The sequence below is a fragment of the Oscillatoria salina IIICB1 genome, assembly GCF_020144665.1.
In the GTDB taxonomy this organism is placed as follows: domain Bacteria; phylum Cyanobacteriota; class Cyanobacteriia; order Cyanobacteriales; family SIO1D9; genus IIICB1.
Window position 1 is genome coordinate 57,672 of sequence record NZ_JAAHBQ010000014.1, and the last position, 50,457, is coordinate 108,128.

42 protein-coding genes and 1 tRNA gene are annotated in these 50,457 nt (G+C 41.9%); 23 read left to right on the forward strand and 20 right to left on the reverse strand.

Annotation, left to right across the window (positions count from 1 at the left end):
* The first annotated feature begins 93 nt into the window (after window positions 1-93).
* Both G3T18_RS05450 and G3T18_RS05455 read left to right on the forward strand, forming a co-directional pair.
* Complete coding sequence (locus G3T18_RS05450; protein WP_224409522.1) at window positions 94-240, forward strand: hypothetical protein; 147 nt, start codon at window positions 94-96, stop codon at window positions 238-240.
* A 147-nt stretch (window positions 241-387) separates the two neighbouring features.
* Window positions 388-8,223: a calcium-binding protein gene (locus G3T18_RS05455; protein ID WP_224409523.1), complete on the forward strand. Its 7,836-nt coding sequence runs from the start codon at window positions 388-390 to the stop codon at window positions 8,221-8,223.
* Window positions 8,224-8,370: 147 nt separating this feature from the next.
* Here the strand turns inward: G3T18_RS05455 and rsgA are convergent, their stop codons facing one another.
* The 5 genes from rsgA to grpE form a co-directional block, all read right to left on the reverse strand.
* On the reverse strand, window positions 8,371-9,429 hold the full coding sequence (gene rsgA, locus G3T18_RS05460) for a small ribosomal subunit biogenesis GTPase RsgA (RefSeq protein WP_224409524.1): 1,059 nt from the start codon (window positions 9,427-9,429) through the stop codon (window positions 8,371-8,373).
* Window positions 9,429-9,698, reverse strand: a complete 270-nt coding sequence (locus G3T18_RS05465; RefSeq protein WP_224409525.1) for a sulfurtransferase TusA family protein — start codon at window positions 9,696-9,698, stop codon at window positions 9,429-9,431. The genes rsgA and G3T18_RS05465 overlap by 1 nt, the downstream gene beginning before the upstream one ends.
* Window positions 9,695-10,828, reverse strand: a complete 1,134-nt coding sequence (dnaJ, locus tag G3T18_RS05470; protein ID WP_224409526.1) for a molecular chaperone DnaJ — start codon at window positions 10,826-10,828, stop codon at window positions 9,695-9,697. The genes G3T18_RS05465 and dnaJ overlap by 4 nt, the downstream gene beginning before the upstream one ends.
* 172 nt (window positions 10,829-11,000) lie before the next feature.
* Entirely contained in the window at window positions 11,001-12,968 is a 1,968-nt protein-coding gene (gene dnaK, locus G3T18_RS05475; RefSeq protein ID WP_224409527.1) for a molecular chaperone DnaK, read from the reverse strand.
* Between the two features lie 137 nt (window positions 12,969-13,105).
* On the reverse strand, window positions 13,106-13,915 hold the full coding sequence (grpE, locus tag G3T18_RS05480) for a nucleotide exchange factor GrpE (protein WP_224409528.1): 810 nt from the start codon (window positions 13,913-13,915) through the stop codon (window positions 13,106-13,108).
* Window positions 13,916-14,622: 707 nt separating this feature from the next.
* On the opposite strand from grpE, the gene G3T18_RS05485 reads away from it, so the two are divergent.
* From G3T18_RS05485 to G3T18_RS05500, 4 genes are all read left to right on the forward strand, one after another.
* Window positions 14,623-16,626 (forward strand): GspE/PulE family protein, encoded by a 2,004-nt coding sequence (locus G3T18_RS05485; RefSeq protein WP_224409529.1) that lies wholly within the window; start codon window positions 14,623-14,625, stop codon window positions 16,624-16,626.
* A gap of 62 nt (window positions 16,627-16,688) precedes the next feature.
* Window positions 16,689-17,795 carry a type IV pilus twitching motility protein PilT gene (locus G3T18_RS05490; RefSeq protein ID WP_224409530.1) on the forward strand — a complete coding sequence of 369 codons (1,107 nt, stop codon included), beginning with the start codon at window positions 16,689-16,691 and terminating at the stop codon, window positions 17,793-17,795.
* A 135-nt stretch (window positions 17,796-17,930) separates the two neighbouring features.
* Window positions 17,931-19,151, forward strand: coding sequence for a type II secretion system F family protein (locus G3T18_RS05495; RefSeq protein WP_224409531.1), 1,221 nt, complete (start codon window positions 17,931-17,933; stop codon window positions 19,149-19,151).
* A gap of 76 nt (window positions 19,152-19,227) precedes the next feature.
* Entirely contained in the window at window positions 19,228-19,806 is a 579-nt protein-coding gene (locus G3T18_RS05500; RefSeq protein WP_224409532.1) for a hypothetical protein, read from the forward strand.
* 185 nt (window positions 19,807-19,991) lie between these two features.
* Here the strand turns inward: G3T18_RS05500 and bioU are convergent, their stop codons facing one another.
* Entirely contained in the window at window positions 19,992-20,993 is a 1,002-nt protein-coding gene (gene bioU, locus G3T18_RS05505; protein ID WP_224409533.1) for a (S)-8-amino-7-oxononanoate synthase BioU, read from the reverse strand.
* Window positions 20,994-21,349: 356 nt separating this feature from the next.
* Here bioU and G3T18_RS05510 point away from each other — a divergent pair, with 356 nt between their 5' ends.
* Genes G3T18_RS05510 through G3T18_RS05520 form a run of 3 tightly spaced genes read left to right on the forward strand, consistent with a single transcriptional unit; the run spans window position 21,350 to window position 22,458 of the window.
* Window positions 21,350-21,559, forward strand: a complete 210-nt coding sequence (locus G3T18_RS05510) for a DUF2997 domain-containing protein (protein WP_224409564.1) — start codon at window positions 21,350-21,352, stop codon at window positions 21,557-21,559.
* A 60-nt stretch (window positions 21,560-21,619) separates the two neighbouring features.
* Window positions 21,620-22,006, forward strand: a complete 387-nt coding sequence (locus tag G3T18_RS05515; protein WP_224409534.1) for a DUF1257 domain-containing protein — start codon at window positions 21,620-21,622, stop codon at window positions 22,004-22,006.
* On the forward strand, window positions 22,006-22,458 hold the full coding sequence (locus tag G3T18_RS05520) for a ferredoxin (protein ID WP_224409535.1): 453 nt from the start codon (window positions 22,006-22,008) through the stop codon (window positions 22,456-22,458). Before G3T18_RS05515 ends, G3T18_RS05520 begins: the two co-directional genes overlap by 1 nt.
* Before the next feature lie 71 nt (window positions 22,459-22,529).
* Here G3T18_RS05520 and G3T18_RS05525 read toward each other — a convergent pair whose 3' ends face one another.
* Window positions 22,530-22,805 (reverse strand): YiaA/YiaB family inner membrane protein, encoded by a 276-nt coding sequence (locus tag G3T18_RS05525; RefSeq protein ID WP_224409536.1) that lies wholly within the window; start codon window positions 22,803-22,805, stop codon window positions 22,530-22,532.
* Between the two features lie 297 nt (window positions 22,806-23,102).
* Here G3T18_RS05525 and G3T18_RS05530 point away from each other — a divergent pair, with 297 nt between their 5' ends.
* A complete protein-coding gene (locus G3T18_RS05530) occupies window positions 23,103-23,918 on the forward strand; it encodes a M15 family metallopeptidase (RefSeq protein WP_224409537.1) in 816 nt (271 codons plus the stop codon).
* A gap of 3 nt (window positions 23,919-23,921) precedes the next feature.
* Window positions 23,922-24,764: an SWIM zinc finger family protein gene (locus G3T18_RS05535; RefSeq protein ID WP_224409538.1), complete on the forward strand. Its 843-nt coding sequence runs from the start codon at window positions 23,922-23,924 to the stop codon at window positions 24,762-24,764.
* 91 nt (window positions 24,765-24,855) lie between these two features.
* Here the strand turns inward: G3T18_RS05535 and G3T18_RS05540 are convergent, their stop codons facing one another.
* Window positions 24,856-25,623 carry a YebC/PmpR family DNA-binding transcriptional regulator gene (locus tag G3T18_RS05540; RefSeq protein WP_224409539.1) on the reverse strand — a complete coding sequence of 256 codons (768 nt, stop codon included), beginning with the start codon at window positions 25,621-25,623 and terminating at the stop codon, window positions 24,856-24,858.
* A gap of 115 nt (window positions 25,624-25,738) precedes the next feature.
* Entirely contained in the window at window positions 25,739-26,377 is a 639-nt protein-coding gene (locus tag G3T18_RS05545; RefSeq protein WP_224409540.1) for a histidine phosphatase family protein, read from the reverse strand.
* Between the two features lie 904 nt (window positions 26,378-27,281).
* On the opposite strand from G3T18_RS05545, the gene G3T18_RS05550 reads away from it, so the two are divergent.
* From G3T18_RS05550 to G3T18_RS05570, 5 genes are all read left to right on the forward strand, one after another.
* Window positions 27,282-28,238: an RNA polymerase sigma factor, RpoD/SigA family gene (locus G3T18_RS05550; RefSeq protein WP_224409541.1), complete on the forward strand. Its 957-nt coding sequence runs from the start codon at window positions 27,282-27,284 to the stop codon at window positions 28,236-28,238.
* Between the two features lie 170 nt (window positions 28,239-28,408).
* Complete coding sequence (locus G3T18_RS05555; RefSeq protein WP_224409542.1) at window positions 28,409-28,753, forward strand: DUF760 domain-containing protein; 345 nt, start codon at window positions 28,409-28,411, stop codon at window positions 28,751-28,753.
* 142 nt (window positions 28,754-28,895) lie between these two features.
* Window positions 28,896-29,348, forward strand: coding sequence for an 8-oxo-dGTP diphosphatase MutT (gene mutT / locus G3T18_RS05560; protein WP_224409543.1), 453 nt, complete (start codon window positions 28,896-28,898; stop codon window positions 29,346-29,348).
* A 431-nt stretch (window positions 29,349-29,779) separates the two neighbouring features.
* Window positions 29,780-31,240, forward strand: a complete 1,461-nt coding sequence (locus G3T18_RS05565) for an efflux RND transporter periplasmic adaptor subunit (RefSeq protein WP_224409544.1) — start codon at window positions 29,780-29,782, stop codon at window positions 31,238-31,240.
* A gap of 176 nt (window positions 31,241-31,416) precedes the next feature.
* A complete protein-coding gene (locus G3T18_RS05570) occupies window positions 31,417-34,605 on the forward strand; it encodes an efflux RND transporter permease subunit (RefSeq protein ID WP_224409545.1) in 3,189 nt (1,062 codons plus the stop codon).
* A 42-nt stretch (window positions 34,606-34,647) separates the two neighbouring features.
* Here G3T18_RS05570 and G3T18_RS05575 read toward each other — a convergent pair whose 3' ends face one another.
* Window positions 34,648-34,857: a ChaB family protein gene (locus G3T18_RS05575; protein WP_224409565.1), complete on the reverse strand. Its 210-nt coding sequence runs from the start codon at window positions 34,855-34,857 to the stop codon at window positions 34,648-34,650.
* 168 nt (window positions 34,858-35,025) lie between these two features.
* On the opposite strand from G3T18_RS05575, the gene G3T18_RS05580 reads away from it, so the two are divergent.
* Window positions 35,026-35,454 carry a hypothetical protein gene (locus tag G3T18_RS05580; RefSeq protein WP_224409546.1) on the forward strand — a complete coding sequence of 143 codons (429 nt, stop codon included), beginning with the start codon at window positions 35,026-35,028 and terminating at the stop codon, window positions 35,452-35,454.
* A 56-nt stretch (window positions 35,455-35,510) separates the two neighbouring features.
* Here G3T18_RS05580 and G3T18_RS05585 read toward each other — a convergent pair whose 3' ends face one another.
* From G3T18_RS05585 to G3T18_RS05600, 4 genes are all read right to left on the reverse strand, one after another.
* A complete protein-coding gene (locus G3T18_RS05585) occupies window positions 35,511-36,458 on the reverse strand; it encodes an aldo/keto reductase (RefSeq protein ID WP_224409547.1) in 948 nt (315 codons plus the stop codon).
* Window positions 36,459-36,473: 15 nt separating this feature from the next.
* Window positions 36,474-36,890 carry a secondary thiamine-phosphate synthase enzyme YjbQ gene (locus G3T18_RS05590; RefSeq protein WP_224409548.1) on the reverse strand — a complete coding sequence of 139 codons (417 nt, stop codon included), beginning with the start codon at window positions 36,888-36,890 and terminating at the stop codon, window positions 36,474-36,476.
* Between the two features lie 18 nt (window positions 36,891-36,908).
* Window positions 36,909-37,334, reverse strand: a complete 426-nt coding sequence (locus G3T18_RS05595) for a DUF1824 family protein (RefSeq protein WP_224409549.1) — start codon at window positions 37,332-37,334, stop codon at window positions 36,909-36,911.
* A gap of 252 nt (window positions 37,335-37,586) precedes the next feature.
* The gene (locus G3T18_RS05600; protein WP_224409550.1) at window positions 37,587-39,089 is read right to left on the reverse strand and encodes a hydroxysqualene dehydroxylase; all 1,503 of its coding nucleotides are present in this window, start codon (window positions 39,087-39,089) and stop codon (window positions 37,587-37,589) included.
* A 145-nt stretch (window positions 39,090-39,234) separates the two neighbouring features.
* Here G3T18_RS05600 and G3T18_RS05605 point away from each other — a divergent pair, with 145 nt between their 5' ends.
* The 3 genes from G3T18_RS05605 to G3T18_RS05615 all read left to right on the forward strand — a co-directional run bounded on the left by G3T18_RS05605 (window position 39,235) and on the right by G3T18_RS05615 (window position 40,313).
* Window positions 39,235-39,516 carry a type II toxin-antitoxin system TacA family antitoxin gene (locus G3T18_RS05605; protein ID WP_224409551.1) on the forward strand — a complete coding sequence of 94 codons (282 nt, stop codon included), beginning with the start codon at window positions 39,235-39,237 and terminating at the stop codon, window positions 39,514-39,516.
* A gap of 3 nt (window positions 39,517-39,519) precedes the next feature.
* Complete coding sequence (locus G3T18_RS05610) at window positions 39,520-40,023, forward strand: GNAT family N-acetyltransferase (RefSeq protein WP_224409552.1); 504 nt, start codon at window positions 39,520-39,522, stop codon at window positions 40,021-40,023.
* Between the two features lie 101 nt (window positions 40,024-40,124).
* Complete coding sequence (locus G3T18_RS05615; RefSeq protein WP_224409553.1) at window positions 40,125-40,313, forward strand: hypothetical protein; 189 nt, start codon at window positions 40,125-40,127, stop codon at window positions 40,311-40,313.
* 70 nt (window positions 40,314-40,383) lie between these two features.
* Here G3T18_RS05615 and G3T18_RS05620 read toward each other — a convergent pair whose 3' ends face one another.
* The 3 genes from G3T18_RS05620 to G3T18_RS05630 form a co-directional block, all read right to left on the reverse strand.
* Entirely contained in the window at window positions 40,384-40,605 is a 222-nt protein-coding gene (locus tag G3T18_RS05620; protein WP_224409554.1) for an NfeD family protein, read from the reverse strand.
* Window positions 40,606-41,079: 474 nt separating this feature from the next.
* Entirely contained in the window at window positions 41,080-42,273 is a 1,194-nt protein-coding gene (locus G3T18_RS05625) for a DNA double-strand break repair nuclease NurA (RefSeq protein WP_224409555.1), read from the reverse strand.
* A 17-nt stretch (window positions 42,274-42,290) separates the two neighbouring features.
* A complete protein-coding gene (locus G3T18_RS05630; RefSeq protein WP_224409556.1) occupies window positions 42,291-43,079 on the reverse strand; it encodes an HAD family hydrolase in 789 nt (262 codons plus the stop codon).
* Between the two features lie 485 nt (window positions 43,080-43,564).
* Between G3T18_RS05630 and G3T18_RS05635 the strand changes: the two genes are divergently transcribed.
* Window positions 43,565-44,185 (forward strand): Uma2 family endonuclease, encoded by a 621-nt coding sequence (locus tag G3T18_RS05635; RefSeq protein WP_224409557.1) that lies wholly within the window; start codon window positions 43,565-43,567, stop codon window positions 44,183-44,185.
* Window positions 44,186-44,763: 578 nt separating this feature from the next.
* Here G3T18_RS05635 and G3T18_RS05640 read toward each other — a convergent pair.
* Both G3T18_RS05640 and G3T18_RS05645 read right to left on the reverse strand, forming a co-directional pair.
* On the reverse strand, window positions 44,764-45,831 hold the full coding sequence (locus G3T18_RS05640) for a hypothetical protein (RefSeq protein ID WP_224409558.1): 1,068 nt from the start codon (window positions 45,829-45,831) through the stop codon (window positions 44,764-44,766).
* A 167-nt stretch (window positions 45,832-45,998) separates the two neighbouring features.
* Window positions 45,999-46,070, reverse strand: a tRNA-Gln gene (locus G3T18_RS05645).
* Between the two features lie 568 nt (window positions 46,071-46,638).
* On the opposite strand from G3T18_RS05645, the gene G3T18_RS05650 reads away from it, so the two are divergent.
* Both G3T18_RS05650 and G3T18_RS05655 read left to right on the forward strand, forming a co-directional pair.
* Window positions 46,639-47,952, forward strand: coding sequence for a CapA family protein (locus tag G3T18_RS05650; RefSeq protein WP_224409559.1), 1,314 nt, complete (start codon window positions 46,639-46,641; stop codon window positions 47,950-47,952).
* Between the two features lie 217 nt (window positions 47,953-48,169).
* Window positions 48,170-49,387 (forward strand): CapA family protein, encoded by a 1,218-nt coding sequence (locus G3T18_RS05655; RefSeq protein ID WP_224409560.1) that lies wholly within the window; start codon window positions 48,170-48,172, stop codon window positions 49,385-49,387.
* Between the two features lie 86 nt (window positions 49,388-49,473).
* On the opposite strand, the gene G3T18_RS05660 is transcribed toward G3T18_RS05655, so the two are convergent.
* A complete protein-coding gene (locus G3T18_RS05660; RefSeq protein ID WP_224409561.1) occupies window positions 49,474-50,166 on the reverse strand; it encodes a Uma2 family endonuclease in 693 nt (230 codons plus the stop codon).
* Window positions 50,167-50,457 lie beyond the last annotated feature (291 nt).

Here is a 50,457-nt window from a genome sequence, read left to right on the forward strand (position 1 = left end):
AAAGTGGGCAACTCTCATACCTACCTTCCACTGACGCTGTACCTCAATTCAGTGTAAACACCAGTAAAACAACTTACACTAACCAAACAAAAAATGTGGGAACTACCAGACTATCTAGCAATTTATCAACTCAGCACCCCAAGATTACGCGAACTTGTCGCCAGCCGCGAAATCAAACAACCTCAGCCCCCTAGGGAAACCAACCAGAAACTTTGTAAAGAAATGCAAAGCTGTGCATAAAAACCGTAACCAGCGACCAAAGAAAAATCTAGGAAGACGGTTGCAGAGCATCTCACCCCTTCCCTAATTAGTTCAAATGTTTCGTTCGTAGTCAGCGTTAAAGCGCTGAAAAGATTCTCATCTACTAAAAAACCAGGAGTGTTCAAAATGGCAGATCAAAATATCCAACCCACTTTCAACAACGACTTGTTACCTAACGAATCAGTAGAAAACATTGACAGTCTCTTCTCGCTAGTAGAAACAGCAAAGCAGCTATCTCTAGAAGAACTACAAACATTTTCTCAAGACTCAGAATTCAGCAGCAAAATGAAGTTAGTTTTTGGTGAAAATAACGATTATAGCCAACTACAAACAGCTTTTGCTTCTAGCAATTTTGATTCATTCCCTAACATTAAAATTCTTACTGTAGAAGAACTAAATGGAGCAAATGCTGCCTATGCAGGTACAACAAATACTATTTATTTTTCCTCTGATTTCTTGAGTTGCTACAGCGATAATACTGATGTAGTGAAGAGTGTTTTTTTAGAAGAGTTTGGACATTATATAGATTATCAAATAAATGTAACAGATACACCTGGAGATGAAGGACGAGTATTTTCAGCGACTATTTTGGGTGAGGATTTAGATTCTGATACTTTGAAGTTACTTCGACAAGAAGATGACTCTAGTATTTTAAGCTTGAATAATGAAAGTATTTTTATTGAACAATCAATCGGGACAACGACCTACTCAGAAAATCTTAGTTTTGGGGGATTTAATTTTCAGCGAAATACTGCGGAATACATTAATAACTTCTTCGGTACTGAGATAAGCAATTATCAGGAGTATAATTCAGGTGATGCCTTCACAACAACTTTCAATTACGGAAATAAAAGCGACTCCTATAATGTTGATATTGATGTTTTTGGTGGTGAAGTTGGAAAAGCTAGTGCAGGTATAACTTTGAATGGAGGATCAATTGAAACAGGATTTGAATTAAATCTAGGATATAATCTTGGAGAAATTAATGTTGATTTACCATTTAATTCATCTATTGATGCTAGTGCAATTAATAATCAACTAACTTTTGATTTCACAAATATCTATGATGGAGAGTTTGAATTTATAGCACCTTCTCTTTTCGCTTCTTTAGATACTATTTTAAACTATGACATTGGTTCTCTTGATGCTTTCTTCAAGGCTTCAGCACTTGGTAATGATTACTCAGGAAGTGCTACTCTTATGCCAGGAGGTAGCAACAATCTTTCATACGAAATTTTTAATCTGAATACTACTGATATCCTTGATTACTTGGATGAAAACTCCTCCACTTCAATTGATCTAAGTATACTTGATGTTGGTAGTGTAGGAGTAACAATTCCTGATTTGCTACCAGAAGCAAATGTTACAACTGATGGAGAATATTCACTAGAACTTTATGATGAAACCGAAGACTTTATTAATGCCACATTTGCTGTCGATCAATTATTTGCGAAAATATCTCCAGTAGCAAATGCAATATTAGCTCCTTCTATCAGTCTTCCTCTCGGACCAGTATCGATTGAAGCAGGTTTACGGACTATTCCAGCAGAACTTAAAGCTAAATTAGACCATAATTATAGTTATAAAACTGGTATAAAAGAAGGCTCTGTTGAAATTGTAGGAGGAGAATTTGAAAACACTTCAACATCTTTTGAACTTATCGATGAACTGTTGGCAAAAGATATCATCGATAATGATTCAAAAATTGATTTAACTTTAAGCTACAATCCTGACATATTTTTTTCAGCAAATGTTTATTTAGAACCGAAGATAACTGGTAACATTGGATTTTTGGAAGGAAGCCTTGGAATAAGTGGCAGTGTATTCGAGGTATTTTCAGTTGGTTTATCGAAAAGTCTAACGGCAGTAGATATTAAAGAATGGGTTTTTTGGGAAGGGGATCCAATTACAATCCTTGAAGGAGAGATAAGTATTCCTTTCAACGAGATTTACCGATTTTTTACAGGAAGCGATCCCACAGACAACACAATTTCTATCGAAATTCCTTTTAACACTATCTTCCCGAATGTAGGAACTGCTGGCGACGACGTTTTAAGCCTTCCTGAATCTGCTGGTGTCGAGAACTTATATGGAGAAGCAGGAAACGATACCCTCTATGGTAACTCTTCTGCCAACAGAATCATGGGAGCAGAAGACAACGACCATATTCATGCTGGTGCAGGAAATGACGAACTTCATGGTGAACAAGGTAGCGATGAACTCTGGGGTGACGAAGGACAAGATACACTTTATGGTGAGACAGGAAATGACACTCTTCACGGAGGTTTAGGTAACGACAACCTCTGGGGTAATGAAGGTAACGACGAACTTTGGGGTGATGAAGGACAAGATACTCTCCACGGTAATTCGGAAAATGATACCCTTCACGGTGGTTCCGGAAATGACATACTTTTAGGTGACGATGGTGCAGACTATCTTAAAGGTGACGAAGACGAAGATTTATTAGAAGGCTGGACTGGCAATGATACCTTAGAAGGTGGTACAGGTAACGATACACTCTACGGTCAAGCAGACAACGACCAACTTTACGGAGAAAGCGGCTACGACATCCTCTATGGTGGTGATGGCTACGACTACCTTAACGGAGGAACAGAAGACGACTACTTAGAAGGTAACTTTGGTAACGATACCCTCGAAGGTAACTCCGGTAACGACACACTTTACGGTCAAGGAGATAACGACCTCCTCTATGGTAACTCTGGCTACGACATTCTCCACGGTGGTGATGGGGCTGACCAAATTTACGGTGGTAGCGAAAAAGACTTCCTTTACGGTAACTCTGGTAATGACTATCTTGACGGTGGTACGGGAACTGACTGCTTAGAAGGTAACACTGGCAACGATACCATGCTTGGTGGTGCAAATGAAGATACTTTGTTTGGTAACGAAGACCATGACTACCTGGATGGTGGAACAGAAAATGACCAACTCTACGGTAACTCCGGTAACGATACCATGCTTGGTGGCGCACACAATGATACTTTGTATGGTGGGACAGAAGATGACGAACTCTACGGTAATACTGAAGATGACTTTTTAGTTGGGGAACAAGGTAACGACTACATCGACGGTGGTGCAAATATCGATACTGTCAGCTATCACAACTCACCCAACAGCGTCGTTGTCAATATTGAAGAGTGGAAACCTTACCAGAATAATCGCCAACAACGCAAAGGTTACTACGTTACCCCCATCAACCCAGAATCATACTACACCGACCTCGAACCCTCATACAACATTCTCTGGGCTACCGCTTACGATGGTTTTGGTACAGTAGATACTCTCAAAGGCTTAGAAAACATCATCGGTAGTAACTACGACGATATTCTCATCGGCAACACTACCCACAATATCATCCAAGGCTTAAAAGGCAACGACCTCGTTATCGGTAACGCAGGTAACGACACCCTCGACGGTGGTGAAGGTATCAACACCCTCAGCTATCGTCGCGACGAAGGAAATGTCACCGTCAACCTTACCACAGGTGAAGCAACCGATGGTTGGGGTGCAAAAGATATCTTAACCAACTTTATCCACGTCGCAGGTTCTAACCACAATGATAAGATCGTAGGCGACGACCAAACCAACATTATCACCGGAGACTGGGGAAACGACACCATCGACGGTGGAACCAACAACGACTCTCTCTATGGCGAACGTGGCGATGATAAAATTATTGGTGGTCTAGGACAAGATAAAATTATCGGTAACGAAGGTAAAGACCAAATTTGGGGAGACTTAGAAAACGACCCCAACACCGGAGATAATGACTATATCCGTGGTGGTGATGGTGACGACGAAATTCATGCAGGCGGCGGAAACGACTTCGTAGCAGGCGATAGCGGTTACGGTAACGACAAAATCTACGGTGATGCTGGCAATGATACCCTCGAAGGTGGCGTAGGTAAAGACACGATTTCTGGGGGTACAGAAAACGACTTTATCTACGGTCAAGATAACGAAGATTTACTCTTTGGTGACGAAGGTAACGACTACATCGAAGGTAACTTAGGTAACGATACCATTTCCGGTGGTGACAACGCTGATACGATCTTCGGTAACGAGGATAACGACGAGATTTTCGGTGATGCTGGTGACGACTACATCGAAGGAAACATTGGTAGCGACACGATTTCCGGTGGTGAAGATAACGACGATATCTACGGTAACGAAGGAAACGATTTAATCCACGGCGATAACGGTGAAGATAATATCTCTGGTGGTGATGACAAAGATACCATTTTTGGTGATGCCGGAAATGACAACATTACTGGCGATAATGGTGACGATGTAATTGAAGGTAACGCTGGAAACGATACGATTTCTGGCGGTAACGACAACGATATCATTTTCGGCAACGAAGATAACGATCTTGTCTACGGAGACGCGGGTAACGACACTATTGAAGGTAACACTGGTGACGACATTCTTAGCGGCGGTGCAGATAATGATTTAATTACAGGTAACGAAGGTAATGACGAGATTTTCGGCGACACTGGGGCTGATAAAATATTTGGTAACGAAGGTGAAGATACAATTTCCGGTGGAGATGATAACGATGTTATCGAAGGTAACACAGGATCGGATCTTATCAACGGTAACGAGGGAGAAGATACTATTTCTGGTGGTGACGATGGTGATACGATCTTCGGTGACGCAGGAAAGGATCTGATTTCTGGTGATAACGGTGATGATGTTATCTCTGGTAATACTGGAGAAGATACCATTTCCGGCGGTAACGACAACGACATCATCGACGGTGGTGAAGATAACGACGAAATCTACGGAGATGCTGGTGAAGACACCATTTCTGGTAACGTGGGTGACGATTTTATCTCTGGTGGTGACGACAGCGACTCGTTATCGGGTAATCAAGGTAATGACGAGATTTTCGGTGATGCTGGGGCTGATTTGATCTTCGGTAACGCTGGTGAAGATACGATTTCCGGTGGTTTAGATAACGACCAAATTGAAGGTAACACAGGATCGGATTTAATCCACGGTGATGAGGGATTTGATACCATTTCTGGTGGTGACGACGGTGACACTATCTTCGGTGACGCAGGAAACGATCTTATTTCTGGTGATGCAGGTGATGATTTAATTGAAGGTAATACCGGAGACGATACAATTTCTGGTGGCTTAAATAACGATCTTATCGACGGTGGTGAAGATAACGATCTTGTTTACGGAGATACTGGTGAAGACACCATTTCTGGTAACACTGGTGACGATTTAATCTATGGTGGTGATGAGAGTGACTTGTTATCCGGTAACGAAGGTAACGACGAGATTTTCGGTGATGCTGGGGCAGATTTTATTTTCGGTAACGCTGGAAATGATACAATTTCCGGTGGTTTAGATAACGATGTTATCGAAGGTAACACAGGATCGGATCTCATTCACGGTGACGATGGAGAAGATAGGATTTCCGGTGGTGACGACAGCGACACTATCTTCGGTGACGCAGGAAGCGATACGATTTTTGGCGATGCAGGTGATGATGTTATTGAAGGTAATCTCGGAAAAGATACAATTTCCGGTGGTTTCGATAACGATCTTATCGACGGTGGTGAAGATAATGACGAAATTTACGGAGACTTTGGTAACGACACCATTGACGGTAACATTGGTAATGACTTCCTCAGTGGTGGTGATGACGAAGATTTAATTATCGGTAATCTCGGTCAAGATACCATTGAAGGTAACAAAGGATTGGATGTAATCTGGGGTGACTTAGAAAATGACCCCACTACAGGAAATAACGATACCATCTACGGTGGCGATGGTAACGACGAAATTCACGCAGGTGGTGGTGATGACTTCGTAGCTGAAGAAAATAGTAACGGTGACGACACTATCTTTGGTGATGATGGTAACGATACCATCGATGGTGGTTCGGGTTTCGACTACATCGACGGTGGTATCGGTGATGACTCAATCTTTGGTGAAGGTCACAGCGATACAATTACAGGTGGTGAAGGTAACGATACTATCTCTGGTGGTGACTGGGATGACATCATCGAAGGAAACTCTGGAAATGACTCTATTTCCGGTGATGAAGGTAACGATACCATTTCTGGTGGTACGGAAAACGACATTATTTCCGGTGGTGAAGGAAGCGACAACATCTCCGGTGACGAGGGTGATGATACCATCTCTGGCGGTAACAGCAACGACTTCATCGATGGTGGAGATGACAATGATGTTATCGAAGCTGATGCTGGTAACGACACTGCTTACGGTGGTAACGGTGACGACTACATTGATGGTGGGGCTGGCTATGACAATCTCTACGGTGAAGCCGGAGATGATACCCTAATTGGTGGAGAAGGTGACGATAATCTCATTGGTGGTATCGGAAACGACTCTCTGTTTGGTAACGATGGTAACGATAACCTCGAAGGTAACGAAGGTGATGACTACCTCGACGGTGGAGAAGGATTAAATAACCTCAACGGGGGAGATGGTGACGATACCCTCGTGGGGAATTCTCTCAACGATACCATGATTGGTGAAGAAGGTAACGATACTTTCTACGGTCGTGGTGGGGATGATTACCTTGACGGTGGTGAGGGTAATGATGGACTTTACGGAGAAGAAGGTAAAGATACTCTCATTGGTGGTAGTGGGGATGATACTCTCGATGGTGGTGATGATTGGGATGTTTTAAAAGCTGACGAAGGAAACGATAAACTCTTTGGTGGTAAGGGTATTGATATCCTCGAAGCTGGTGAAGGTGATGACTATCTTGACGGTGGTGATGATATCGATTATCTCTACGGTGAAGAAGGAAATGATACTCTCTTGGGTGGTAAGGGTAATGATAGTATTTATGCTGCTGAAGGAGATGATTCTTTAGTCGGTGGTAAAGGTGGTGATTTATTAGAAGCTGGTGAAGGAAACGACTATCTTGAAGGTGGAGATGGGGTTGATTTCCTGATTGCTGGTGAAGGAGTAGATACGCTTTTTGGTGGAGACGGTATCGATTACTTGGAAGGTAATTTAGATAACGATTTGCTTTACGGTGGAAATGGTGGGGATCATCTTTTTGGTAATGAAGGTGATGATACAATCTTCGGTGAAGCTGGAAATGATTCTGTTTACGGTGGAGTTGGTAATGACTACATCGATGCAGGTGATGGTAAGGATTTGATTGAAGCTGGTGAGGGTGACGATTTCATCTTGACTGGTTTGGGTAATGATTTCATTTCCGGTCAACTTGGTAACGATTTTATCAATGCAGGGAAAGGTCGGGATTATCTTAATGGTAATGAAGGAGATGATACCTTAGCTGGCGGTGAAGGTCAAGACCAACTTTACGGTGAAGCAGGTAACGATTTACTTGATGGTGGCGAAGGGAATAATAAGTTATTTGGTGGTAGTGGTGCTGATACACTGATTGGTGGTAGCGATCGCGATCGCCTTTTTGGTGGCGAGGGTGATGATTCTCTCTCTAGTGGTGAAGGTGATGATACTCTTGATGGTAATCTCGGTATCGATCTCCTTGAGGCTGCTGGTGGAAACGATTTACTTTTCGGACGTGAGGGTAACGATCTCCTTGATGCTGGTGCTGGACACGATCGACTCTGGGGTGGTACTGGTAATGATACTTTACTCGGTTATGAAGGTAACGATCGCCTACGCGGTGAAGAGGGAGACGATCTCCTCAACGGTGGTTTAGGTAAAAATAAATTGTGGGGCGGTAGCGGTCGCGATCTCTTTATAATTGGAGAAGGCTTTAGCGCGATCGCTGATTTTAACCTCACTGAAGATTTACTTGGTTTATCCACCGGTTTAATCTTTGACGATCTCACAATTACTCAAGGTAGTCATCGTAATCGCACTCTCATTAGTTTAGAAGATACTGGCGCGATCGTCGCTGAAGTCATAGGTATTCAATACGAAATTTTCGAGATCTCTCACTTTACAGCGATCTAGTTTTGATTTAAAATGTAGAGAAGTTCCCAAAAACCTCTCTACATTCTTTCCGCATTCAACTCAAAACGGAAAATCAGCAAACCCTAATTAGTGGAGAAAAGAATTTCTCCGGGCTTGACAAAAACGACACTTTGCGATCGGAAAATCTCAATCTAGATCTTCGGCTAATTCTTTTGCTTCTTCGTAAAGTTCCTCAAGTGTCTGATTTCGCTGTTTACGAGAACTACGACGATATTTTTTAGATTGTAATTTCGGTTCGTAAGTACGTTCGCCAGAACTTTTGATTTTCAGCTTCAAACTTGATTCTTCGTCAGGTCTTTGCTTCAATAATTCCTGTTGCGCGATCGCCTCCGCCAAAAATTTGAGATAATGCTCGTAGCGTTCCCAATCTCCTCTCACCACGCAGTTTGGTTCGTCTCGGTGTAAACAATCGCTAAATTGACAATTACCTTGAGCAAGTCGGGATCTCGCTTCAGGAAAGTATAATGGTAAATTAGCCGGGTCGCAGTCAAGATCGGGTTGATTAAAACCAGGAGTATCTGCTAAAAATCCACCTTCAGGCAGTTCAAATAGTTCGACGTGACGAGTAGTATGACGACCGCGATTAAGTTTTCCTGATACTTCACCAGTCCGCAGGTTAGCCGCAGGAATTAACCTATTGATCAAACTTGATTTACCAACCCCAGAAAGACCCGCGATCGCCGTAATTTTATCTTTAAGTCGCTCAGTTAGCTTTTCGAGATTATAATTGCTAGTAACACTGATAAATAGGGGACTATAGCCCCATTTTTTCAGTCGTTGTTCCCACCGATCCTTTTCTTTTTCGCTAACTAAATCTACTTTATTCAAACATAAACAAGGTACTAATTGAGTAGATTCTGCTTTTACCACAAAACGACTCAATTGTAAAGGATCTAAAGGGGGTTCTGCCAAGGAAAAAACCAAAAGAATTTGTTCGGCATTAGCAACAGGAGGGCGATCGAGTTGAGTTTGGCGAGGTAAAACTTCCGCGATCGCCCCGCGACCATCAACAAAATCTGGTTCTTCCACAACAACGCGATCGCCAACCATCACCTTCTGCCCAATTTTTTTCAAGCGAGTGCGGCGAGTGCAGAGTAAAATCGCTTTTTGCTCAACACCATCCAACCTCACCTGGTAAAAATTTGCCTGCACAGCTAAAACTGTACCAACCAATTTTACTTCCATCACCCTGCCAATCGATGGCGTACTCTAACCGCAAAAAAACCCTTGCGATCTTCCACAGCCTCCAGTTTATAGCCTTCCATAACTAAACTATCAGGCACTTGTTCGATTGGTTCTCCCGGATCGAGCCACACTTCCAACAAAGACCCTGGACTCATTTGTTCCAAACGCAGTTTAGTCCGGACAAAATTAATCGGGCAAGGAGTACCTCGTAAATCTAGTTGAGCATCAGGCACTTGTTCGGGATTATTTTTTGCTCCTGGATCGTTCATCTGTCGCCAAACATCTTTCCTAAAAATCCTTCAATTCCACCTTTACCAGTGCTTTCGCCCTTAATTTTAGCTAACTTTTCTAGTAATTCCCGTTCCTCAGCATTAATCCGACTAGGAATTTCCACCTTAATCGTCAGCAGATGATCGCCTCTACTAACTGGATTTCCTAATCTAGGTACGCCCTTATTTTCTAATTTTTGCACTGTATTAGGTTGAGTTCCCGCCGGAATAGTAACTTCCGTCTCTCCATCCACAGTCTTAACCATCATCCGGCAACCCAAAATTGCTTGTAAGTAGCTAATTGTCGTCGAAGAGAGAATGTTAACTCCCTCGCGTTGAAATTCTGGGTCTTCCTCGACAAACAAATAAACATAAAGATCGCCACTCGGACCGCCGCGTACTCCGGCATCACCCTCACTAGAAACGCGCAGGCGAGTACCATTATCCACGCCAGCAGGAATAGTTATTTTCAGTTCCTTAGTTTCCTGTTTGCGACCTGCACCACCACAAGCTTCGCATTTTTCCTCAATTATTTGTCCTTCTCCATTACAAGTGGGACAACTAGAAACTTGAGCAAAACTACCAAAAGGGGTACGAGTAGCGCGGCGAACTTGACCCGTACCATTACAGGTAGGACAAGTCTTGCGTCCGGTTCCTTTTTTCGCACCGCTACCCTCACAAACCTGACAAGTTTCTAAATGAGGAATACGAATTTTCTTTTCACCGCCGAAAATTGCTTCCTTAAATTCCAACTTCAAATCCAAGCGTAAATCTTCACCACGCACCGGACCGCTACGACGACGAACAGAGCCGCCGCCACCCATACCTCCGAAGCCGCTAAAGAAAGTTTCAAAAATATCTGCAAATCCAGCCGCATCAGCAAAATCTTGGAAGCCTACGCCCGCACCAGAACCCACCCCTGCTTCGCCAAAGCGATCGTAACGAGCGCGAGTTTCTGGATTAGAAAGAATTTCGTTAGCGCGATTTATTTCTTTAAAGCGCTCTTCCGCCCCTGGTTCTTTATTCACATCCGGATGGAATTTCCGGGCGAGACGACGGTATGCGCGTTTAATTTCATCTTGGCTGGCATCGCGAGAGACACCAAGCATTTCATAATAGTCGCGACCCATAAAGCGCTGATTGTTTACTTATTGGTTAATCTGATTGAGATTTACTTACTTACCTAGTGTAGCGAAGAACCGATTTGTGACCATGCACTCTGACAGATTCTCATCTGGCGTAGCGCCGCCTTTCGGTAACTTTGCTTATTAAAGTTTGTTAATTTTAACTACCAAAGCCTGATTAGTCAACTGCTTCGTAATCAGCGGCGATAGTATCGTCTTCGTCAAACTCGAAAATCGGTTCTTCTTCGTCATCTTCTTCAGAGTCTTCGGCAAAAGTTTCACTTTCTACCATCATCACCTCCTCTTCAATAGTTTCAAATTCTGCATCAACTCCTCGATTAGCGTCATAAACAGCAGTACCAATTGCTAAAACTACAGCCCGGTATTCCTCAAGCTTAGTTTTGATTTCTTCAACACTGCGAGAGTCATCTTTTAGTGAAGCTATCAACTGCTGTCGTTTTTGTTCAGCACGTACTTTCAAATCTTCTGGAACCTTATCGCCGTATTCTTTTAAGGTTGATTTATTGTTGTAGAACAAGCTATCTAATTGATTCTTAACCTCAACAAGCTGCAAGCGGCGGCGATCGGCTTCTGCATATTTTTCTGCTTCTTCCCGCATCCGCTCAACTTCGTTAGCATTTAAGCCTCCAGTATTGGTAATCCGGATACTTTGTTCTTTACCCGTACCTTTATCCGTAGCTGAGACTTGAAGAATACCGTTAACATCAATTTCAAAACTAACCTCAATCTGAGGAACACCTCGTGGTGCTGGCGGTATACCTGTGAGCAAAAATTTACCCAAACTTTTATTATCTCTTGCCATTGCCCGTTCCCCTTGGAGAACGTGAATTTCTACTGACGTTTGTCCGTCGGTTGCCGTAGAAAAAACTTGAGATTTGCTAGTGGGGATCGTTGTATTCCGCTCAATAATTTTGGTAAATACTTCTCCAAGAGTTTCAATCCCCAAGGAAAGAGGAGTCACATCCAACAGTAATAAATCTTCAACCTCACCACCCAAGACACCGCCTTGAATTGCTGCTCCTAAAGCTACAGCTTCATCAGGATTAACCGAGCGATCGGGTTCTTTCCCCCCAAAAAACTTTTTAATTGCCGTTTGCACAGCCGGGATACGAGTCGAACCTCCAACCAAAATAATGCGATTGAGGTCTTCAGCTTGCAGTTCGCAGTCTTTCAGTGCTTGAGCAACTGGCTTAATCGTTCCCTCAATAAAGTCCGCGACTAATTCTTCAAATTTAGCGCGAGTGAGTTCCATTTCTAGGTGCTTGGGACCCGTGTCATCAGCAGTGATAAAGGGAAGATTAATCGATGTTTTGACCAAGCTCGAAAGTTCGATTTTGGCTTTTTCCGCAGCTTCTCGCAGTCGTTGGAGTGCCATTTTATCGGCTGTCAAGTCGATAGTTTCTTTTTCTTGAAAGCTTTCGAGCATCCACACCACGATCGCATTATCAAAGTCATCACCACCGAGATGATTATTCCCCGAGGTAGCTTTAACTTCAAAAACGCCATCGCCAAGCTGCAAAATCGAAACGTCAAAAGTGCCGCCTCCTAAGTCAAACACCAAAATGTGTTGATCTTCATCTTGCTTATCCAAACCATAAGCTAGGGCAGCCGCAGTTGGCTCATTAATAATCCGCAGCACTTCCAAACCCGCGATCGTCCCAGCATCTTTAGTTGCTTGTCGCTGGGCATCAGTAAAGTAAGCTGGTACCGTAATTACTGCTTGAGTAACAGGTTCCCCAAGAAAGTTTTCTGCATCAGCCTTGAGCTTTTGGAGAATCATCGCCGAAATTTCTTGAGGCGTATAATTCCGACCGCGAATTTCCACATCCACAGTATCATCACGACCCTTAACACATTCATAAGGAACGCGCGATCGCTCTACCTGGGTTTCATCCCACCTTCGTCCGATAAAGCGTTTGATACTGTATACCGTGTTTTCCGCATTAGTGACAGCCTGCCGCTTTGCTAGCTGACCCACCATGCGTTCGCCTCCTTTGCCAAAACCCACCATTGAAGGAGTCGTTCGTCCTCCTTCATTATTTGGTATCACAATTGGCTTACCCCCTTCTAAAACAGCGAGGCAACTATTGGTCGTCCCGAGGTCGATCCCAATGACTTTTCCCATAGCTAGCGGCAGTAAAGGTGTGCAAAATACTGTTCTAATTTGGGGGAATTTGCTGATTTTTGGGCATTTTTACTTTTCCCCCTGCTGACATTTTCGAGACTGACACCTAGAGCCTTGCTCGATGCAGCCCAGACAAATTAACTTTCGCTTGCTTCGACTTCGCTTTCTTCATCGAAAGCCGCTTCTTCTGAGCTTACCACGGGTTCAGGAGCTGCAGCAACCTTAACCATTGCGTGACGCAAAACGCGATCGCCAAGCATATAACCTCTAACAAGTTGCTCAATTACCGTTCCTTCAGGGTATTCATCCGTTGGTTGCCTCAGCATTGCCTCGTGCAGATTCGGGTCAAATTCTTGCCCTTCCGGACGCATTGCTGAAACACCGATGCGCTTCAGACTATCCACCAAATTTTTGTATACACCCTGATAACTTTTGTGAATACCCATTTCACCCTCGTCAGCAGGCTTAATTTGCGTTCGCGCCCGCTCAAAATTATCTACCACAGGAAGTAACTCGGTGATGGTATTACATTTAACTTTTTGTTCGAGTTCTTCTTTTTCCTTTTGGGTGCGCTTGCGGAAGTTATCAAAATCTGCTGCTATGCGCAGATATTGGGCTTTGTAGGATTCACCTTGTCGAGTACGCTGTTCTAGTTCTGCTTTGAGAGCCTCAATTTCTTTTGCTAAGGCTTCTTGAGTATCAGCAGCAGTTTCCGCCGTCTCATCGGGGATTACTTCCTGTTGTGCTTGTGCTGCTACATCACCCTCAGTTGGCATTTCTGAGTCTTCTTGGGCGGTGCGGTTAGACGAATCTTCTGCTTGTTCCACTCCAAATGCTTGTTCTCCTAGCTCGTTTGCTGAAGAGACGTTATTCGTCTCCTCATTGCGATTATTAGCATCCTCTGGATGCTCTGAGATTTTTTCTTGCTGCTTTGGATCGTCGATCATGATGCTTTTATTTTCTGTAAATCTTAACCAACAGCATTTTTCTGATGATTTTTATAGATTGGCGAACCTGGGGACTTTACTCCAACTTCGCTACATTTAATTTAGTTTATCTGTTACTGGTTACATTGCCACCAAATATCCGATCTTGGCATAGTTTAGATTGTTACTCAACCCTATGCTCTCTAGTGTAGCAATCTGCAATAAACTTTAACATTCCTCAGTATAGACATACTTTATCAAAATGATTTCCCGAGCTGGTAATTTCAGTCAATGCCTAAATTGCCTTCAGGGAAAGGATTATCATCCTCAAGAGCCAAATTTTTTTCCCTAGGAGCGAAAATAGAGGGGAAAAATTTTACCTACCAATCCTACCAAAGACCCTGGCTAAGGTTTCTAACATCTTGCTGCGGTCAAGTCAACCTACCCAATTTAGAAGTTATTATCATGAATATCCAAGCTACTTACTTAGGCATTGGGTAAAAATTGGAACTGTTACTCAAATCCCTAGGCTCGAAAAACCTCCAAAATCAACACCAGTGTCGATTTTGAGTAAAGACCAGGCAATCGCGGGTAGTAGTGGAGTGGATTTTGCCTAAACCGAAAAGTGAAAGGACGCGATCGCTCTTATTCAGCTAAAGAAGTAAAATTTCAGCCCAGGCTTTGGGGAACACTAATAAAGGTAAGGTAAGGAGATATTTTCACCAGCTATGACTCAATCGTCATCTAGGCGCTCCAAATTAGCCCTTGTCAAAAGCCATGATTTCTCGCCTTTTGGCAATAAACTTATTGAGACGGGATACATCGAAGCAGACCAAATGAAACAAGCGCTGGCACAAACCAGGGCTTCTGGTCGTCCGCTCACTGAAGTAATTGAAAACATCACTGGACGACAACTTTCTCCAGAATTACAGCGCCAGTACAAAAAACAACAACTATTTGAGTTAAAAATTCTTTACGGTGTTGAATCTCTCGATCCGGAAATTAATCCGGTGACAGAAAACCAGATGACTGCACTGGTAGATGCGATGATTCCCATCGATATCTGCCGTCGCTACAAGCTTATGCCACTAAAAAAAATAGATACTCAGCCTCCCTCGCTGTTAGTGGCAATGGTAGACCCGGATAATCTTGATGCCCACGACGACCTAACTCGGATTTTACGTCCTCAAGGGATAACTCTTCAGCGTTTAGTAATTACTCAGGAAGACTATCAGCAGTTACTCCAGAAGTATCTGGACGAACAAGGAAGAATAGAGGAACAAAAAAATAAAGAAAAATTAACCGATGTCTCTCAAGAGTTAGATAAGTTAGACCTTAACTTACAAGAAGTTAAAGATGAAAAGGAAGAAGACCTTAATGCGCTTAAAGAGGCTGAAGATGCTCCGGTTATTAACCTGGTAAACAAAATCTTGGCTAAGGCTTTGCAAGAAGGAGTTTCCGATATTCACATCGAACCTCAAGAAGAGTTCCTCCGGATACGTTTTCGCAAAGATGGGGTATTGCAGCAGGCTTTTGACCCCTTGCCAAAGAAAATTTCCACGGCAGTCGCAGCACGTTTCAAAATTATGGCAGAGTTGGACATTGCCGAACGACGGATGCCTCAAGATGGTAAGATTCGGCGGATGTACCAAGGTCGTAAAGTAGACTTCCGGGTCAGCAGTTTACCTAGTCGCTACGGCGAAAAAATAGTGCTGCGGATTTTGGACAACACCGCTACTCAGTTAGGTTTAGATAAGTTGATCACTGACCAAGAAAGTCTCCAAATGGTCAGGGAAATGGCAAGTCGTCCCTTTGGTTTGATTTTGGTAACAGGACCGACAGGTTCGGGTAAATCAACCAGCTTATATTCGGTACTAGCAGAGCGCAATGACCCAGGAATTAATATTAGTACCGCCGAAGATCCGATTGAATATTCTTTACCAGGAATCACTCAGGTACAGGTATTGCGGGAAAAAGGAATGGACTTTGCGTCGATTCTACGCTCTTTCCTACGGCAAGACCCAGATGTGATTTTGGTGGGTGAAACAAGAGACCACGAAACGGCAAAAACAGCGATCGAAGCAGCACTAACAGGTCACTTAGTCTTGACTACATTACACACCAACGACGCCGCAGGCGCGATCGCTCGTCTGGATGAAATGGGTGTGGAACCGTTTATGGTTTCTGGTGCTTTAATTGGCATTTTGGCACAGCGCTTGATGCGCCGGGTTTGTGGTGAATGTCGCATAACTTACGCTCCGAGTAAGGAAGAACTAGAAAAATTTGGTCTGTCTGCCAAACTTGAGGAAGGAGTAACTTTTTATCGAGCAAATACTCTCTCGACTGACGAAATTTACTCGGCAAGAGACAATGGCAGCTTGTGTAAAAAGTGTAATGGAGTGGGTTACAAAGGGCGGGTTGGTGTCTATGAAGTGATGCGTAATAGCGAACGACTGCAAACTTTAATTACTGAAAAAGCTCCCACTGAGCGGATTAAAGAAGCGGCGGTGGAAGAGGGAATGAAAACTTTGCTGGCTTACAGTATTAATCTAGTGCGTGAGGGATATACAACTTTTGAGGAAGTAGAACGGGTGACTTTCACCGATTCTGGCTTACAGGCAGAATTGAAAGCAAAACGCAAAACTTCTCTTACTTGTCGCACTTGTGGCGCTGGATTACAACCGGAATGGTCTGATTGCCCTTATTGTCTCACACCTCGCTTTCAAGACTAAAACCAACGGTGAGTGTTTCTTAACTGACTTGTTACTTGAAATTCAACCAAGGAGATCGAATAATGGAATTAATGATTGAAGATGTGCTAGAGCAATTGGTGGAAATGGGAGGCTCAGATGTACATATCCAAGCAGGAGCGCCAATTTATTTCCGTGCTAGTGGTAAACTACAACCGATCGGCGATGAACCATTGACTCCTCAAGAATGTCAGCGCCTGATCTTTAGTATGCTCAATAATAAACAGCGTAAGGATTTGGAGCAAAACTGGGAGTTGGATTCTTCTTACGGGGTGAAAGGACTGGCTCGCTTCCGTTTGAATGTTTATAAAGAGCGGGGTTGTTGGGCGGCTTGTATGCGAGCGCTGTCTTCTAAAATTCCCAATTTTGATGTGCTGGGTTTGCCTGATATTGTTAGAGAAATGTCCGAGCGTCCGCGCGGGATGGTTTTGGTGACAGGACCGACAGGTTCGGGTAAGACTACTACCTTGGCGGCAATGTTGGATTTGATTAATCGTACTCGCGCAGAACATATTCTCACGGTGGAAGATCCGATTGAATATGTTTTCCCGAATATTAAAAGTTTGTTCCACCAACGTCAAAAAGGCGAAGATACAAAAAGCTTTGCTAATGCACTCAAAGGTGCGCTGCGTCAAGACCCAGATATTATCCTCGTGGGTGAAATGCGGGACTTAGAAACGATCTCTTTGGCAGTGTCAGCCGCAGAAACAGGTCACTTAGTATTTGGTACGTTACATACGAACTCCGCAGCTGGTACGATCGACCGGATTTTAGACGTTTTTCCTCCCGAACAACAAGGACAAATCCGGGCGCAGGTTTCTCAATCTTTGTTGGCAGTATTCAGTCAGTGTTTGGTGAAAAAGCACAATCCGAAACCGGGTGAGTTTGGGCGGGCAATGGCTCAGGAAATTATGGTGGTAACTCCAGCTATTGCTAACTTGATTCGAGAAGGGAAAACTTCGATGATCTACTCTGCGATTCAAACGGGAATCAAACTGGGTATGCAAACAATGGAGCAAGCTTTGGCGGGTCACGTGATTAGCGGGAAAGTATCTCTGGAAGAAGCTATGTCGAAGGCAAGTAAGCCAGATGAACTACAACGCTTAGTTAGTGGTGCTGCTGGTGCTAAGAAAGCGACGGCGAAACGCTAATGAATTGTGGCGATCGCCTATTCTACTTGTCAGTGGCGATTGAGCTAGTTCCCAACGCTCAAAATAGCGATCGCCAACAATCTTCTCAATCTAAAAAAATTTTTCCCGATCGACTAACTATTTTTATTACGAGCCATGCCAAGTACCTATATTGTTGATGTTGTTGATGCTACGGGTAAAAGCTCCAAGGAAAAAGTTGAAGCTAATTCTCCCGAACAAGCCCGGAGTATTCTTCAAGGGAGATATCCGACAATCGGACAAATTAAAAAAGCAGGCTTTGACATCGATTTATCTCAGTTAGAAATGCTCTTGACGAGCATTACTGTTAAAGATAAAGCGGTTTTTTCCCGGCAATTTGCGGCGATGATTAATGCTGGCGTACCCATTGTTCGTTGTTTAGGTGTTTTATCAGACCAGTGTTCTAATCCTAAGTTGAAAAGAGCTTTGTTAGGAATTAGTGCTGATGTTCAAGAGGGAACTAACCTGAGTGACTCGATGCGGAAGCACCGCGACTGTTTCGACCAGCTTTATATCAGTATGGTGGAAGCGGGTGAGGTGGGTGGTGTTCTCGATGAGGTACTTAACCGACTGGCTAAACTACTTGAGGATATGGCAAAGCTGCAAAGTCAAATTAAGGGGGCAATGGCTTATCCGGTGGCGGTGGCATTTATCGCTATTCTGGTTTTCCTCGGAATGACAATCTTTATTATTCCTGTGTTTGCCGGAATTTTCCAAGATTTAGGAACTGAATTACCAGCTTTAACCTCTTTTATGCTGGCTACGAGTAAGGCAATTAGAAACCCACTATTGGTGGGTATTACTGTTGGCACAATTGTGGCTGTAGTAGTTACAGTCAAACAATATTACAAAACTCCGCCGGGGCGTTTGCAAATCGATGGTTTAATGCTGAAACTACCTTTGATTGGCGATTTGCTCGAAAAAACGGCGGTAGCTCGCTTTTGTCGTATTTTTGGGACGCTGACTCGTTCGGGAGTGCCAATTTTGACAAGTTTGGAAATCGTCCGCGATACAGCAGGAAATCAGGTGATCGCTAATGCAATTGAGTCAGCTAAGCAGGAAATTCAGCAAGGCGGCATGATGAGTATTGCTATTGACAAGGAACAGGTTTTTCCTGCCCTGGCAGTACAGATGATGAGTATTGGGGAAGAAACTGGTGAACTCGATGGGATGATGATGAAGGTTGCTGATTTCTATGACAATGAAGTTGAGGAAACTGTGAAGGCGCTGACCAGTCTCTTGGAACCAATTATGATCGTAGTAGTTGCTGGAATGGTGGGTGTAATTTTGCTCTCAATGTATCTACCTATGTTCAAGGTGTTTGAGGATTTAGGTTAAGTCACAACTCTACCAGACGAAGATTGAAGCTCTGGGATTGAATCGGAAATTCAAAATCTATAATTGACAATTTGTTATGCCTGTTAAGCAATCCCATTATGAAGTGCTACTTTCGGAGTATAGTAATCGTGAAGCGGCGATCGCTCTTCTGAGAGAGTATCGCCCTTACTTGGAAATGCTCCCTAGTATGCGGCGCCCAGATCGCAGTGTTATTTCTATTCCTTTGCCTGTGGCAAGGATTCGTCAACCAAAACCAACACTAGGACACAATGTTAGTGTTGGTTCGACTGGGGCAACAATCCCCCTTGAGTGCGATATCGCGCTTTTGATGTGCGATCCTGAATGGAAAATTAAAATGGGGGTGGAAATTCTCATTTTTATCCATCGTCCCCAAGAAGATTTTTCTGGGTTACTTCGTCGCTGGCGACAAACTCAGGTGTCTCTGGATAAAGATTATGAATGGCTGATGCCTCCTGGAGAACAGCATATGGTTAGTGAGGGGGCAGAGCAAATCTATCCTTTGTTTGTCGTTTTTGCTGAAACTCCAGAACGGATTAAAAGAGGCTTGGCGGGAGCTTCTCTTCCTTTTGTTGTACAAACACCAGATTTTGGACAGGAGGAAGAATTTTCTGAGGCTTTGTTTGCTGAAGGGTGATTTTAGCGATCGCTTGGGGATTGGGATTTAGCGACTGGGGATTGGGGACTAGGGGTTTCGGCGATCGGTTATTAGTTGATGGTTACTCTTGACTTTTTTGAGAAAATATGGTATTGGAGTAATTGGCGATCGCCGTAAAACTGCTAGTGTTAACTATGGGCTAATTGCTAAAATCACTGAAAATTTTATTTGACAAAAGAGGGCATGACTTCGGCGGCGGTGAAAAGACCATAAATGCCGCGACGGTGTAATTTAATTCCCGCTTTGAGATAGCCAAAGGCAGGTCCGCAAACGTTGGCTGCCATGCTGGTTTCGTCACCGAGGGTAAAGGTATGAGTAGATATTTTACCTTCAAAGGTGCGACCTGTAACTTTGACGTTGGTACTCAAGGGCTTTTTCGGGTTGCGAGTATCGACTACGCCGCCGACAGTGACGCGATCGCGCGGACAAATTCCGGCTAACTCTAACATAATGTCGTCGGCGTGTTCCATGTTTTTTAAACTGAGAATGCCATTGGTTCGATCTAATAAAGCTTCGATTTCGCTTTCGCTCATCGCCCTAGCTTTTTCTAGGTTGTAACCAGGTAAATGAGCAATATCTTCTCTGATTGTGGCGCGATAAGCTTCCCAGTTGGCAATGCCCACTCCAAAAGTAATTTTAACACTGTGAATTTCCGCGTAACTCTGAGCGGCGATCGCGGCGGCGGCGGTTAATAATCCTGGTGTTGCCCCGCAACCTGTCATGTAGGTAATTCCTGCTTGTTGCAGTTCCTCTTGTAACTCTAATAATTGCTCGACTGCACTGGTGCGTTTGAGGGCATCTACTAGCACTCCTTGCCAACCTGAGTCGATAAACTGTCTTGCTACTGCCGCCATAAATGTATTTGGTAAATTAGGCAAGGCGAGAAAATATCCGTCTACTGATGCTTTGGCAATTAAATCTTTAATGCTCTCGCTACTGAGACTACCGTAGGGATCGAGATAACCTAGGGAACCTTTTTGTTGATATGCTGCGATACAAGCATCTGCTTCTAAACCAGCATCGCAGTAAGCGTAACCTTTTTGGTCTGCCGCCGCTACCCAAACCAACTCGCTTTTAGGTGCTAAAACTCTTGCGGCTGCTTGTCCTAAGCCACCGAAACCTAAAACGCCTACTGAAATCTTGCTTGTCTTTTTTTCTACACTCATACTTGCCTATTTTGATCGTCACAAACTTTTATTTTACTTTGGGTTTGCTGGCGAGATCCTGTAGGGAGCAAATCAACCTCAAGGCACAAGCGAGATCTAAATTGATTATGTATATTTTTGTAAATGCCAAATCTTTATGGCATCTTATAACTTGACTGGGAGAAAAAGTTAAGCGAAACTTACAAAAGGTTAAGGTCATAACATCCTCGATTGTTAAAATTTGTGAAAAATAGACAAGTTATGCTGTAATTGCTCAAAATAAATTTATAAAGAGCGATCGCACTCACAGCATATGCTTTTTCCCCTAACCGAAGCTAAAACCAAACAGCAAAAATTGCCCAGTGTTAGCTATGAGCATGGAAACACTAGAATTTATTATTTACCCCGATGGTAGGGTAAAAGAAAAAGTTACAGGCATAATTGGGTCATCTTGTCAAGAGGTGACAGCAGCAATTGAAGCAGAACTGGGGCAAGTGCTATCTAATGAAAAAACATCAGAATACTTTGCCCAAGAGCAAACCCAATCAGCAAAGGCGACAAATCAAGCAACTTATAGCGCTTGGTAAATTCTGTTAAAAACCGATTTTTTGGCTTAAATCTAGTTCAATTTAGTTCACATAAAAACTATGTCACACTTCAGTAACATCAAAACTCAAATCCGTAATTTAACTTCCTTGCAAGCTGCTTTAGGCGATTTAGGAATTGAATGGAAGTCAGGTCCAAGCGCAATTAGAGGTTATCGCGGTCAAACTCGTAACGCCGAAGTAGTCATCGAACAAGATAACAACTATGACATTGGTTTTAGCTGGAATGGTCAAGAATACGAGCTAGTTGCCGATCTCCAATATTGGCAGCAACCTTTAACAGTAGAAGCTTTCCTGCAAAAAGTAACTCAACGTTACGCTTATCAAACTGTAATTAGCGAAACTACCAAACAAGGATTTCAAATTTCCGAAGAACAAAAGAATGAAGACGGTTCAGTCCGTCTAGTTGTCCAACGCTGGAGTGCGTAATGTCAGATTTAGCCCAAACGCCAGAACGTTCAGGATTAGAACCCGAACTTGGTGGAGTTTTTCGGGACTCGCCAGAGCGTTCCGGCTTAGAACCCGAGTTAGGAGGCGAACTGAGGCAAAAAGGGGTTTACGTCGATGAAATCACCTGTATCGGTTGTAAACATTGCGCTCACGTAGCCCCAAACACATTTTATATCGAACCAGATTATGGGCGATCGCGCGTCATTCGTCAAGATGGCGACTCGGAAACACAAATTGAAGAAGCGATCGACACCTGTCCGGTTAACTGCATTCACTGGGTTGATTATACAGAACTAAAGCAGCTAGAAGAAGACCGGAAATATCAAGTAATTCCCACGGTTGGATTTCCTGTTGATAGTTCGGTTATTGCTGCGAATAATCGACGCAAACGGCAGAACCAAAAAAGTGAACAACAGCGAGGTCATCATTAACCTGACTGTAAACAAGCTGGCACGAAAGAAAATCCTCAAAGCGCCTACAGCCAGGGGATTTTCTTTTATTGTCAAGAATTGTGTTCGCTGAGGAGTTTTTCAATTCTAGCTTCATCGAGGCGAGAAACAATTTTTTTCGATTCATAAATATCGCGGGTAGTTTTAGTCAAACTAATAGTTGAACCCACGGTAAATGCTAAACCCATACCCATAAAACCTTTTGTCCAAGCATCTACCGGAAGGTAAATAATCCCGATCGCCGTCGCCGAAATTGAAACAAGAAAAGAAGCCCAAACTTGAAATACCCACGCACTGCTATGATTTTGGTTCTGAGATTCTTTACTCATTAGCTTTTCCTCAACTTCAACCTTTGCAAGAGATTTTATTGCCGAATCTTGGCAGAAAATAAATTTGAGGGACACTTTAGTGATTGGAGTTAGATCTTGAAAAAAAGTCACCTGGTAAGCTACTTAAAGTGAGGAAAACCTTAGTCAAAAATAAAAGTGGCACAAAATTTCCAGACAAACTGAGAACTCGTTGCTCGTTTCGCTAACTTATAAAAATCTAAAATCAAATGACTTCTTCTCGGAACCTAGGCAAAAAATTCGGTAAAGTAGTGTGAGTATGGAGCAGGAGTGGATCTTTTGGATAACGCAGGTCTGCCGGGAAAACAACAAAAACTATCTGTTGAGCCAGTTGACGATATTCCAGAGGCGAAAAGAGAAACGCCTCCCCGAAGACAATCATCTCAGTTAAAACCTGGATTAATCATTGGTGGAGGATTAGGAATAGGCGCGATCGCGTTGGCGATCGCCATTTTTGCTAGTTCCTCTCCCCCTCAACCAGAAGTAGCTTCTTCCCCAGAAATAACCCCAACCCCAACGACGGAACCAAGTTCAACACCAACTGAAAGCAAGGAAACAGTGGAAAATATTCTGGGACACCTAGAATATCAGGAAGCACCCCAAACAGATTTAGTCCCAATTGCAGGGAACAGTAAAATTTTGCTCCGTCAAGCAGCAGCAGAAAAATTTAACCAAATGGTGGCAGCAGCTAGGGCTGAGGGGATAAAATTAGTGCCGATTTCCGGCTATCGTTCCGTGGAAGAGCAAAAATATCTCTTTTTTGATGTTAAAGCACAACGAAATCAGAATGCTTCAGAAAGAGCCGATGTTAGCGCGCCTCCAGGCTACAGCGAACATCATACAGGTTATGCTGTAGACATTGGCGACGCAAATGCCCCAGCAACGAATTTAACTCAAGCATTTGAAAATACTGCCGCCTTCCAATGGTTGTTGCAAAATGCTGCTCGTTATAGCTTTGAGTTATCATTTCCCCGTGATAACCTGCAAGGAATTAGTTACGAACCTTGGCATTGGCGTTTCGTTGGCGATCGCCATAGCTTAGAAACATTTTATAAGGCACAAAATCTCCGCAAACCAATAACTAATCAAAGATAAACAATGACTAATTATGAAATTCCTTCTCAAGATTGGTGGGTGCTGCGATGGTTGGAATTACTCGATTCCTATCGCTTTAAAAAGCGTCTGGAAAGAGGACGAAACTACGCTAGAGAAGGTAATGTTCTCAATATTGAATTTGCTGGAGCAAAAGTTTTAGCAAAAGTACAGGGTAGCGAACCAGAGCCTTATAAAGTATCTCTTTCTCTGGATGCTTTTAGCGACGAAGATTGGCATTATATCATTGAAACTATGTCGGAAAAGGCAATTTACTCGGCTAAACTTTTAGCCGGAGAAATGCCCGAAAATATTGCAGAGGTTTTTGTTACCAACGGGAAAAGTTTATTCCCTTTCAATCTCTCCGAAATTCATTCTCGCTGCACTTGTCCTGACAAAGCCAACCCCTGCAAACATATAGCCGCAGTTTATTATCAACTAGGCTCTCGTTTCAGCGAAGATCCTTTTGTCTTTTTCCAACTTCGAGGACGCACAAAAGAAGAAATTCTCGAAGCTTTACGTCAGTTACGCAGTACTAATATAGATAATAAAGAGACAAATACGTCAGTACAATCAGAACAAAAGTCAGCCAAAAATGGGGAGCAAAAATTAATCAGGATCGGTCGTCAAACTCCAGTGAAAATTGAAGATTTTTGGTACTATGACCAACCATTAGAATCATCCTTAGTAGTAATTTCTCCTCCTGTAGACAATAAAACAGCAATCGATTTTCTCGGCAACATTCCCCTATCCGTGACTGATGCACAAACAGTCAAACAGTATTTACGCGAAGTTTATCAACAAGTATCTCAGCAAGCAGTCATCTCAGCATTAAATCCGGATGAGTGAAACAACTTAACAAGTAATTCTCTTACTTGTGAGGATGGGTAGCCAAAAACAAAGCCCGCTTAAGCGGGCTAGGAAAATACATCTACTGAGTTTAGGCTACAGATAAGGAGACAAGATTTTCTGCCATTTCAAAGTTAGCCGTAACGTTTTGCACGTCGTCAAGTTCTTCTAAAGCATCGAGGAGTTTAAGTAGTAAAATTCCTTGTTCGCGATCGCTGATTTCGAGATGATTGTTGGGAATCCAACGTAATTCGGCTTCTTGTACGGGCAATCCTTTTTCCTGTAAGGTTTGATTAAGATTTTCTAGGTTGGTAATTTCAGTAAAAACTTCTGCACCTTTGCTATCTTCTTCCTCGAAAAATTCATAAGTTTGTGCGCCTCCTTCAACCGATGCTTCTAACAACTCGTCTTCAGAGATTTCTCCTTCTAACCTAACCACACCTTTTTGCTCAAACATCCAGCTTACACAACCAGTTTCACCTAAATTACCGCCATTTTTACTAAAAGCTGCCCGCAGATCTGCCGCAGTACGGTTGCGGTTGTCGGTAAGTGCTTCGATTAAAATAGCTACACCACCCGGACCGTATCCTTCATAGCGAATTTCTTCTAAACTGGCTTCATCGTTACCGAAAGTTCCTGCACCTTTAGCGATCGCTCTTTCGATATTCTCGTTGGGAATTCCGGCTGCTTTGGCTTTGTCAATTGCCGTCCGTAGTTGAAAATTAGCTGCGGGATCGGGTAAACCGTTACGCGCCGCCACAATAATCGCGCGAGATAGCTGAGTGAAGGTTTTACCCTTTTTCGCATCTACTCTCGCCTTCTGACGTTTAATATTTGCCCATTTACTATGTCCTGCCATTTATTCCCTCTAATCCTTTCTCTATGAACTCTTCAACCTATAATTTTGCGGAATAAAATCTTTTTTCTCATCTGTTACTCAATTACCTCTCTTCTCAATAATAAGTATCCTCACCTTAATTAAAGCGAATCACTTCTTCGCTTTGACTTAAATGAGCAGTATCGCCATTGAGTTCCATTTTCCACCCTTTCCTTTGACGCACTATTTTCACTAAACAGCATAAAGAAGCGTTAACTGTAGGACTTCCTCCTACTAACCCAGTAGCCGTCCCTAATACTGAGGCACCATGTCCTACTAATAAAATATCTTCTGCAAATTCCGCTACTAATTTTTTCACAGTTATTGCGGTTCGTTCCATTACTGTTTCGTTACTTTCTGGATATTCGGGAATTAGACGAAAATTGTAACTCAAATCTATCCGAGGATACTTTTGAGCTAATATTTCTAATGGTAACTTTTCTGGCATAGCACTCATCCATTCTGGATTTAACCATTCACTTAATCCTGCTTCTAATTTAATTGGTAAATCCAGTGCTTCTGCAACTTGGTACGCTGTTTGTACTGTCCGCAAAAATGGTGAAGAGAAAATGTGACTGATGTTTTCGTTCTTTAACCTTTGTCCTAATTCTTTCGCTTGGATAACTCCATCTTCGGAAAGTGGGGGATCGTAGGGACGTTGGGCTGTATTAAACCATTCGGGGTTAACGAAGTCAAGGCGATTTCCATGTCTAGCAATCCAAACTGTTTGAGGCATTATTTTTGTGCGATTGTGACTATATTTATAGCTTACCTGTGACTGAGATTTATCTCAATTCAGTGTAGTTTAGATTACATTCAATTTGGATGCGATCTGGTTTTGAAAATATTTATCTCGCGTCAAGTCAGATATTTTCTTAGGAGTAGGAGCTGAGCGAGGTATTTTCAATGATGTCAGTTTAGATAAAATAAAGGTAAACATTTTGTTTTTTAAGGTCTTTTCAAGTTGCTTTTATTGACCATAAAATGGATGAGTTTGCGTTTTTTGAACGCTAGGATAAAAAAATAATATTTTGCAATTATTTACTACAACTTTTTCAAGGCGAATTCTCGGAAATCATTGAGATACGATATATTTTTGCTGTTTCGTGTCTAACTGGTCAAGAAATTGAACTGCGATCTCGTTGACTCAAACGTTCATTCGTGCTTTAATTAGTATAATTTGAAGATCGTGTCAAGTTGGTGAGCTCCGCTACGCTTCATTTCGATATAATAAAAGACTAAATCGTGTAAAAGGGCGATCGCCACTACTGATTTTGTTTGACTTCAGCCAAATTTCTCTCGAAATGTTTGCAAAGGATGCAGCCCTAGGGCTTTTCAATGGGTATGCTAATAACGGAAGAGAGAATTTATTGACCAAACTGAGATTTTTGTTTCTCAGTAAAGTTACAATTGTTAATATAGATTTGTAAAGAAGCTAAATTGACTTAATGGTAGTCCAATAAATTAATCTTTTCTTAGGAGGATTGACAAAAATAAAGACTTAAGGTAAATTCGACAAGCTGCAAAAATTAGAGTTGTTGACGTAATCTAACTACAATTCCTTCTCATACATAAACTATCTGGGGCGAGCAAGATGCTCGCACTTACTGTAATTTTCGAACGCTCCTATTCGACGAACAATGAAAACTGCTCAAAATACTACCGATACAGTTCGGACTTACCTGCGCGAAATCGGTCGCGTTCCCTTGCTGACTCACGAACAAGAAATTCATTACGCCAAGCGAATACAGCGATTAGTTGCCTTAGAAGAAATAAAAGAAAAACTGGCGAAAAAGTTAAGCAAAGAGCCAACTCTGAAACAATGGGCGGAGGCTGCGGAACTAACAGAAGCGGAATTACGCAAGCAGATAGCTGCCGCAGAAACAGCCAAGCGGAAAATGGTGGAAGCAAATTTACGCTTAGTAGTTTCAGTTGCGAAAAAATATATCAAGCGCAATCTCGACTTGCTGGATTTAATTCAAGAAGGCACGATCGGGATGCAACGGGGAGTAGAAAAATTTGACCCAACCAAAGGTTATCGTTTTTCTACCTATGCTTACTGGTGGATTCGTCAAGCAATCACTCGGGCGATCGCCGAAAAAAGTCGTACGATTCGCTTACCGATCCACATTACCGAAAAGCTGAATAAAATCAAGAAAGCCCAACGACAACTGGCTCAAGAACTAGGTAGAGCCGCAACGATCGCGGAACTAGCCGCCGAATTAGACTTAGAACCCAAACAAGTGCGAGAATTTCTCGAACAAGGTCGTCAGCCTCTTTCTTTGGATTTGCGCGTCGGCGACAATCAAGATACCGAATTAGGAGATTTATTAGAAGATGACGGTCAATCTCCAGAAGATTATGCCACTCAGTCATTACTTCAGTTAGACTTAGAAAAACTGATGGCAGATTTGACTCCTCAACAAAGGGAAGTGCTGAAATTAAGGTTTGGACTCGGTAACGAGCTACCTCTAACCTTAGCCAAAATTGGCGATCGCCTGAATATCAGTCGCGAACGAGTCAGACAAATCGAGCGGGAAGCACTAACAAAATTACGCAAACGTAAAGCTGATATGCGAGAATATCTGGCAAGCTAAGTGTAATCTAGTTAATGGGTGGGAGAACCCGATGCTCTTGGTTCGGTTCCACGGACTCCAGCACTGCTAAAAAATTGTTACATTAAATAGCAAATAGCACTGTGTTTGATGTAGAAAATCTTGCCAGGAAAATAACGTCCAGCACTCACTAAAAAGCTAGGAGGTAACAAGTGAACAACCAACCAAATCGTTCTCAAGAATATTTTAGTGGCGATGGCTCTTCAGCTAACGATCTGTGGCATTACGTGCAAAATCTCACGCCGGAAACCATTGCCCAACTTTCTAAACCTAACTCACAAGAAGTGTTTCAGGTTATGGAACGCAATATTATTGGCTTGTTGGGAACTCTCCCTTCAGAACATTTTGGCGTGAGCATCAGTACCAGTAGAGAACATCTCGGACGCTTGTTAGCCTCGGCGATGATGAGCGGTTATTTTCTTCGCAATGCCGAACAAAGAATGAAGTTTGAGCAGTCTTTTCACTCTGCCGATCGTGGTTCCCAAAGTAACTCTTAGCCAGTTTTCTGCAAGAAATAATTATCCCGCTCCCAGTTTCGGACTGGGAATTTTAATTGCTAAAATTTGATTCCGTTTCGCTATTTGAGCAAAATATTCCTTGATAGCTAGTAAGCTTAGGAATGTCTTAATAGTTAATTCCATGTCACAAGTTTCTTCCCCCTTACCTCATAAAATTATCGGTGTAGCAGCGATAGAAAACGACCGGGGACAAATTTTAATTGACCGCAGACGAGCTTCAGGTTTGATGGGGGGGCTTTGGGAATTTCCTGGTGGAAAAGTGGAAGCTGGTGAAACTGTCCCAGAATGTATTCAGCGAGAAATTTTAGAAGAATTAGCTATTGAGATCGAAGTAGGAGAGCATTTAATTACCATTGACTACACTTATAGCGAATTTAGTCTTACCTTAATCGTTCATATCTGTCGTCACCAAAGCGGAATACCCCAGCCAATTGAATCTGAGGAAATTCGTTGGGTAAGTGTGGAACAATTGGATCGCTTTGCCTTTCCTGAAGCTAACCAATACATTATTGCAGCTTTGCGCGATCGCCAGAGAGAATTGGGGATTGGGAGACTGGGAAGAGGGGGAGGATAAGGGGGACAGGGGGACAAGGAGGACAAGGGGGACAAGGGAGACAAGGAGGACAAGGGGGACAAGGAGGACAAGGGAGACAAGGAGGACAAGCAAGATAAACTGTTCACTGATAACTGTTCACTGTTCACTGATAACTGAACCCAATCCCCAATCCCCAATCCCCAGTTTCCCAATTTAAGATATTTTAAGTAATATTAAGGAAGAAGAAAAAAAATTAATAAACCTTTCTTTAGTACAAACAGAACTTGCTAGATCGAAAAATCACCCAATCGGGTGAGCCAGATATATGAAGTATCCCATTGGTAATCAAAGTATGTTGTAAGTGTCTGGCTGAGGGATCTTTCCAGCCAGCGACAGGTAAGGGAGCGCAACAGAGCTAGTCAAGTTTTTTCCCAAAGCAGCAAACTCGACGAGCAACAACAGGAGTAACCGTGAGCCAAAAAGCCCCAGAAGATGAAAAATATCAGCTCGATGGCTCGGCACTTGCCAAGCTTGATGAGCATGGCTCAATTGAGTCAGAAACAAACCCAGATGCAGAATTAACTTCAGAGCCGCCAAGAAAAAATTGGCGCTCCGGAGGGCTAAATTTATTTATTGGTGTAGGTTTGGGGATTGCGCTGGCATTTATGGGAATGCGTTTTGTCTCTCCTAGCCAGACGACGGAAACTTCTGCTCAAGTGCCAGCTAGAGAAACTTCTCAACCTGGTAGAAGCGTCACTGTCGCCGAAGTAACTTCCTCGCGGCTCGATCGCGCGATCGCGGCGACTGGTACTGTGGCGGCTTGGGAAATGACTCCGGTTTCTCCTCAAGCTACTGGATTAAAAATTGAAAGTATATTAGCAGATGAAGGAGATTTTGTCAAGACTGGACAAGTAATGGCAATTCTCGATGACTCGTTGTTGCAAGCAAGTTTAGCAGAAGCAAAAGCTGCTGTTGCCCAAGCTGAGGCGCGTTTAGCTGAATTAAGAGCGGGTAGTCGCTCGGAAGAAATTGCCCGCGCTCGGGAAAATCTCCGCAGTGCTGAAGCAGCAGTAGCCAGTGCGGAAGCGAAACTAGAATTAGCTCAAACACGAGTTGAACGCAATCGGATTTTAGCAGATGCAGGTGCGATCGCGCGCGATCGCTTCGATGAAATCCTTAATGAAGAGCGTAGCAATCAACTCTCTCTCGAACAAGCTAAAGCCCGTCGTGACGAAGCCCAACAGCAATTAGCCGAAGTGGAAAAAGGTCCGCGTCAAGAAGTTATTGCGGCAGCAGAAGCAGAAGTCGCCCGCGCTGAAGCTCAAGTACAATCAGTCCTAGAGCAACTTGACGACACCAGAGTGGTAGCACCAGTTAACGGTGAAGTAGCTGAAAGAAATGCTCGCTTGGGGGATGTTACTTCTGGGAGTCAACCACTGTTTAAATTAATTGAAAACGGACGCTTAGAATTGATTTTAAAAGTTCCCGAAACCCAGCTAACCCAAATTAGTCCGGGACAACCAGTTAAAATTACTTCTGATAGCGATCGCGATTTACAAGTTACTGGTGAAGTACGAGAAATCTATCCAACGGTAGATGAAAACTCTCGTCAGGCACAAGTAAAAATCAATTTACCCGCTACAGAAAATTTACGTCCGGGAATGTTTTTGCGAGCAGAAATTATTACTCAGTCAACATCAGGTTTGACTGTACCTTACGATGCCATTCAACCTCAAAGCGAGAATACAGCGATCGTTTTTGTCGTGCAAGCCGATAACAGTGTAGCTGCGAAAGAAGTGACAATTGGCACAATTATGCCTGAAAAAGAAGTAGAAATCAAAAGCGGTTTGAATTCTGGCGAAAGGGTAGTAGTTAAAGGTGCAGCTTATCTTAAAGATGGCGACAAAATAGAAATAGTTGCCACTGAGTAGAAAAATATTAGCAACAGAGTTGGAAATCCCTGTTAAAAAAATTAATTTTTCTCAAGCAAACTCAGCAAATTGGACTTAGTTAAAACCTAACTTTGACTATTAAACAACAAGAGAAAACTAATCCCAAATTCTCAATTTCCACTGGTAACTGCTAACTGATAACTGATAACTGAAAAATGTCTTTCCACGTCTCCGCCTGGTCGATCAAAAATCCAGTTCCCACGATTGTTTTATTCTTAATCTTGGGAATAGTTGGCTTAATGTCATTTTTTTCCCTGGGAATTGACGACAATCCGAATATTGACATACCCATAGTACAGGTACAAGTAACCCAACCCGGTGCCGGACCAACCGAACTAGAAACTCAGATTACCAAAAAAGTAGAAGATGCCGTTGCGAGTTTAGGTAACATCGACGCAATTAACTCCACAGTTACCGATGGTAATTCGACAACCACAATCGAATTTGAATTAGGAACAGATAGCGATCGCGCGACGAATGATGTCCGGAATGCAGTTGCTCAAATTCGTCAAGATTTACCTCAAGATGCTAACGAACCGATCGTTCAGCGTTTAGAATTTGCTGGTGGGGCGATAATGACTTATGTTGTTGCTTCCGAACAGCGATCGGTCGAACAATTGAGTAATTTAGTAGACCAAACTATTAGCCGTGAATTACTTAACGTTTCCGGAGTCGCCCAAATTAATCGACTCGGAGGTGTAGATCGCGAAATTCGCATTGACCTCGATGCCGAACGGTTACAAGCTTATGGCATTACCGCGACTCAAGTCAACGACCAAGTAGGCGCTTTAAACATAAATTTACCAGGAGGTCGTGCCGAAGTTGGTGGTGGCGAACAAAATATTCGGACATTAGGTAGTGCGAGGACAGTTGAAGAGTTAAAAAGTTATCGAGTTGTACTTCCGGGTGGTGCGACTGTACCTTTAACCGATTTAGGAACTGTTGAAGATAGTTACGCCGAACCCCGTAATGCAGCTTTTTTCAATAATCAACCGGTAGTTGCTTTTTCCGTTTTGCGGAGTACAGGTAGTACCTTAGTTACCGTCGAAGAAGGGGTAAGAAAACAGGTAGAAAAACTACGCACTACCCTTCCCGAAGATATTGAATTAGAGTTAATTTTCACTCGCGCCAACTCAATCCGCGACTCATTTCGAGCAACAATTGACTCATTAGTAATTGCTTGCATCTTGACCACGATCGCCGTAGGCTTGTTTTTACGCGATTGGCGAGCAACTTTAATTACTTCTATGGCGCTACCTTTGTCAATTATTCCCACGTTCATCGTGATGCAGAGTCTCGATTATACCCTCAATGAGATGACATTATTGGCATTAGCGCTGGCGATCGGTAACTTGGTTGATGATGCAATTTGTATGATTGAAAACATCGACCAACATATTGAAATGGGCAAAAAGCCTTATAAAGCTGCCCTCGATGCTGCTCGGGAAATTGGTTTGGCGGTAGTCGCTACCACAGCCACGATTGTCGCGGTATTTTTGCCTGTAGCCTTTATGGGTGGGATTCCGGGGCAATTTTTTCAACCCTTTGGTGTAACGGTGGCTGTCTCAACCATGTTTTCAACTTTGGTTGCTTGTACGATGACACCGATGCTGAGTGCTTATTTACTGAAACCAAAAACTAGTAAATTAGGACAAGGCAAGAAAGAAAGAACGACAAGTTCTCAGTTATTGGCTAGGTTTTGGCGCTTAGGTGGTGCAAAGAAACACGATCCGGCTAATTCCCAAACAGCAGTTACTAATTCCCCAGCCAGCAAGCGCATTCAACCTTATCGTGGAATGTTGACTTGGGCGCTAAGACATCGGATTACTACCTTATTGTTAGCGATCGCCTTTTTTATTGCCAGTCTTCAGCTTGTTCCTTATATTCCCAAGGGTTTATTTGATAGCGGCGATACAGGTTTAAGCTTAGTATCGATTGATTTACCTCCAGGTTCGACACTGAGCGAAACCGAACAAGTAATTAAACAAACTACCGATTTATTGCAGGGAAATCCCGCCGTAGAAAGCGTTTTTGCCAGCGCGGAAAAGATCGATACTGCTACAGTCTACGCTAATTTAGTACCGAAAGCAGAGCGATCGCTTTCTCAGCAGGAATTTGAACAACAGATGCGAGAAGATTTTCGTCGCATTCCTGGTGCGCGGGTGAGTTTCCGCAGTCAAGGGGCTGGTGGTGGTGGGAAGGATTTATCGATCGTCCTCAAAAGTGATAATCCTGAAGCCCTTCAACAAGCGGCTGAGGCTTTAGAAACGCAAATGAGTCGAATTCCGGGCTTAGTAGAAATAACATCGAGTGCGAGTTTAGTCAAACCAGAAATTGTCATTGTACCCGATCGCGATCGCGCGGCGGATTTGGGGGTTTCGGTACGAGATATTGCCCGCACTGCAAGTTTGGCTTTAATTGGCGATAATGAGTCCAATCTGGCTAAGTTTAATTTACCCGATCGCCAAATTCCGATTCGGGTGCAACTGAATCCCGAACAGCGATCGGATCTCGATACCTTAAGAAATTTGCGGGTTCCCAGTCAGGATGGTTCTCTAGTTCCTCTCACCGCAGTCGCAGACATCCGTTTAGCAAGCGGTTCGGCGCAAATTGACCGTTTCGATCGCCGTCGTCAAGTCTCCGTGGAAGCGAATTTAGAAGGAATTTCTTTAGGCGATGCGTTAGAACAAGTTCGGGCTTTACCAGCAATGAATCCGCTTCCTCCAGAAGTTACCGAGGAACCTGCTGGAGATGCGGAAATTATGCGCGATATTTTTAGTCGCTTTGTCACAGCTTTAGGGCTAGCGGTGCTATCAATTTATGCAATTCTTGTCTTGCTCTACAACAACTTTCTTTATCCATTGGGAATTTTGGTCGCTTTACCTCTTTCCCTTGGTGGTGCGTTGCTGGGGCTGTTGATTACCCAAAAAGAATTGGGCTTGTTTGCGTTAATTGGGATTGTACTCCTGATGGGGTTGGTGACAAAAAACGCCATTTTGTTAGTAGACTTTGCCTTAGAGAACGAAAGGCGGGGATTACCGCAGTTTCGGGCTGTCGTTGAAGCTGGAGTCTCGCGCTTGCGTCCGATTTTAATGACCTCAATTTCCACGATCGCCGGAATGCTACCCATCGCTTTAGAATATGGTGCAGGTGGTGAAGTGCGATCGCCAATGGCGATCGCTGTAATTGGTGGTTTTTCTACTTCCACACTCTTAACTCTGGTCGTCGTACCAGTAATTTTTACCTATGTAGACAATACGATCCACTGGTTCAGCAAAATGTTCAATCGCTCCGAAGACGATATCGAAGATCCTGGAGCGATCGAACCTAAAAATGTTAATTAATTAATGAGAAATGAGGTATGCAATCCTCATTTTTCATTCAATTTATGCCCCAGGCATATTACCAGTTGCACCGCGACTAGCGCCTCCTTTATCCTTATGATGCCATTGACCATCTTCACCTCGTTCGTAGCTATTTTTAACTGAATTCCAAGCTACTTCCCTGGCACTTTCTTCACTCATTCCATCGGAAGAAGCACTATTAAACGCAGCCATAAAAATTTGCTGCGCTCCTTGGGGGAGGTTTTCTTTAATATTTTCTGACTAGAGCGAATTTTGGCGATCGACAAATAGCAATTTGTAGGTTTTGCAACAAATATTTAACACAAGTAACGCCACTTATCCATTTTTGAGATAATTACTATTAAATTAACTCAAACTCTATCCATATACTTGGCAAATTGTCAATTTTTTTTTTGCAAAATGGGTAAATTTATCTACGAAAAATCTGTTTCCTCTCTGGGTTATCTTATTATCCCCTTTATCTACGGTAAAGCTGACGGAAACCCTATTTATTCTTATGCTTTACTTTCCGAAGAAGGACACAAAAATCACTTACATAAAGCGGAAAATCCAGCCAGACTTTATTCTAGTAATTTGGAAGAAATTATTCTTATTGCTAAAAAAAATCTTGATGAATGCGTAAAAAAAATTAGTAAAAATGATTATTTTCAGCAACGCTACACTTACCAAAAAAATTTAATTATCCTCCATCAAGAAACAGGAAAATGTTTTTACGACCATTATCCTCCTAATGAATTGAGAAATATTGCTGCACCCAAACTATTTACTAACCCTAGTGATTGTCTTAATTGGGTTAAACAAGGATTAGACCAAAATCGAGTTACATAAACAAATAAATAAAATTGAACTTTAGCGCGGGTAAAATACCCGCAATCATTTATCAATCAGCCTCGTTCATAAGAATAAATATCTCCCTCTTGCTTAAACAAATCAGCCGATTTTTCGCTGAGAAATTGCAAATCTGCCGAATCTATGTTAGCTTGCAAAGCTTCTATATTACTTTGAATTTGACCGCGTTCTAAAGTTAAACCAGAAATTACTGCACCCACTCCAGGTTGATTTTTCACCCAATTTAAGGCAACTTGAGCAATAGTAAGCTCGTATTTTCTCGCTACTTGTGCTAAAGCATTAAGCATTTCTTGAACTGGCGACCATCCACCATGACGCATAATCACACTACTATAATAAAAACCCCGTGCGTGTTCGTTTTCTGGTGGTGGTGACTTAACACCGCGAAACTTATCAGCCAGAAAACCACCTACTAACGGACCGTAGGTTAGCAACATGATTTCTTTTTCCAGACACAATGATTGCATCGAATTTTCGACACGGCGATCGATAAGACTGTATTGTACTTGATTAGTAGTAATTGGTGCAAATTGAATTGCCTTTTTAAGCATTGGTGTATTAAAATTAGTTACACCTAATTGACGAATTTTGCCTTGTTCGACAAGTTGAGCAAAAATTTCGAGAGTAGAAGTAAAATCCAGTTGAGGATTTTGCCAGTGTATTTGTACTAAATCAAGAGTTTCACGCTGTAAATTTCGCAATGAATTTTCGATTTTGCTACGAACTTGATTAGCAGTAGGAATATTACCAAACAAGACAGCCTTCGTCAAAATTGTACAATCTCTTCCTTTCAACAAACGCCCTAATAATTTTTCGCTGCGTCCATAAATATCAGCCGTGTCAAAATGAGTTACTCCCCAAGCTAAATAAGTATCGAGAGTGCGTTCAACTTCTGTTTCTGAAAGATATTTCCAACTGCGGTTATCCAGTTGCCAACAGCCGACAATTAAAGGCTCAGAAATTACACTTGATTCTGCGTTCATTTGTGTAGAATACTCTTATTCTCCGTAAACAGTAATAACAATGTGACGCTGACGAGGTTTAATATCACATTCGAGATGAAAAATTTGCTGCCAAGTCCCTAAAGCTAGTTTACCATTCCTTACGGGTACAGTTAATTCTGGACCGAGCATTGTAGCTTGTAAATGAGAATGTCCATTTCCATCATGCCATGTTTGTTCGTGTCCATAATCTCGACTTGGCGGCATTAATTTATTTAAAATTTCCGGTAAATCTCTTTGTAAGCCCGGTTCAAATTCAATAGTACCAATAGCGGCGGTACTCCCAATATTAAAAATGTGAGCAATTCCGGTTTTAATTCCCGAATTTTTAACAACATAATTTACTTTATCTGTCAAGTCGTGCATATCACCGTTAGCATCGGTTGAAAGTTCAATTTGTTCCTGATAAACCATATATTTACCCTCAATTAATTATTCGCTGAACAAGTTTAAAGGTAAATGACCGTAGACTCCATTTACCCGATCATCTTCCGACTGACAAGAAACAAGTACGCCGCGATATTCCCCCGTATAAGAATCAAGATAATAAGCTTTTTTCTGAGTATTGTACTTGATATAAACTGGCTTTTCCACTGGAGTTATTGCCGCAGAATCAAAATTAGATTGATAACCCATTGCTTGCAAATAACTAGACAAAGCAGCAAAACCCTGTTGGGAATTATCCGCACAAATGCCTAAATTTTCTGACTCCGACAAACCAGAAATCAGCAACAAAGCTTCACGCAACTGCTTTTTTTCAGCTACTGACTCAACCTCTTTAACCTGAGTACAGCTAAACCTATCCAAAATTTTTCTTGCTTCCTTAACAGTAAATCCAACTTCATCTTCAATAGACATTTACTACCTCTTTGCATCTTTGCGCCTTTACGCAAAATATTAAATCACAAATTATCAAAACTCGATCTATCTTCGGGAACAACAATCGCGCGATCGCACTTGAGTGTAGAATTAATCAGTCGCACTTGGTATACTGTCATCGCTGCAACTACATCTAAGTTTCCCCATGTATTTTAAACTACCAAAGGGGAGTTTTGTCTATAGCGATCGCTATCCTCTCAATTTATCTTCCTCAGTATACTGTTAAGTTGCCTAGGGCAACCAAAAATTAGGTAAGAAATTTTTCCCCCACTCTCGAATTGTCTGATTAACATTCCTCGCTGCTTGAATATGAGGTTCGTCTGGTTCCACAGGAATAATATTAGCTTTTTCCCCAAAACCAAAGCGTTCGATAACTAAATTTGCTGCTTCCAAACCAGTAACATAAGCTTTTTCTTGCGACCACGAACCATGACGAGTTACAATCCAATCGCCACTCATAAACAAATTAGGAATATTCGTCTTGGCTGGTAAGAGATACTGATAGCTACCGGGCGCAAAATGTGTTACTCCTTGAGATACGCGAATCACACTACTATCGATTACTTTTGCTTGCTTAAACTCCGGTACACAAACAGATAAATCACGATGTACTTTCGCGACAATTTGCTCATCTGTCATCGGTAATAATTGATTCGCATGATAAAAATCTGCTTCAATTACACTACCTGGTTCATCTTGATATTCATCCTGCAAACTATTCAAATCAAAAAATGTCCAACCCGTGGTTGAGTCAAAACCAAAACAAGCATTAGAAGGAAGCGGAACAAACACTTTGCGGTCGAACCATAAGCGAGTTGCTAAGACATCAATTGCACCTAAATTTTGTAAATCGAGAAACTGACGATAATTTTTTAAAGTGGAACTACCAGCGACAATTTTTTTCACTCCCTTAACACTAACTGCCGAAATTACTGCATCGGCTGTAAAAATTTCCTCCCCACAAACCACCGCTTTCGCATTACCTGTTTCATCGAGAAGAATATCATCAACTCGTTGATTAGTTAGTACCTTTCCGCCCAGCTTTTCAATTTGCTGTACCCAAGGTCGAAAAATCATTTCTCCGACCGTTCCTCGACACCAGACGACATCAAAATCGGGTTGGTGAGCCAAAATGAAGTAATAAAGCATTCCCAAAGCTGCGGCGGCGGAACACTGTTCTCCGGGAGCAAATAAACCAACTAAAAGCATCGGTTCAAAACTATCTTTGTAGAGTCGTTCGGAAACAGCAAATTGTTTGAATAATTCCCTAGCAGTTATTTTATCGTAGCGTCGCCAAGCTTCGTCAGAATTATCAAAATCAATTACAGCATAAAGCAAAGGTAAAGCCGAAAGTCGGTCAATTAAAGGTAAGCGTTTGAAGCGAGTATAAAGGAAAGTTCCGAGAGGAGTAGGAAGCCGAGGTTCTTCTTGAAATAAAGGTGATTCTACTTCTAATCCTGCGGGAGAATATTGAGAAGAACGAGTAAAAGGAGTAAAAGGATTTAAACCTAATTCTTCCACTAAACTAAAGATATTTTTGTAGGGATACCAAAAACCATGAATACCACCTTCTACCGAACGTCCTCCCGCAGTTTTCCAACCTGCAACTAAACCCCCAGGATAAGGTGCAGCTTCAAGTAAAGTAACCTGATAACCTTGTTTAGCTAAATGATAAGTTGCAGCCAAACCAGCCCAACCAGCACCGATGACAACTATTTGTTTTTCTGTAGACATTATTTACCTCACGTAGCTCTTATTTTAGGATGCCATAAAATGCGCGATTGGGCAAAGCCCAGCGCCGCTTACGGCGATCGCTTAAAATTATTTCTGGTATAATCAAATATAGCGATTAAATAAAATAGTAAACAACAAAAAAATTATGTCTACACCAACTAATGAAACTAGCATTACTCTGAAGCTAAGTTCAGAACATATTGAAAGACTTGAAAAAGCGGCTGCTATGACAGGACTTAGTTTGAATGATTACATCATCCATCAAGCTTTAAGTGCAGCAATTGAAGATATTGCTAATTATGACCGGATGGTTCTCTCTGACCGAGATAGAGATATATTTATGGAAGCATTAGAAAACCCTCCAAAAGCAAATGAAGCTTTGAAAGCAGCGATTAAAGAGCATCAAGAAAAATACGGGAAGTGGTAAGCTGTGGAATTTATTTTTCTTCCCATAGATAGTAGCGTAAGGAGAGATGATTTTGATTGTGGTGTCCCCGCATTAAATGATTACTTGAAAAGATATGCTCGACAGAATCACGTTAAAGGCATTGCTAAGACTTTTGTGGCAATTTTTGATTCAGAAAGTAGACAAGTTGTCGGCTATTATTCTCTGAGTATGGGTCAAATTGAGTTTACATCTTTACCGGAACAGTATCGAAAAGGATTACCGCGTTATCCTCTTCCTGCTATGCGTATTGGGAAATTAGCTGTAGATTTATCCATGCAAGGGAGAGGGCTAGGAAAAGCTTTATTAGTTAAGTGTTTTCTTAGTGCAGTTAGTCTTTCTTCAGAGGTAGGAATATTTGCCGTAGCAGTTGATGCGATTAATGAACAAGCAAAGCAATTTTATTTGAAATATGGTTTTCTTCCTTTAGAAGGTGAAGCATTTTCTCTTTTTATTCCTATTAGTACAGTGAAAGAAGTTATCGACTAAAGACGAGATAGTTTTTTCGATTTCTTCCTTGGGATAGTTTATTTCTTAGGAGCAAGAGGTTTAAGCTATAACTGTTGAATGTATATGATGAGCAATTATTTATGAGTCAAAATGCGGAAAATAAAGCGCCGGAAAAGAAAGAACCAGAAACTGTTAAGGTTGAAGAGTTAGTAAGTACGCCGAATAAAGTTCAGAATAACACTCCACAGGAACTTGCTGATAATCCCGCAGTTACACCGCAAATGATTAACGATCCCAAGGACGATCGCGGCGATTTGAGTAGGGATTAGAATAAGATAGCCGAACTTGTAAACGGGCGGCTATAGAGTAGCCCGCCTATGCGGGCTAGTATAACATTAATCAAACATTTACAAGCAATGTGATGCTTTCTCTCCCGACAATAGTACAAATATCTCCAGGTTTTAGAGTCTTCTGACAAGTTGGGTTGGAGAGTTTTGCTGGGTAAAAACTTCCCTGAAAAGCTACTCTCCCTGGTTTGTCTGGTGCGATCGCTACTGTCACTCTTCCTGAAATTAACTTTTCAAACATTACTGGTTGAGGAATCAATCGCGAACTAAACATAATTTCTTCTTCCCTAAAGTAGATTTTTTGCCAAAGTAGTATTCAATTTTCCCCAAACCCACCTCGGAATTTGGGAGGCTGATTTGAACTTATTTAAGTAAGATAGGTTACTGTAAATGTCCTGACAATTTCGATAATCTTTGATATAGTTATCCTATAGTTATTAAGAAGATTATCGGGAGTCTGTGATTGATATTTCTACAAATGTGAGTTGAACTTTACCAATGATGATTTGCAGAACCTTTTGTGAATCAAAATCAAATTAATTCACAAATGTGGACAATCATAACTAGAGAAGATACTGTCGAGCGAAAAAGTAGCGAGACGCATTAATGACTATCATAGCTGAACCCGTAAATGGGCAACTATAGCAGTGAACAGTGAACAATAAACAACGATCGGAGCCTATGTTAGCAAGGTTTTCCGAAAGTGAGGATGTCTTGAGCGATCTCGTTCTCTGCTCTAGGCTAAAATTTAAGCGACGCTACCGCGTTTACGGGTTTCTTTGTAAGATGTACCGACGTTTTTCAAGCCAGCGCGGATCATTTGCTGTTCTAAAAGGGCGAAGAAACGGGCGCGATCGCCGCCTCTGACTACTGCTTGGTTGTGAGATTCAGCGAGGGCGACTGGATAGCCGTAACCTTTGTACACCTGTCCTAACATAATACCCAGAGATTGCTCGAATAATTCTGTATCCTCTGCTACCCAAGCGGGAACTTCTATTCTGGCGATTTCTGTGCCAACGTGAACGTAACAGAAGTATACTTGCAATGATTCATCGTAAAGTTCGAGGATTTTCGCGGAACTTTTCCACAAAGGTCCTCTTTGTCCTGGTTCTAATATATTTGCCCAAAGTGTGGCATCGCGCAAGGGATCGATAACTTGACAAGGATAGCGATCGCTTAAATTGCTACAATTAACCACACAGTTTGGTGTCTCATGAGTACAAGCTTGTAAACGCAAAAAGTTCACAGCTTCGATGCTCCGAGAGGCGCTAAGATAACCCATTAAAGGAATTTTACTTTGTCGCAGTTCCTCCCAAGCTGCCAAAATCGGTAAAAGAATTGTCTCTCTGGCTTCTAGGGGTAAGTTCTCAATAAACCATAAAATCAAAGAACCGTCTACAAGTGCTAAATTAGGTTCATAATGTGCGCCAGGAGGGTTTACCCAATTACTCGCCATTTCTGCTAGCATTTGGGCTTCGGAAACTGTGCGTCGGTAGCCCATCCATTCATCAGTGCGAATACCCCATTGCTTCGAGACATAAAGGTCTTCTGGGCGGTAAAATACTTCGGGGATGCTATCGAGAAGCGGATGTAAACTTTGTCCGTAGTGTAACATTACCCGACCGATATTGATTAAATAACAATAGGCGATTTCGTGGTGAGAAGGAGATATTTGCGAACCATCGGTAGCAAAGACGCTGTGAGTGTAGGGAGGGGCTTTGAGGTAAATTTTAGTATCGAGAGGTTCCACAGGGCAAGCAGCCGCAAAAATTAGGCGATCGCGCCATTTTTGATGAGAGTCTACTAACTCTATCTGTCTTGCTTGACTTTCTCCCAGTAAATTTTCCGCTAATTCCAAACGTTTGCGACTCGCCAACGCTTCTTTGGTAAGATGTTGGCTAATACCGGGAATTTGTCCTGTGAGTTTGGCTAAGTCAAGCATAATCGTACCCAGTAATGTTAATTCCAGGCGGAAAAATCTTGAGCAAACTGTTGCAAAGATAGTAAACTTATGCTTGGATTTTCCTGCGCTGTTTGACGATCTTTTTCGGTATTGTAGCCCCAATCGGCTAAATATAAACTAATTGTGTCTAAATCTTTTTGTTTTTGTACCGACTGAAGGGTTTTCAGTCGATCTTCGACAAACCAAACTTGGAGATCGTCTTTTTCTGCTAGGTTGATAATCTGACGTAAGGTTTGATGTTTGGGAGACTTTGCTTCTTTTCCAATTATCGACTCTGGGGACAATTCAATTCCTGCTTGTTGTAATAATTTTTTCGCGAAGCGTCCTTCTTTGGTAGTGATAATGAATAATTGAGTTGTGCTATTACTAATTACATTTTGCACTTTTGCGACGACACCAGGATAAAAGCGATGCAAACTCAACCAACCATCAAGATCCGTTTTAATCCAATTATCCCTAACATTATCTAACTTTGCGCCAATTTCCGCACCAGCTAAATTTTCTGCTGCGACAATTTCCGCCGCCACCTCAGACCAACTTTGTGATATTCTAGCTTGTGGAAATCCTAAAATCAGCGATCGCAACAAGATCGGCATTTCCCAGCCTATCTCAATTACCGGGCGTAGTCGATAGAAACTTTCAGCAAATTCCTCTAAATCTTGTTTACTCTCATTCTCCCAAATAAGTCGATAAGTTTTCACTGTCGTCTGAAAATACTCCTTTAACCCATCACAGACAACACCATCAAAATCCAAAGCTAGAATCGTCGGAGCATTCGCTGACATAATTCCTCTCGCTACAACACCCAAGCTTAATCATGCCATAAATTTAGTTCCCAATCAGTATTCTAGTTCGTAGTCAGCGCTTTAGCGCTGCCTATTTCCAGCCCACAAACTGACAACTAGAAAAAATCACCAATTTAGTTCCTAACCAGTATTCTAGTTCGTAGTCAGCGCTTTAGCGCTGCCTATTTCCAGCCCACAAACTGACAACTAGAAAAAATCACCAATTTAGTTCCCAATCAGTATTCTAGTTCGTAGTCAGCGCTTTAGCGCTGCCTATTTCAAATTCAGTTAATCATCAACTATATATACCAATAGTAAAATTTGTAGAGATATTGCATTTTAGTCTCTACACCAAGTAGTTAAATATTTTCACACATCACATACTCTTACTATATAGCGGACAAGGCTTGTCCTGAGCGTAGTCGAATGGATGCCCGCACTCCTAAAACAGCTAAAATATAATCATCTCATTAAAGCGGAAAATCATGGTAAAATCCTTAACAAAAAACTTTACCTTTGCCGAATTTATTACCTGGTATCCTAACACAGAAGAACGCTATGAACTTCATGAGGGAATTGTTGTCAAAATGCCTAAACCTACTGGGAAACATTCCTCTGTTACTGGCTTCCTCATGGAAGAATTAATCCTGACAATTATCCAAATGGGAAAGCGTGGAATTTGGACAATTCCTAGAGAGTCAATTGTGAAGTCAAGCAACGGTAAATCTGGCTATGAACCCGATATTATTGTACTCGATCGCTTGGCGATCGCTAATGAACCTCGTTGGGAAACTGAATCAGTAATTGAAAACGCTAGTTCAGTTAAACTTATTGTCGAAGTTGTCAGTACAAATTGGCGAGATGATTATTTCAAAAAACGAGCAGATTATGAAGAAATGGGTATTCCTGAATATTGGATTGTTGATTACGCAGCCCTTGGAGGACGGAACTTTCTCGGCAACCCAAAACAACCGAAATTATCAGTGTATAATCTTATCGAGGGAGAATATCAAGTTAGTCAATTTCAAGGTACTGAAAGAATTATTTCACCAACATTTACCACATTTAATCTCTCTGCGGAACAAATTTTTCAAGCTAGTCAGTAATTAGTCCGCAATGCTGTTTATTTAAACCTGTTTTTTAATTAGTATTTAAGCAAGTTTATCCTAATTAATCCCTATAACTAGCTACAATAATGTACAGTAATCTTAGAATAAGCTTTTAGTTTCCATACAGCACATTGATAGTGGGTAAATAAATTAGCTCAGATCCTCATAATTAACCATAGCTAAAAAACAGCGACCAAGATAGGATCTACCGCTACAATATTCTACCATTTTAGCTGGTAGTACGGGCATCCATTCGACTACGCTCAGGACAAGCCTTGCCCGCTATAATCATCTGTTACCCTAGATGACTAATTAACCGGATTTGATATTATTTCACGCTAGAAATATTTCGCCTTGTCTACCATTTTAGCTGGTAGTGCGGGCAAGATGCCCGCTATAATCATCTGTTACCCTAGATGACTAATTAACCGGATTTGATATTATTGCACGCTAAAAATATTTCGCCTTGTCTATTTCCATAAATTTTGATTAAAAATCTATTGACAAAATTTATGGAAATAAACTTTTGATTTATATTTAAGCAAAATCAATTATTTAACCTAGTTTAACTATTCTTAATTTAGCGATCGCAAGCTGTTATTTTCCAAAACAAAATATTGAGTTCTTACCCCATTTGGCATATTAATATTTTCTAGATTTTCTGGAGGATTAATAACTAACAAACGACTATCTAAACGATGCTTGACACCTAATTCGGAACCAACTTCAGACATAAATACTTTCCCCGTGGAAACATCAACGATCGCAATTTGTTGACAAGAACTTCCGCATCCTATCGTAACAACAGCATACTTTCCTGCAAAATTAGCACCATCTTTAACACCTTCTTGTAATGCTGTACGAAATCTTCGCGCTTGGGGATGACTATTAAGATCCACAGCCGCAGGATTACCTGTAAAAAAATCGTTTACCGGATAATCTTCAAACTGTAAACTAGACTGAGATTTATTTACTAATTGCAAAGTATCAATTATACTTGTAAATGCTTGTCTATACTCAGCTTCACTGTCACCACCTTTAGCAAAACCAATAGCAATAATTTGTTGAGAATTATTTAGAGGAATAACAATATATTCAAATTCATACAATCCTGTTGACTGAAACTTAAAGCCTTCTTTACCAGCAATAGTTATCGGTGTAAAGTTATTTGGTGCAACAAACCAATTAGTATTTTCTACCCATGCTTGTAACGACAAATTTTGGGGGTTTTGATGGATAGAAACAATAACATTAGGAGGATATTCCCCATCTTGATATTTACCAGCCTGAATTGCGCGATCGTCCTTTTGTGTCCATAATTCTACTATATCTAAAACTGAAGACTCTATCGAAGTTCTTCTCTCGTCAATAACCAACCCTTGAGGATAGTCGAAACTAAACCCCCATTGCTGATTTTCGTAAGTTGTGTAATTATTGGATACAGGAATTGTTGGTGTTTTGGCAATTGGTGTCGTAGGGCTAGGATTCCGATCAGTAATTGGTGTGGTAGGAGTAGGATTTTTATCAGATATCGCGTCATCAGTTTCTAGTCTTTCGATTGGTTGTCCCTGACAAGACCCAAGCAACACTACTAAAATTAAATTTAAGGGCATTCGCCAGATTAATAAATTTTCTCTAGACATAGTAAAACCAAAACCAGCTTTTTCGTGCTTACATACAAGAGCTTAGATTTAGCAGCAGCTAGGTTTGTTCCAGAATTCGTGACTGATAAATTGCTGACGGGTAACTAGCACCCGAGAAACTAGCTTTAATCACAAAAAAAGACTGCTTGAGCAGCCTTCCTTCTGAACTGGGGTGCTAGGATTCGAACCTAGGAATGGCGGGACCAAAACCCGCTGCCTTACCGCTTGGCTACACCCCAATGTATTAACCTTTGTTATTGTAGCAGTTATTAACCGAAATGTGTCAAGTATTTTGCGAAATTAATTTCTTCCAGAAGGTCTAAAGCTGCCAAAACCTTGATGATGCAAGCGATCGCGCCGAAAGCATAACTTTAAATTAGCAAAAATTTTCCCAGAGCGATCGCCAATTCCCGGATTTCACCTACTGAGAGAGAAAACCTGTCAGCAGTAATGGTAACAGTAACAAAGCGACAACGATAAACAACAGAGTCCCTGGTTCGATATTGATGACATTTTTTTCGCGATCGCTCATTTCACTTCCTACAAGTTCTATAATCCCACTCTAGAAGAAGATTGCTTCCCCCATGCTCCTAGCTAAGGAAACTTTACTTAAGAAGGCTAAAACAACCCCATCCGAGATTAGCGCGATCGGGGGAATTTACACAAGCATATTTTGCTTTCTACTGGTCAACTACTGTCTAAGTAATTGAAGATTGCACGATCCGGAAAATTACGCACCAAGACGCAAAGAAATATAGTAAGCTATCAAAATTTAAAGCAGTTATTTCTCCCACCCCAATTTTTGTAATGAATAATACCAAACGTTCTTGGGTTATATTTTCTCTCGCCAGCGCCTTTTTTTTCACTGCGGGATGTGCTGGACTTCCTTCAGAAGAAGAAACAACAAATATACCACAAACCAGTTCAAGACAAGAAACTTTACCACCCGAACCACCACCCGAACTACAAGCCAAACCAACTCCTTTACCCGAACCAGAAACAGCAATAGTAGCAGTTAGCATTTCTCAAGAAATAAATCAAACCAACCCCACCGACGACTTACAACCCATACCTCTCGATAAAGATTTAGCAGGAGAATTTTTAGATATACGCGGAGTTGGTGATGCAGCAATGGCGCTTACTCACCAACAACCTTTAAACTTAAATCAAAATTTACCTCAAGGAGTTCCCGCCGACTTTGGACAGCGTTTAGATGCCTTTGACCCCACCGGAAAATCATACCGTGGCGACTTAACTTTTATCAATTGGGAAACCACAGTTGGTACTCGCTGTAACCAATTTTGGGCTCCTTTAGGACCTCGTTCATTTGCATTTATGTCCCATCCAGATAACTTAGTTGGTGCTTACGAACGTGGCTTTAATTTAATCGGTTTAGCGAATAATCATACCAGAGATTGTCCCAATGCCGAAGAAGGCTTAGACGGCGCTGCGGTTTCCGCCCGTCACCTGGAACGTTTGAGTCAAGAAACAAACGCTAACTGGCTTTGGGATGGAGTAGGAACCCAAAAAGAAGCAACTGTCAAGACTTTAGAAATTAAAGGTCGTCCAGTAAAAGTAGCCTTTGCGAGTTTATATATCGCCGAAGGAGACTGTACCTATGTTACCTGTATTAAAGACGAATTAACCGTGCTGCGATCGCTACGAGATGCCGACGCAGATATTCGTATTCTCGCGATGCACAGTTGGACAAGCGAAACTCAACAGCAATTAACTAATATTGGTGTAAAATTCCTGAAACACTTCGACGGAGATATCGTTTTTGGACACGGACCCCACGTTTGGAAACCCGTTCGCGTTGTCGAGTCAGAAAGAGGCAAAAAAGGCGTAATGTTTGAAAGTTTAGGTAACTTTATTCATCCTTCCTTACTTCCTAGAGCCGAAAATATCATCGGACGTGCTTTGTTCGATCTAGATACCTTAGAATTGCGTCAAGTCCAAATTATTCCCATCTACGTTGACCGAGTTAGTGTTAGTTTTGGTAGTGCACCTAATCCTACCGCTTTATCTGCTAACCTCAATTGGCAATCTGTTAACGATCCTACCTGGCAAAGTGGCGTTAATTCCCAAGTCAAAGCCGCTTACTCGAATATTAGGGACTAGGAAATTGGGAAATTGGGAGAGGGGGAAGACAAGGGAGAGGGGGAGGACAAGGAGGAGGGGGGGGACAAGGGGGAATTAGAATATAAACTGATAACTGCTAACTGTTCACTGGTAACTGTTCACTGATAACTGAACCCAGTCACCACCTCCCCAGTCACCACCTCCCCAATGTGCTATCTTCTAAACTTGTGACCAATTTGTAAATCGTTCGCTTCTCATGAAAAAAACTAACTTGTTTTGGGCTACAATCCTTTGTCTAGGTGCTTTAGCAGGCGTATCAACTACAACAATGCTAGGGCAATTTTTCAAAGATTCTCAAGTAACAGCGCAAACGCTTCCCAACCAAGAAAAGCAAACTAATCTCGCAGAAAACCTCAAACCGATACCCTTAGATAACGAACAAGCAACAGAATTTTTAGATGTGCGGGGTGTAGGTGATGCAGGAATGGCGCTAACCTACAAACAGCCTTTGAGTTTAAATCAAACTTTACCACAAGGAGGATTTGCTAATTTTGGGCAGCGACTCGATGCACTCGATCCTACTGGTAAATCTTATCGCGGCGATCTAAGCTTTATTAATTGGGAAACTGCGGTAGGAACGCGCTGTAATAGTTTCCGAGGTAGACCTTCACGTAGTTCTTACGCTTTTGTTTCTCATCCTGATAACTTGCGAGAAGCTTATCTACGCGGCTTTAATTTGATTGGTTTAGCGAATAACCATAGTTGGGATTGTAACAGTGGCGAAAATGGTTTATATAGTTCTGTGATGACCGCGCAGCACATGACACGCTTAAGCCAGGAAATGAATGCAAACTGGATTTGGCATGGTGTTGGTTCTCAAAAAGCGGTTGCTCAAGTTCGTACCATGAATGTGAAAGGTAAGCAAATTAGAGTCGCTTTTGCTAGTTTATACATGGGCGGCGCTTGTAACAATATTACCTGTATTAGTGATAAAAATGCGGTGCTGCGATCGCTCCGGGATGCTAATGCCGATCTTCGTATTCTCTCTATCCACAGTTGGAATAACGCGACTCAACAACAGTTAGTGAACGCGGGAATTGAATTTATCCGTAGCTATAACGGTGATGTTGTTTTTGGACACGGACCTCATGTTTGGGCGCCAGTACGCATCGTTCAATCTAATTCTGGCAAAAAAGGCGTAATGTTTGAAAGTTTGGGTAACTTTATTCATCCTAATCTCGCCGCGAAACGTAAAGATATGATTGGGCGAGCATTATTTGATTTGGAAACTTTGCAACTACGTCAAGTACAAGGCATTCCTGTTAATGTTAACGCCGCAGTAGCTAAGTTTGACGGCGCACCTAATCCAGCTTCAATTCCTGCAAATAATTTTAGTTGGTCAGCTATCAACGACCCCAGTTGGCAAAGCGGAACCAGTCCTAGTGTCCGTGGAGTTTATACCAACGTCAAGTAATAATCTTAGGTGGGTATTTCCCCACCTATTTACTATCTCATTATCAAAGTATTAATTGATAATAAATACCCATATTTTTGCTAAATTTAATTACTTTTTTGAGTTAATTTTCGGACAAAATCTTGATGTTCCTGGCTCGCTAAACCTTGCTGCAAAATTGCTAAAACCTGAGCTAAATTTCCCGTTAATAATGCCTCTTTATCTAGCCACAGTCCAGGGAAAACTTGAGAACAAATTATCTTATTGCTATTCGGTTCAAGTTGAACATATTCCCCTGATTGTAACCTAAACCAATCAAATTCGCCGTCATCAACTCGCCACACTAAATATTCTTGTACTTGATTGCGGCGATACACTTTAAGTTTTTGATGCAAATCGATTGAAACACTGCTAGCAGCAATTTCGACAATTAATTCTGGCGCACCTTCTACATAGCCATCCTCACTAATTGTAGATTGTCCTCCTACTTTAATTCTTAATAGTGCATCGGGTTGAGGTTCGTTATCAAGGTCGAGACGTACAGTAGCATTATCTCCTAATTCAATTTCTGGGGTTGCTGACCAATAATTTCCTAACCAAGTGATGATTTTAGCGTGAGGATTGCCATGATTGGTAATTCTTAAAGGAGATGCCATATAAACGATCCCTTCAATTAATTCTGCCTTCTTTAAATCGGGCATAGCAGCATAGCGTCGCTCAAATTCAGTCCGATTTAGTTTATCTCCGTTTTCTAAGGGAGGAATCTTTAATTTAGGAGAAATTCTGTTAGTAGCTTGCATATTTTTATCGAAAATAAATAACTCGGATATCCTTTTATTTTAGCAAATATATGCTACTGAAAAGATAAATTATTTCAGAAAAATTAGCTGGGCGATTAGACTAGGTTTCACCAATTTAGTCGTAATTTAACAAATTTGGCGATGCTGGCTTAAAGTATATTCAAAAAATGTATATACTAGAAAAAGTAGATGTATATTCAAAAAACGATATGGCGAGGCGAAACAAAGACGACACGCTGGATTTGACGTTAATCGAAGAAGCGATCCTCAATACGCTGATGTTTCGGGAAC

Excerpts from the sequence above, each read along its gene's own strand:
- G3T18_RS05450 (WP_224409522.1), top strand. The coding sequence starts at position 94 with ATGTGGGAACTACCAGACTATCTAGCAATTTATCAACTCAGCACCCCA.
- G3T18_RS05455 (WP_224409523.1), top strand. The coding sequence starts at position 388 with ATGGCAGATCAAAATATCCAACCCACTTTCAACAACGACTTGTTACCT.
- rsgA (WP_224409524.1), bottom strand. The coding sequence starts at position 9,429 with ATGGAAGTAAAATTGGTTGGTACAGTTTTAGCTGTGCAGGCAAATTTT.
- G3T18_RS05465 (WP_224409525.1), bottom strand. The coding sequence starts at position 9,698 with ATGAACGATCCAGGAGCAAAAAATAATCCCGAACAAGTGCCTGATGCT.
- dnaJ (WP_224409526.1), bottom strand. The coding sequence starts at position 10,828 with ATGGGTCGCGACTATTATGAAATGCTTGGTGTCTCTCGCGATGCCAGC.
- dnaK (WP_224409527.1), bottom strand. The coding sequence starts at position 12,968 with ATGGGAAAAGTCATTGGGATCGACCTCGGGACGACCAATAGTTGCCTC.
- grpE (WP_224409528.1), bottom strand. The coding sequence starts at position 13,915 with ATGATCGACGATCCAAAGCAGCAAGAAAAAATCTCAGAGCATCCAGAG.
- G3T18_RS05485 (WP_224409529.1), top strand. The coding sequence starts at position 14,623 with ATGACTCAATCGTCATCTAGGCGCTCCAAATTAGCCCTTGTCAAAAGC.
- G3T18_RS05490 (WP_224409530.1), top strand. The coding sequence starts at position 16,689 with ATGGAATTAATGATTGAAGATGTGCTAGAGCAATTGGTGGAAATGGGA.
- G3T18_RS05495 (WP_224409531.1), top strand. The coding sequence starts at position 17,931 with ATGCCAAGTACCTATATTGTTGATGTTGTTGATGCTACGGGTAAAAGC.
- G3T18_RS05500 (WP_224409532.1), top strand. The coding sequence starts at position 19,228 with ATGCCTGTTAAGCAATCCCATTATGAAGTGCTACTTTCGGAGTATAGT.
- bioU (WP_224409533.1), bottom strand. The coding sequence starts at position 20,993 with ATGAGTGTAGAAAAAAAGACAAGCAAGATTTCAGTAGGCGTTTTAGGT.
- G3T18_RS05510 (WP_224409564.1), top strand. The coding sequence starts at position 21,350 with ATGGAAACACTAGAATTTATTATTTACCCCGATGGTAGGGTAAAAGAA.
- G3T18_RS05515 (WP_224409534.1), top strand. The coding sequence starts at position 21,620 with ATGTCACACTTCAGTAACATCAAAACTCAAATCCGTAATTTAACTTCC.
- G3T18_RS05520 (WP_224409535.1), top strand. The coding sequence starts at position 22,006 with ATGTCAGATTTAGCCCAAACGCCAGAACGTTCAGGATTAGAACCCGAA.
- G3T18_RS05525 (WP_224409536.1), bottom strand. The coding sequence starts at position 22,805 with ATGAGTAAAGAATCTCAGAACCAAAATCATAGCAGTGCGTGGGTATTT.
- G3T18_RS05535 (WP_224409538.1), top strand. The coding sequence starts at position 23,922 with ATGACTAATTATGAAATTCCTTCTCAAGATTGGTGGGTGCTGCGATGG.
- G3T18_RS05540 (WP_224409539.1), bottom strand. The coding sequence starts at position 25,623 with ATGGCAGGACATAGTAAATGGGCAAATATTAAACGTCAGAAGGCGAGA.
- G3T18_RS05545 (WP_224409540.1), bottom strand. The coding sequence starts at position 26,377 with ATGCCTCAAACAGTTTGGATTGCTAGACATGGAAATCGCCTTGACTTC.
- G3T18_RS05550 (WP_224409541.1), top strand. The coding sequence starts at position 27,282 with ATGAAAACTGCTCAAAATACTACCGATACAGTTCGGACTTACCTGCGC.
- mutT (WP_224409543.1), top strand. The coding sequence starts at position 28,896 with ATGTCACAAGTTTCTTCCCCCTTACCTCATAAAATTATCGGTGTAGCA.
- G3T18_RS05570 (WP_224409545.1), top strand. The coding sequence starts at position 31,417 with ATGTCTTTCCACGTCTCCGCCTGGTCGATCAAAAATCCAGTTCCCACG.
- G3T18_RS05580 (WP_224409546.1), top strand. The coding sequence starts at position 35,026 with ATGGGTAAATTTATCTACGAAAAATCTGTTTCCTCTCTGGGTTATCTT.
- G3T18_RS05585 (WP_224409547.1), bottom strand. The coding sequence starts at position 36,458 with ATGAACGCAGAATCAAGTGTAATTTCTGAGCCTTTAATTGTCGGCTGT.
- G3T18_RS05590 (WP_224409548.1), bottom strand. The coding sequence starts at position 36,890 with ATGGTTTATCAGGAACAAATTGAACTTTCAACCGATGCTAACGGTGAT.
- G3T18_RS05595 (WP_224409549.1), bottom strand. The coding sequence starts at position 37,334 with ATGTCTATTGAAGATGAAGTTGGATTTACTGTTAAGGAAGCAAGAAAA.
- G3T18_RS05600 (WP_224409550.1), bottom strand. The coding sequence starts at position 39,089 with ATGTCTACAGAAAAACAAATAGTTGTCATCGGTGCTGGTTGGGCTGGT.
- G3T18_RS05605 (WP_224409551.1), top strand. The coding sequence starts at position 39,235 with ATGTCTACACCAACTAATGAAACTAGCATTACTCTGAAGCTAAGTTCA.
- G3T18_RS05615 (WP_224409553.1), top strand. The coding sequence starts at position 40,125 with ATGAGTCAAAATGCGGAAAATAAAGCGCCGGAAAAGAAAGAACCAGAA.
- G3T18_RS05620 (WP_224409554.1), bottom strand. The coding sequence starts at position 40,605 with ATGTTTAGTTCGCGATTGATTCCTCAACCAGTAATGTTTGAAAAGTTA.
- G3T18_RS05625 (WP_224409555.1), bottom strand. The coding sequence starts at position 42,273 with ATGCTTGACTTAGCCAAACTCACAGGACAAATTCCCGGTATTAGCCAA.
- G3T18_RS05630 (WP_224409556.1), bottom strand. The coding sequence starts at position 43,079 with ATGTCAGCGAATGCTCCGACGATTCTAGCTTTGGATTTTGATGGTGTT.
- G3T18_RS05635 (WP_224409557.1), top strand. The coding sequence starts at position 43,565 with ATGGTAAAATCCTTAACAAAAAACTTTACCTTTGCCGAATTTATTACC.
- G3T18_RS05640 (WP_224409558.1), bottom strand. The coding sequence starts at position 45,831 with ATGTCTAGAGAAAATTTATTAATCTGGCGAATGCCCTTAAATTTAATT.
- G3T18_RS05650 (WP_224409559.1), top strand. The coding sequence starts at position 46,639 with ATGAATAATACCAAACGTTCTTGGGTTATATTTTCTCTCGCCAGCGCC.
- G3T18_RS05655 (WP_224409560.1), top strand. The coding sequence starts at position 48,170 with ATGAAAAAAACTAACTTGTTTTGGGCTACAATCCTTTGTCTAGGTGCT.
- G3T18_RS05660 (WP_224409561.1), bottom strand. The coding sequence starts at position 50,166 with ATGCAAGCTACTAACAGAATTTCTCCTAAATTAAAGATTCCTCCCTTA.